Origin of the sequence: Methanoculleus sp., from assembly GCF_036677455.1 — an archaeon.
In the GTDB taxonomy this organism is placed as follows: Archaea; Halobacteriota; Methanomicrobia; order Methanomicrobiales; family Methanoculleaceae; genus Methanoculleus.
Genome location: NZ_JAVBWL010000043.1, coordinates 112,584 through 167,229, shown reverse-complemented (window position 1 = coordinate 167,229; position 54,646 = coordinate 112,584). Strand labels below are relative to the sequence as shown.

General features: G+C 62.8%; 59 protein-coding genes, 2 tRNA genes and 1 pseudogene (2 of these 62 only partly in view). 36 read left to right on the top strand and 26 right to left on the bottom strand.

Annotation, left to right across the window (positions count from 1 at the left end; all coding sequences use genetic code 11):
• The 4 genes from V6K60_RS10395 to V6K60_RS10380 form a co-directional block, all read left to right on the top strand.
• A protein-coding gene (locus V6K60_RS10395; RefSeq protein WP_332450447.1) for a HesA/MoeB/ThiF family protein crosses the window boundary here: on the top strand, window positions 1–339 show its final stretch. The gene continues 408 nt to the left of window position 1, outside the view; only the last 339 of its 747 coding nucleotides appear in the window; the start codon falls outside the window, past its left edge; its stop codon occupies window positions 337–339.
• Window positions 324–596 carry a MoaD/ThiS family protein gene (locus tag V6K60_RS10390; protein WP_332450446.1) on the top strand — a complete coding sequence of 91 codons (273 nt, stop codon included), beginning with the start codon at window positions 324–326 and terminating at the stop codon, window positions 594–596. Before V6K60_RS10395 ends, V6K60_RS10390 begins: the two co-directional genes overlap by 16 nt.
• 12 nt (window positions 597–608) lie before the next feature.
• Entirely contained in the window at window positions 609–1,013 is a 405-nt protein-coding gene (locus tag V6K60_RS10385; RefSeq protein WP_332450445.1) for a molybdenum cofactor biosynthesis protein MoaE, read from the top strand.
• A 95-nt stretch (window positions 1,014–1,108) separates the two neighbouring features.
• On the top strand, window positions 1,109–1,900 hold the full coding sequence (locus V6K60_RS10380) for a 4Fe-4S binding protein (RefSeq protein ID WP_332450444.1): 792 nt from the start codon (window positions 1,109–1,111) through the stop codon (window positions 1,898–1,900).
• 18 nt (window positions 1,901–1,918) lie between these two features.
• Here V6K60_RS10380 and V6K60_RS10375 read toward each other — a convergent pair whose 3' ends face one another.
• The 5 genes from V6K60_RS10375 to V6K60_RS10355 form a co-directional block, all read right to left on the bottom strand.
• Complete coding sequence (locus V6K60_RS10375; RefSeq protein WP_332450443.1) at window positions 1,919–2,617, bottom strand: mechanosensitive ion channel family protein; 699 nt, start codon at window positions 2,615–2,617, stop codon at window positions 1,919–1,921.
• Window positions 2,618–2,735: 118 nt separating this feature from the next.
• A complete protein-coding gene (locus V6K60_RS10370; RefSeq protein ID WP_332450442.1) occupies window positions 2,736–4,994 on the bottom strand; it encodes an efflux RND transporter permease subunit in 2,259 nt (752 codons plus the stop codon).
• Window positions 4,991–5,188, bottom strand: a complete 198-nt coding sequence (locus tag V6K60_RS10365) for a hypothetical protein (protein ID WP_332450441.1) — start codon at window positions 5,186–5,188, stop codon at window positions 4,991–4,993. Before V6K60_RS10365 ends, V6K60_RS10370 begins: the two co-directional genes overlap by 4 nt.
• A gap of 391 nt (window positions 5,189–5,579) precedes the next feature.
• Window positions 5,580–7,844, bottom strand: a complete 2,265-nt coding sequence (locus tag V6K60_RS10360; protein WP_332450440.1) for an efflux RND transporter permease subunit — start codon at window positions 7,842–7,844, stop codon at window positions 5,580–5,582.
• Window positions 7,841–8,263, bottom strand: coding sequence for a hypothetical protein (locus V6K60_RS10355; RefSeq protein ID WP_332450439.1), 423 nt, complete (start codon window positions 8,261–8,263; stop codon window positions 7,841–7,843). The genes V6K60_RS10360 and V6K60_RS10355 overlap by 4 nt, the downstream gene beginning before the upstream one ends.
• Before the next feature lie 472 nt (window positions 8,264–8,735).
• Between V6K60_RS10355 and V6K60_RS10350 the strand changes: the two genes are divergently transcribed.
• Window positions 8,736–9,491 (top strand): TrmB family transcriptional regulator, encoded by a 756-nt coding sequence (locus V6K60_RS10350; protein WP_332450438.1) that lies wholly within the window; start codon window positions 8,736–8,738, stop codon window positions 9,489–9,491.
• 92 nt (window positions 9,492–9,583) lie between these two features.
• Here V6K60_RS10350 and V6K60_RS10345 read toward each other — a convergent pair whose 3' ends face one another.
• From V6K60_RS10345 to V6K60_RS10330, 4 genes are all read right to left on the bottom strand, one after another.
• A complete protein-coding gene (locus V6K60_RS10345) occupies window positions 9,584–9,970 on the bottom strand; it encodes a HepT-like ribonuclease domain-containing protein (RefSeq protein WP_332450437.1) in 387 nt (128 codons plus the stop codon).
• Window positions 9,963–10,256: a nucleotidyltransferase family protein gene (locus V6K60_RS10340; protein ID WP_332450436.1), complete on the bottom strand. Its 294-nt coding sequence runs from the start codon at window positions 10,254–10,256 to the stop codon at window positions 9,963–9,965. The genes V6K60_RS10345 and V6K60_RS10340 overlap by 8 nt, the downstream gene beginning before the upstream one ends.
• A gap of 72 nt (window positions 10,257–10,328) precedes the next feature.
• The gene (locus V6K60_RS10335) at window positions 10,329–11,633 is read right to left on the bottom strand and encodes a serpin family protein (RefSeq protein ID WP_332450435.1); all 1,305 of its coding nucleotides are present in this window, start codon (window positions 11,631–11,633) and stop codon (window positions 10,329–10,331) included.
• A gap of 100 nt (window positions 11,634–11,733) precedes the next feature.
• On the bottom strand, window positions 11,734–12,480 hold the full coding sequence (locus V6K60_RS10330; protein WP_332450434.1) for a glycoside hydrolase family 15 protein: 747 nt from the start codon (window positions 12,478–12,480) through the stop codon (window positions 11,734–11,736).
• Window positions 12,481–12,694: 214 nt separating this feature from the next.
• Here V6K60_RS10330 and V6K60_RS10325 point away from each other — a divergent pair, with 214 nt between their 5' ends.
• The gene (locus tag V6K60_RS10325) at window positions 12,695–13,117 is read left to right on the top strand and encodes a pyridoxamine 5'-phosphate oxidase family protein (protein ID WP_332450433.1); all 423 of its coding nucleotides are present in this window, start codon (window positions 12,695–12,697) and stop codon (window positions 13,115–13,117) included.
• Window positions 13,118–13,250: 133 nt separating this feature from the next.
• Here V6K60_RS10325 and V6K60_RS10320 read toward each other — a convergent pair.
• Window positions 13,251–13,323, bottom strand: a tRNA-His gene (locus tag V6K60_RS10320).
• A gap of 333 nt (window positions 13,324–13,656) precedes the next feature.
• Between V6K60_RS10320 and infB the strand changes: the two genes are divergently transcribed.
• A complete protein-coding gene (infB, locus tag V6K60_RS10315; protein WP_332450432.1) occupies window positions 13,657–15,438 on the top strand; it encodes a translation initiation factor IF-2 in 1,782 nt (593 codons plus the stop codon).
• Window positions 15,439–15,559: 121 nt separating this feature from the next.
• On the top strand, window positions 15,560–15,958 hold the full coding sequence (locus V6K60_RS10310; RefSeq protein WP_332450431.1) for a 30S ribosomal protein S6e: 399 nt from the start codon (window positions 15,560–15,562) through the stop codon (window positions 15,956–15,958).
• Between the two features lie 95 nt (window positions 15,959–16,053).
• Here the strand turns inward: V6K60_RS10310 and V6K60_RS10305 are convergent, their stop codons facing one another.
• The gene (locus V6K60_RS10305; RefSeq protein ID WP_332450430.1) at window positions 16,054–16,518 is read right to left on the bottom strand and encodes a DUF2240 family protein; all 465 of its coding nucleotides are present in this window, start codon (window positions 16,516–16,518) and stop codon (window positions 16,054–16,056) included.
• A complete protein-coding gene (locus V6K60_RS10300) occupies window positions 16,515–16,937 on the bottom strand; it encodes a hypothetical protein (RefSeq protein WP_332450429.1) in 423 nt (140 codons plus the stop codon). Before V6K60_RS10300 ends, V6K60_RS10305 begins: the two co-directional genes overlap by 4 nt.
• An 88-nt stretch (window positions 16,938–17,025) precedes the next feature.
• On the opposite strand from V6K60_RS10300, the gene V6K60_RS10295 reads away from it, so the two are divergent.
• Together V6K60_RS10295 and V6K60_RS10290 are read left to right on the top strand one after the other, a co-directional pair.
• Window positions 17,026–18,465 carry a bifunctional metallophosphatase/5'-nucleotidase gene (locus tag V6K60_RS10295; RefSeq protein ID WP_332450428.1) on the top strand — a complete coding sequence of 480 codons (1,440 nt, stop codon included), beginning with the start codon at window positions 17,026–17,028 and terminating at the stop codon, window positions 18,463–18,465.
• On the top strand, window positions 18,462–18,761 hold the full coding sequence (locus tag V6K60_RS10290) for a hypothetical protein (RefSeq protein ID WP_332450427.1): 300 nt from the start codon (window positions 18,462–18,464) through the stop codon (window positions 18,759–18,761). Before V6K60_RS10295 ends, V6K60_RS10290 begins: the two co-directional genes overlap by 4 nt.
• Window positions 18,762–18,808: 47 nt before the next feature.
• Here the strand turns inward: V6K60_RS10290 and V6K60_RS10285 are convergent, their stop codons facing one another.
• Together V6K60_RS10285 and hypB are read right to left on the bottom strand one after the other, a co-directional pair.
• A complete protein-coding gene (locus V6K60_RS10285; RefSeq protein WP_332450426.1) occupies window positions 18,809–19,186 on the bottom strand; it encodes a 30S ribosomal protein S8e in 378 nt (125 codons plus the stop codon).
• 105 nt (window positions 19,187–19,291) lie between these two features.
• The gene (hypB, locus tag V6K60_RS10280; RefSeq protein WP_332450461.1) at window positions 19,292–19,939 is read right to left on the bottom strand and encodes a hydrogenase nickel incorporation protein HypB; all 648 of its coding nucleotides are present in this window, start codon (window positions 19,937–19,939) and stop codon (window positions 19,292–19,294) included.
• Between the two features lie 54 nt (window positions 19,940–19,993).
• Here hypB and V6K60_RS10275 point away from each other — a divergent pair, with 54 nt between their 5' ends.
• The 5 genes from V6K60_RS10275 to V6K60_RS10255 all read left to right on the top strand — a co-directional run bounded on the left by V6K60_RS10275 (window position 19,994) and on the right by V6K60_RS10255 (window position 23,732).
• Window positions 19,994–20,266, top strand: coding sequence for a signal recognition particle subunit SRP19/SEC65 family protein (locus V6K60_RS10275; RefSeq protein WP_332450425.1), 273 nt, complete (start codon window positions 19,994–19,996; stop codon window positions 20,264–20,266).
• A 5-nt stretch (window positions 20,267–20,271) separates the two neighbouring features.
• The gene (locus tag V6K60_RS10270; RefSeq protein WP_332450424.1) at window positions 20,272–20,916 is read left to right on the top strand and encodes a histidinol phosphate phosphatase domain-containing protein; all 645 of its coding nucleotides are present in this window, start codon (window positions 20,272–20,274) and stop codon (window positions 20,914–20,916) included.
• Between the two features lie 338 nt (window positions 20,917–21,254).
• The gene (locus V6K60_RS10265; RefSeq protein ID WP_011843316.1) at window positions 21,255–22,268 is read left to right on the top strand and encodes a transcription initiation factor IIB; all 1,014 of its coding nucleotides are present in this window, start codon (window positions 21,255–21,257) and stop codon (window positions 22,266–22,268) included.
• A gap of 22 nt (window positions 22,269–22,290) precedes the next feature.
• Window positions 22,291–22,362: transfer RNA gene (locus V6K60_RS10260), tRNA-Ala, on the top strand.
• 344 nt (window positions 22,363–22,706) lie between these two features.
• Window positions 22,707–23,732, top strand: a complete 1,026-nt coding sequence (locus V6K60_RS10255; RefSeq protein WP_332450423.1) for a DNA-methyltransferase — start codon at window positions 22,707–22,709, stop codon at window positions 23,730–23,732.
• 107 nt (window positions 23,733–23,839) lie between these two features.
• Here V6K60_RS10255 and V6K60_RS10250 read toward each other — a convergent pair whose 3' ends face one another.
• Entirely contained in the window at window positions 23,840–24,940 is a 1,101-nt protein-coding gene (locus V6K60_RS10250) for an acyltransferase family protein (protein ID WP_332450422.1), read from the bottom strand.
• Between the two features lie 68 nt (window positions 24,941–25,008).
• Here V6K60_RS10250 and V6K60_RS10245 point away from each other — a divergent pair, with 68 nt between their 5' ends.
• Window positions 25,009–25,794, top strand: coding sequence for a YhfC family intramembrane metalloprotease (locus V6K60_RS10245; RefSeq protein ID WP_332450421.1), 786 nt, complete (start codon window positions 25,009–25,011; stop codon window positions 25,792–25,794).
• Here V6K60_RS10245 and thiL read toward each other — a convergent pair.
• Genes thiL through V6K60_RS10230 form a run of 3 tightly spaced genes read right to left on the bottom strand, consistent with a single transcriptional unit; the run spans window position 25,791 to window position 29,456 of the window.
• Window positions 25,791–26,657, bottom strand: coding sequence for a thiamine-phosphate kinase (gene thiL / locus V6K60_RS10240; RefSeq protein ID WP_332450420.1), 867 nt, complete (start codon window positions 26,655–26,657; stop codon window positions 25,791–25,793). The two genes, V6K60_RS10245 and thiL, sit on opposite strands and share 4 nt — an antisense overlap.
• The gene (locus V6K60_RS10235) at window positions 26,650–28,602 is read right to left on the bottom strand and encodes a DUF460 domain-containing protein (RefSeq protein WP_332450419.1); all 1,953 of its coding nucleotides are present in this window, start codon (window positions 28,600–28,602) and stop codon (window positions 26,650–26,652) included. The genes thiL and V6K60_RS10235 overlap by 8 nt, the downstream gene beginning before the upstream one ends.
• Entirely contained in the window at window positions 28,599–29,456 is an 858-nt protein-coding gene (locus V6K60_RS10230; RefSeq protein ID WP_332450418.1) for an RIO1 family regulatory kinase/ATPase domain-containing protein, read from the bottom strand. The genes V6K60_RS10235 and V6K60_RS10230 overlap by 4 nt, the downstream gene beginning before the upstream one ends.
• Before the next feature lie 49 nt (window positions 29,457–29,505).
• Between V6K60_RS10230 and V6K60_RS10225 the strand changes: the two genes are divergently transcribed.
• Window positions 29,506–30,321 (top strand): tRNA 2-thiocytidine biosynthesis TtcA family protein, encoded by an 816-nt coding sequence (locus tag V6K60_RS10225; protein WP_332450417.1) that lies wholly within the window; start codon window positions 29,506–29,508, stop codon window positions 30,319–30,321.
• Between the two features lie 46 nt (window positions 30,322–30,367).
• Here the strand turns inward: V6K60_RS10225 and V6K60_RS10220 are convergent, their stop codons facing one another.
• Both V6K60_RS10220 and V6K60_RS10215 read right to left on the bottom strand, forming a co-directional pair.
• Complete coding sequence (locus tag V6K60_RS10220; RefSeq protein WP_332450416.1) at window positions 30,368–31,090, bottom strand: glucose-6-phosphate isomerase family protein; 723 nt, start codon at window positions 31,088–31,090, stop codon at window positions 30,368–30,370.
• Window positions 31,090–32,370, bottom strand: a complete 1,281-nt coding sequence (locus V6K60_RS10215) for a COG1361 S-layer family protein (protein WP_332450415.1) — start codon at window positions 32,368–32,370, stop codon at window positions 31,090–31,092. The genes V6K60_RS10220 and V6K60_RS10215 overlap by 1 nt, the downstream gene beginning before the upstream one ends.
• A gap of 64 nt (window positions 32,371–32,434) precedes the next feature.
• On the opposite strand from V6K60_RS10215, the gene V6K60_RS10210 reads away from it, so the two are divergent.
• Window positions 32,435–33,226, top strand: coding sequence for a TrmB family transcriptional regulator (locus V6K60_RS10210; RefSeq protein WP_332450414.1), 792 nt, complete (start codon window positions 32,435–32,437; stop codon window positions 33,224–33,226).
• Here V6K60_RS10210 and V6K60_RS10205 read toward each other — a convergent pair.
• Entirely contained in the window at window positions 33,220–33,966 is a 747-nt protein-coding gene (locus V6K60_RS10205; RefSeq protein ID WP_332450413.1) for a DUF128 domain-containing protein, read from the bottom strand. The genes V6K60_RS10210 and V6K60_RS10205 overlap by 7 nt on opposite strands.
• 125 nt (window positions 33,967–34,091) lie before the next feature.
• Between V6K60_RS10205 and V6K60_RS10200 the strand changes: the two genes are divergently transcribed.
• Both V6K60_RS10200 and V6K60_RS10195 read left to right on the top strand, forming a co-directional pair.
• Window positions 34,092–35,060: a hypothetical protein gene (locus V6K60_RS10200; RefSeq protein ID WP_332450412.1), complete on the top strand. Its 969-nt coding sequence runs from the start codon at window positions 34,092–34,094 to the stop codon at window positions 35,058–35,060.
• 9 nt (window positions 35,061–35,069) lie between these two features.
• On the top strand, window positions 35,070–36,392 hold the full coding sequence (locus V6K60_RS10195) for an NAD(P)/FAD-dependent oxidoreductase (RefSeq protein WP_332450411.1): 1,323 nt from the start codon (window positions 35,070–35,072) through the stop codon (window positions 36,390–36,392).
• 16 nt (window positions 36,393–36,408) lie between these two features.
• Here V6K60_RS10195 and V6K60_RS10190 read toward each other — a convergent pair whose 3' ends face one another.
• Window positions 36,409–38,031, bottom strand: coding sequence for a putative manganese-dependent inorganic diphosphatase (locus V6K60_RS10190; RefSeq protein ID WP_332450410.1), 1,623 nt, complete (start codon window positions 38,029–38,031; stop codon window positions 36,409–36,411).
• 177 nt (window positions 38,032–38,208) lie between these two features.
• Between V6K60_RS10190 and V6K60_RS10185 the strand changes: the two genes are divergently transcribed.
• The 9 genes from V6K60_RS10185 (at window position 38,209) to V6K60_RS10145 (ending at window position 46,386) form a co-directional block, all read left to right on the top strand.
• On the top strand, window positions 38,209–38,883 hold the full coding sequence (locus V6K60_RS10185) for an ABC transporter ATP-binding protein (RefSeq protein ID WP_332450460.1): 675 nt from the start codon (window positions 38,209–38,211) through the stop codon (window positions 38,881–38,883).
• Window positions 38,880–40,082 carry an ABC transporter permease gene (locus tag V6K60_RS10180; protein ID WP_332450409.1) on the top strand — a complete coding sequence of 401 codons (1,203 nt, stop codon included), beginning with the start codon at window positions 38,880–38,882 and terminating at the stop codon, window positions 40,080–40,082. The genes V6K60_RS10185 and V6K60_RS10180 overlap by 4 nt, the downstream gene beginning before the upstream one ends.
• 12 nt (window positions 40,083–40,094) lie before the next feature.
• The gene (locus tag V6K60_RS10175; RefSeq protein ID WP_332450408.1) at window positions 40,095–41,288 is read left to right on the top strand and encodes an ABC transporter permease; all 1,194 of its coding nucleotides are present in this window, start codon (window positions 40,095–40,097) and stop codon (window positions 41,286–41,288) included.
• An 80-nt stretch (window positions 41,289–41,368) separates the two neighbouring features.
• Window positions 41,369–41,623: a DUF3303 domain-containing protein gene (locus tag V6K60_RS10170; RefSeq protein WP_332450459.1), complete on the top strand. Its 255-nt coding sequence runs from the start codon at window positions 41,369–41,371 to the stop codon at window positions 41,621–41,623.
• A gap of 247 nt (window positions 41,624–41,870) precedes the next feature.
• The gene (locus V6K60_RS10165; RefSeq protein ID WP_332450407.1) at window positions 41,871–43,106 is read left to right on the top strand and encodes a hypothetical protein; all 1,236 of its coding nucleotides are present in this window, start codon (window positions 41,871–41,873) and stop codon (window positions 43,104–43,106) included.
• Window positions 43,107–43,166: 60 nt separating this feature from the next.
• Window positions 43,167–43,823 (top strand): MarC family protein, encoded by a 657-nt coding sequence (locus tag V6K60_RS10160; RefSeq protein WP_332450406.1) that lies wholly within the window; start codon window positions 43,167–43,169, stop codon window positions 43,821–43,823.
• Window positions 43,820–44,791 carry a phosphatase PAP2 family protein gene (locus V6K60_RS10155; protein ID WP_332450405.1) on the top strand — a complete coding sequence of 324 codons (972 nt, stop codon included), beginning with the start codon at window positions 43,820–43,822 and terminating at the stop codon, window positions 44,789–44,791. The genes V6K60_RS10160 and V6K60_RS10155 overlap by 4 nt, the downstream gene beginning before the upstream one ends.
• A gap of 49 nt (window positions 44,792–44,840) precedes the next feature.
• Window positions 44,841–45,299: an NfeD family protein gene (locus V6K60_RS10150; RefSeq protein WP_332450404.1), complete on the top strand. Its 459-nt coding sequence runs from the start codon at window positions 44,841–44,843 to the stop codon at window positions 45,297–45,299.
• Window position 45,300: 1 nt separating this feature from the next.
• A complete protein-coding gene (locus tag V6K60_RS10145) occupies window positions 45,301–46,386 on the top strand; it encodes an SPFH domain-containing protein (protein ID WP_332450403.1) in 1,086 nt (361 codons plus the stop codon).
• Window positions 46,387–46,688: 302 nt separating this feature from the next.
• On the opposite strand, the gene V6K60_RS10140 is transcribed toward V6K60_RS10145, so the two are convergent.
• Together V6K60_RS10140 and rnhB are read right to left on the bottom strand one after the other, a co-directional pair.
• Window positions 46,689–48,020 (bottom strand): site-2 protease family protein, encoded by a 1,332-nt coding sequence (locus tag V6K60_RS10140; protein WP_332450402.1) that lies wholly within the window; start codon window positions 48,018–48,020, stop codon window positions 46,689–46,691.
• Window positions 48,021–48,060: 40 nt separating this feature from the next.
• Window positions 48,061–48,714 carry a ribonuclease HII gene (gene rnhB, locus V6K60_RS10135; protein ID WP_332450401.1) on the bottom strand — a complete coding sequence of 218 codons (654 nt, stop codon included), beginning with the start codon at window positions 48,712–48,714 and terminating at the stop codon, window positions 48,061–48,063.
• Window positions 48,715–48,747: 33 nt separating this feature from the next.
• Between rnhB and V6K60_RS10130 the strand changes: the two genes are divergently transcribed.
• Window positions 48,748–49,413: a potassium channel family protein gene (locus V6K60_RS10130; protein WP_332450400.1), complete on the top strand. Its 666-nt coding sequence runs from the start codon at window positions 48,748–48,750 to the stop codon at window positions 49,411–49,413.
• On the opposite strand, the gene V6K60_RS10125 is transcribed toward V6K60_RS10130, so the two are convergent.
• Both V6K60_RS10125 and V6K60_RS10120 read right to left on the bottom strand, forming a co-directional pair.
• Window positions 49,405–50,601, bottom strand: a complete 1,197-nt coding sequence (locus tag V6K60_RS10125; RefSeq protein ID WP_332450399.1) for an NAD(P)/FAD-dependent oxidoreductase — start codon at window positions 50,599–50,601, stop codon at window positions 49,405–49,407. The genes V6K60_RS10130 and V6K60_RS10125 overlap by 9 nt on opposite strands.
• A pseudogene (locus V6K60_RS10120) lies at window positions 50,591–50,809 on the bottom strand (4Fe-4S binding protein); the annotation flags it as partial. The pseudogene V6K60_RS10120 and the gene V6K60_RS10125, both read right to left, overlap by 11 nt.
• Before the next feature lie 146 nt (window positions 50,810–50,955).
• Here V6K60_RS10120 and cbiT point away from each other — a divergent pair.
• The 6 genes in view from cbiT to V6K60_RS10090 are tightly spaced (each overlapping or abutting the next) and all read left to right on the top strand, a layout consistent with a single transcriptional unit that may run on beyond the window.
• The gene (cbiT, locus tag V6K60_RS10115; RefSeq protein ID WP_332450398.1) at window positions 50,956–51,486 is read left to right on the top strand and encodes a precorrin-6Y C5,15-methyltransferase (decarboxylating) subunit CbiT; all 531 of its coding nucleotides are present in this window, start codon (window positions 50,956–50,958) and stop codon (window positions 51,484–51,486) included.
• Window positions 51,477–52,094 (top strand): cobalt-factor II C(20)-methyltransferase, encoded by a 618-nt coding sequence (locus tag V6K60_RS10110; protein WP_332450397.1) that lies wholly within the window; start codon window positions 51,477–51,479, stop codon window positions 52,092–52,094. The genes cbiT and V6K60_RS10110 overlap by 10 nt, the downstream gene beginning before the upstream one ends.
• Window positions 52,087–52,803, top strand: a complete 717-nt coding sequence (cobM, locus tag V6K60_RS10105; protein WP_332450396.1) for a precorrin-4 C(11)-methyltransferase — start codon at window positions 52,087–52,089, stop codon at window positions 52,801–52,803. The genes V6K60_RS10110 and cobM overlap by 8 nt, the downstream gene beginning before the upstream one ends.
• Complete coding sequence (cbiG, locus tag V6K60_RS10100; protein WP_332450395.1) at window positions 52,800–53,672, top strand: cobalt-precorrin 5A hydrolase; 873 nt, start codon at window positions 52,800–52,802, stop codon at window positions 53,670–53,672. Before cobM ends, cbiG begins: the two co-directional genes overlap by 4 nt.
• Window positions 53,641–54,435: a precorrin-3B C(17)-methyltransferase gene (gene cobJ, locus V6K60_RS10095; protein ID WP_332450394.1), complete on the top strand. Its 795-nt coding sequence runs from the start codon at window positions 53,641–53,643 to the stop codon at window positions 54,433–54,435. The genes cbiG and cobJ overlap by 32 nt, the downstream gene beginning before the upstream one ends.
• On the top strand, window positions 54,383–54,646 hold the 5' end (the start) of the coding sequence (locus V6K60_RS10090; protein WP_332450393.1) for a precorrin-8X methylmutase. 417 nt of this gene lie beyond the right edge of the window; the window shows 264 of its 681 coding nt (coding positions 1–264); its start codon is at window positions 54,383–54,385; its stop codon lies beyond the right edge, outside the window. Before cobJ ends, V6K60_RS10090 begins: the two co-directional genes overlap by 53 nt.

Here is a 54,646-nt window from a genome sequence, read left to right as displayed (position 1 = left end):
GAAGCGCTCCGGTCCGGCGTGCCGCTCATCCACGGCGCAATCCGGGGGTTCGACGGGCAGGCGACGACGATCATCCCCGGCCGGACGGCCTGCCTCGAGTGTATCTTCCCGGAGGCACCACCGGCCGAGGTCTTCCCGGTCGTCGGGACGACCCCGGGGGTGATCGGCCTCATCCAGGCGAACGAGGCGATCAAGTATCTCCTCGGTAAGGAGGACCTCCTCGTCAACCGGCTTCTTCTCTGGGATGGGCTGGCGACGACGCTCGAGACATACACCGTCGAGCGGCGGCCGGACTGTCCCGCCTGCAGCGAGGGGGTGCAATCATGCAGGTCAGGGTAAAGACGTTCGCCCGGTTCCGGGAGATCCTCGGGAGCGACCTCTCGTTTGACCTCCCCGAAGGGGCTCCAATGACGACGGTCCTTTCCGCGCTCCGGGACCGTGCCGGGTCCGATGCGATCTTCGACGGGCTCGGGGGACTCCGGGCGCACGTCATCCTGATGCACAACGGGAAGCGGGTGAAGCGAGATGAAATCGAGACGCTCGTCCTTGCGGACGGCGACGAGGTTGCCATCTTCCCGCCGGTGGCGGGCGGATGAGGTGGTATAGATATGATCGGTATTACCCGGGATGTCATCGACGCTGGTGCGATGATCGAGGCAGCGAAGCGGCCGGGCATGGGAGCCCTGGTCACCTTCTGCGGTGTTGTTCGGGACGACGACGGGGTGGAACGGATTGAACTGGAAGCCTACGAGGACGTCGCGGTCCGCGAACTGGAGACGATCCGTGACGAGGCGATGCGGGAGTTCTCGGTCGAGTCGGTGGATATCGTCCACCGGATAGGGTCTCTTCGAGTCGGCGAGACCATTCTCCTCGTCATCGTCGGAGCCGGGCACCGAAAAGAGGCGTTCGCTGCCAGCGAGTACATCATCGACCGGCTCAAGCAGACCGTGCCGATCTGGAAGAAGGAGTTTGGCCCGGATGGGGAAGAACGCTGGGTGCCGGGGAGCTCCTGAAAGGCTCCCGGCCATGGGCGGTAAACGGCTTCCGCCCTCCGGCATGCACAGGAGGTGAACCTTTTTTCCTGCCGGGGACAAGAGATCCGGTAGCCATGAACGATGACCTGAAGGCTGCCGTCCTTCTCCGCTGCCGGAAGATGGAGATCCCGCTCGTCGGGGTCGCGAGCACCGACCGCTGGGAGAACCCGCCGTTTAAGCCCTGGATGCCGGAAGCGTTCTACCCGCAGTCGATCTTCCCGGAAGCCCGGTCGGTGATCGTCATCGGCCTTCCCGTCCACCTCCCGGTGCTCGAGACCTCCCCTTCGATCTACTACCACGAGCTGTATAAGACCGTCAACACCCTCCTCGACCAGTACACCTACCGGCTCGCCTCGTTTCTCAACGACGAGGGCTACCCCTCGGTCTTCGTCCCCCGCGACGGCTACGGGTCCATCGAGGTGCTCAAAAAGAACCCGGTCGCCTTCTTCTCGCACCGCCACGCCGCCCTCCTCGCGGGGCTCGGGACCTTCGGCGTCAACAACACCCTCCTCACCCCGGAGTACGGCCCCCGGGTCCGGTTCGGCTCGGTCCTCACCGCCGCGGACCTTCCGCCCGACTCGCTGCTTCCCGGCGACCTCTGCACCCGGTGCATGCTCTGCGTCGACGCCTGCCCCGCCGGCGCGCTTGATGACCGGGACTACCCGGAGGGCCTCACCGACAAGGCGGCCTGCACCGCCAACAGCGCCGACCTCGCCCGGCGGCAGATCTCCCCCTGCGGGATCTGCATCAAGGTTTGCCCGGTAGGGGAAGACCGGCGGCATTACGGCCGGGACATCCCCGCCGCCGGCGCAGACCCGCGTTACCGCCGGGCCGGCGAGCATGTCAGGAAGTACGGCGGGTTGTGAGCCCGCCCAAAAAAAAAGTTATTCTTGTTTCCCCCGGCCCATCACACGATTCATCATCTCCGGCGCCCGGTCGCGGAGGCCGAATCCGACGATGATGGCGATCGCCGCACCGAGGCCGAGCCCAACTCCCCAGGCTATCGGGACGACGAAGACGTAGATGATCGAGAGGTCGATCAGGAGCTGCTGAAGTGCGAGGATGGCAACGACGAAGTAGAGGAACGCCCGCAGCAGCATCGTGATCAGCCCGAAGCCCTGGATACTCTGCACCTCCCCCATGTTCTGGAGGATGTCCAGCAGCCAGTCGATCAGGATGAACCCGACGACAAGGATCAGGATGAACGCGACGACATTCGGGATGTAAGCCACGATGACCGCGACCGCCGCTGTCAGGGCCGGGATCTGCAGGACGCTGACGGCTGCGAGGATCGCGATGAGGTAGATGAACCAGCGGACAATGAGGTCGAAGAGGTGGCTGATGTTCATCGTGGATCGTTCAATCTTCCGGCCGACCGATGTCTTCCGCAGCGCGTCGTCAACGCCGAGCCGGTCAAGGACCTCGGCAACAACTCTTCCGAGGATGCGTCCGAGGATCCAGCCGATGATGAGGATGATGATCGCTGCTAAAAGATTTGGAAGAAACAGGATGACGTTACGGGCCAGTTCTTCAACCGGCTCAAATGGCGCCAATACTTGCGCCGTGAGGTCTCCATTTGCCACGGTGTATCACCGGGGGAAGGATGTGGAAGGTACTATATAAATCTTGATATGCCTGCCGCCTCCCCGGGCTGCAGGGACCCCGGTGCCGGAGTCCCCGTCGCGGTAGTGATGTTCTGGATTACTCTGCGAGCCCTGCCTTCACCGGGACCCGGGAGTGCCCGGTGTAGCGGTAGAGCAGCGCGAGGATTGCCGGCATCACGACGATCGCGCCCACGAGCGAGAACCCGACGGTGATGACCGTCACGATCCCGAAGTTGCTGATGATGTTGAACGTTGAGAGAGTGAGCGCCGCAAACCCGAAGACCGTTGTCATCCCGGATGCGGTGATGGCCGTTCCGATCTTCTGGACGGCGATCTGGACTGCGTCGAGGAACTCCATGCCCCGGGCAAGTTCCTCCTCGCACCGTTCCATGATCAGGATGGTGTACTCCGAGGCCACGCCGATCGTCATCGACCCGAGGACGGCCGTCAGCGGGGTGTAGTCGAGGCCGAGGAGGTACATGATCCCCCCGTTCCAGCCCACGATGAAGACGATCGGGATGACTGGGGCGATGGCGCCGAATTTCCGGTAGACAAGGAGCAGGAACCCGAGGATGAAGGCGAACCCGAGCACGGTCATGGACGTCTTCGATCGAGCGATGTCATCCATGAGGGCGGCAAACATCTCCAGGCTGCCGGTGATCTTCCCCGTCACGCCTGCCGGCGGGTTGTTCCAGACCGCATCGCTCTGCATCCTCGCCACGAGGTCGCGGGCGGCGCTCATCTCCATGTCGACCGTCGAGAACTCGAGGACTGCCTCCAGATTCCCGTTGAGGTAGCGTTTCAGGGTCGATGCCGGGATCCGGGCGACGACATCATCAATCTCCTCACTCGTTCCAGGCAGGACCCCGCCGTTGTAGTCCCGGATCAGGGTTGCGATACTCGTCACCCCGGTTATCTTGTCGTTGTGCTCCTGCTCATAGACCCCGAACTGATCGATCCAGGCAAGCGTCTCCGGGGAGAGGACGTTGTCTGCCTTCACCACGACCGGGATGGTGGTCGTCGATCCCATCGTCCGGGTGATCTTCTCCAGGTCCTGGAGGGCGGGCATCGTGTCGGGAACGAAGGTCTTCTCGTCTGAACTGATGGGAACCTTCTCGTCGAGGTAGTAGCCGCCGGCCGCGACCACCGCAAAGAGCAGGATGACCGGGAGCGGATGTTTCGCGACCATATAGGCCAGCCTGCCGAGAAGACGGTCGTACCGCTCCATGATGGGAGTCCCTGACTCTCGGGCGGAATCGGCAGCAGGAGCCTCATGCTTCGGCCGATAACGGGTGACGATCGCAAAGACCGGGACGATGATGAGCGCCGCGACGTAACAGCAGGCCACCCCGATGGTGCAGACGATCCCGAAGTCGGCTACCATCGGCACCGGAGCAAAGAACATCGCGATGAACCCAAGCGCCGTCGCCGACATCGCGATCAGGACCGACGGGCCCATCTGCGTGACGGTGGCCCATACGGCCTCCGGGATCGTCCCGCGCCGGATCTCCTCGTCGAACCGTGCATGGAACTGGATCGCATAGTCGATCCCGATCCCGATCAGCACCGGGAACGCACCGATCACCACCATGCTGATGGGAATGCCAAAGATGCCCATGAACCCGAAGGTCATGATCACCCCGACGGCCACGATCCCGACGGGGAGGAGGCTGTAGCGGACGTGGGAGAAGAGAAGCAGCACCGCGAGAACCATCAGGAGCATGGCCGCAAGGATCAGGAGACCCATCTGTTCTCCCATCTCCTCAGACATCTCCTTCGAGAACGCCGGGTTTCCGGAGACCGTGACCGAGATGCCTGGCGGGGGTTCCGATATGCTGATGGCGGACTCGATGTTCTCGACGACCCGCATCTGGGTCTCCAGGCCGACGCCCGGCTCGAGGGCGATGACGCTGATCGTCATCAGGTCTGAAGGCAGCATCCGCTCGACCATTCCCGGGGGAGCCTGCTCGATGATGGCGTTGATCTCCGCCATCGACGATGGGAGGGTACCGCCGTTCGCCTCTTTCAGGAGGTCGACGACGCCGGAGACCTCGTCGATGTAGCGTTCGTTCCGGAGGTCTTCCTGGAGGTGGTCGATATACCGGAGCGCATCGGGGTTCCTGACGCTGTCCGCCTCATAGATGATCATGATCGCGTCAGAGCCGTAAGTCTCGGTGTAGTGGGCGAGGAGCGCACCGCGGGGGGTGTTTTTGTCAATGTAGGTGTCGTCACCGGTCTCCATCGTTACCATCGTGAGCCCGAAGAGCGCCAGGACGAAGACGGCCGCGGCAACCCCGGCGACCGTCCAGGTGTGGTTGGTGATGGCGTCTGCAAGCCACTCATAGGGGTTCTTCATGCGGGCTCCTCCGGTGTGTTCGCCCCGTACTCGCCGACGACCGCTACGGTTCCCGCGCGGGCGACCTCAGCCCGGACCCGGTTGGTCTCCTCAAAAGACGGTTCCTCGTATGACCCCTCTGGACGTATGGGGCATCGGTGTTGTTCATCAGAGCACCGGCAGGACCTGGTGTTACAGGAAATTATGTAGTTCACGTCTCTCCTCGCTATAGGTGGCTCGTCTGCTGGAGGTACTGTTTCTATGGGACCGGAGATGAACTTACTGCAACCCCGGCAGGAAGAGACACCACAGCCCGGTTCTCGTGCAGGGCTCTTTGCTGCTGGATCGCCTGCGCTTCCCCTGCCGCTCTCTCATCCCACAGGATTGAAAGCCGGCAGCTCACGGTGAAGGTGAACATCAACAAAGCCGCTGCAATCGGGCACCTCCGAAAGGCAGAGGCGTGGCTCATCGCCACGCTCCCTGACGGGGTGCAAGACGGCAGGCCGGGCCTCTTCTCGTGACGCCGGAAGAAAAATAGGGTTCTCGGGCCAGACAGCAGGCCACCGGACCGTTCCCTGTGGAGATGAAGCGCCGGCGCCCGGGATATCAGTCTGCGACCCCGGCTCCTGTCTGAACCGGAGCCCGGGTGCTCCCCGTGTAGCGGTACATGATCGAGAGCACTGCCGGCAGCGCGATGATCGCGCCCACGAGCGAGAACCCGATGGTGATGACCGTCACGATCCCGAAGTTGCTGATGATGTTGAAGGTCGAGACGGTGAGCGCCGCAAACCCGGAGATCGTCGCCACCCCGGATACCGTGATGGCCATCCCGATCTTCTGGACGGCGGTCTGGATGGCTTCGAGATAACCCACGCCTTTTGCCAGTTCCTCCTCGCACCGCTCCATGATCACGATGGTGTACTCCGAGGCCACGCCGATGCTCATCGACCCGAGTACGGCGGTCAGCGGCGTGTAGTCCAGGCCGAGGAAGTACATGATCGCCCCGCACCAGCCTACGACAAAGGCGATCGGGACGAGCGGCGATACGGCCCCGACTCTCCGGTAGACGAGGAGCAAGAACCCGAGGATGAAGGCAAACCCGAGCACGGTCATGAACGTCTTTGACTCGGCGATATCGTCCATGAGGGCGGTGAACATCTCCCCGCTACCGGTGATCGCCACCGTTGCGCCGGCAGGGGGATCGTTCCAGGCTATGTCGCTCCGGATCCCCTCGATGAAAGACTTCTGGGCGTCCATCTCCATCGCGACTGTCGAGAACTCGAGGACCGCTTCCATCCTCCCATTGAGGTAACCCTTCAGGGTTGCCTCCGGGATCCGGGCGACGGCGGCGTCAACCTCCCCGCTTGTTTTAGGCAGAACACCCCCGTTGTAGTCCCGGATCAGGGTTGCGATGCTCACAACGCCGGTCATCTTGTCGTTCTGTTCGACCTCATACGTCCCGAACCGATCTATCCATTCGAGCATCTCCAGGGAGAGGACGTCGTCCCCGGTCACGACGACCGGGACGGTGCTCGTCGACCCCATCGTCCGGGTGATCTTCTCCATGTCCTCGAGGGCAGGCATCGTGTCGGGAACGAAAGTCTTCTCATCCGCGCTGATGGGGACCTTCTCATCGAGGTAGTACCCGCCTGCCGCAACGACGCCGAAGATCAGGAGGATAGGAAGCGGGTGTTTTGCAACGGTATAGGCCAGCCTGCCGAGAAGGTGTTCATACCGCTCGACGAGAGCATGCCCGGTCCCCGAGGCGGGGTTGGCCGGCTGCGCATCGTTCTTCGGCCGGTAGTTCGTGATGAGCCCGAAGACCGGGATGATGATGAGCGCCGCAATGTAACAGGAGGCGACTCCTATGGCGCAGACCTTTCCGAAGTCGGCTATCATCGGCACCGGGGCAAAGAACATCGCGATGAACCCGAGGGCCGTCGCCGTCATTGCGATCAGGATCGACGGCCCCATCTGCGTGATGGTGGTCCATACGGCCTCCGGGAGGGGGGAGCGCCGGCTCTCCTCATCGAACCGGGCCTGAAACTGGATCGCGTAGTCGATTCCGACCCCGATGAGCACCGGGAACGCCGCAACCACTACCATGCTGACCGGGATGCCGAAGATGCCCATGAGCCCGAAGGTCAGGATGAGCCCGACGGTCACGACCCCGACGGGAAGGAGGCGGTAGCGGACGTGGGAGAAGAGGAGCATCACCGCGATGGTCATGAAGACCATGGCTACAAGAATCAGCGTGCCCATCTCCGCCCCCATCGCCTCGCCCATCTCCTTCGAGAACGCCGGGGTCCCCGAGACCGTGACCGAAACGCCCGCCGGAGGCTCCGATATGCTGATGATGGTCTCGATGTTCTCGAGGACCTGCTTCTGGACCTCCAGGCCGACGCCCGGCTCGAGGGAGATGATGCTGATCGTCATCAGGTCTGAAGGCAACATCCGCTCAACGAGTTCGGGGGGAGCCTGCCCGATGATCCCGTCGATCTCCGCCGTAGACGGCGGCAGAGTGCCGCCGTTTGCCTGTTTCAAGAGATCGACGACGCCGGAGACCTCACTGACGTAGCGTTCGTTCCTGAGGTCTTCCTGGAGGTGGTCAATATACCTGAGGATCTCGGGATTTCGGACACTGTCCGCCTCGTAGATGAGCATGATCGCGTCGGAGCCGTAGGTGTCTTTGTAATGGGCGAGGAGCGCGCCGCGGGGGGTGTCTTTGTCGATGTAAGTGTCGTCGCCGGTCTCCATCGTCACCATCGTGAGCCCGAAGAGCGCCAGGACGAAGACGGCCACCGCAACCCCGGCGACGGTCCAGGTGTGGTTGTTGACGGCGTCTGCGAGCCACTCGTAGGGGTTCTTCATGCGGACTCCTCCGGCACGTTTGCCCGGTACTCGCCGATGATCGCGAGCGTCACGGCGTGAGCGATCCCGGTCTCGTCTCCGGCGGCAGGGCCGATCCCGTACTCCTCGGCGGTACGCCGGAGTTTCACGGAGTCAAGGATCCTGTAGCCGTGGCCCGCATCACCGGACTTCACCGGCGCTGTCGTCAGGACGGACGAGAGCAGGGATGCTGTGGCCTCTTCTTCCATGGCGAGACGGTGGAGCAGGGCCACGAGCCGCCGGTAATCTGTGGGCGGAAGAAACCCGGCCTCGGTCCAGACCTGGTCGGTCTCCTCAAAGACTGGGTCCTTGCAGGAGCGGTTCCGGCTGGCCGGTCTCCGGCACACCGGGTCATCGGGGTCGTGACGGGACCCTGTGGTATACGTTGTTGTGCGGTTCACGTCTCTCCTCGCTATAAAATGGTTTATTTTATCGGAGTAGTTGTTTCGAAGGATCAATCATGAATTTGGTGCAACTCAGGAGAGGGCTTGTCCCGCGCTACGATTCCGGGGCAGGATTCCCCACGGAATCTTGTAAAACTCATTTGGCGGGGTGCGCCCGGGATCTGCGCCGGGATAGGAGGGACGTTCTGGTGCTGTGCGGGCAGCGGCCCGGCCAAACCCGGGCCTGCCCCGGATACCTATCAGGGCATGATTATGACGGTTCTTCCGGTTCTGTTTCGACGGTATCCGATCTGCTCGTTTCGGGTGATATTGCTTCTGCGTGCTACTCTTCTCCGTCCTCCCGGCAGGCGACCAGATGCTGCCTCCCTGCTGCCTCCCGGCAGGGGACGGTCGTGCGAGGAGGTTCTCTCTCGCTGATCTATCTCTTCCTCCGTAACCTATAAGTCTGGTGCAACTCAAATGAGTTGCAATGGCGAATGCGATCGTCGACGGACTCCATGCCCTCGGGATGAACGAGTATGAGGCGAGCGTCTATTCGACGCTTGTCGGGCTGCAGAAAGCGACCGCACGGGACATCCACGAGATGAGCAGGGTCCCCCGGGGCCGGATCTACGATATCTTGAACGATCTGGCCCGGCGAGGGTTCATCGCTGTGGAAGAAGGTTCTCCGGCATCCTACTACGTCCTCGACATCGACGTAATCTTCGACCGGCTCAAAGACGACTACATCCGTTCTCTCGAGGAGACGCGCGAGGCGCTCAAGAGTCTCTCGGTCAAACCGCGCCTTCCCCCGGACTCGTTCTTCATCCTCCGGAGCGGGTGGGCGATTGAGAACCATATCTCCGCGCTCTTCCGGCGGGTGAAGCGGAGCATGGTGATCCTCTGCTACAACCCCGAGTTCCTCCGAAAGTATTACACGATCATCAAGCCGCTGGAGAGGAAGATCGATCTCTACGTGGTCGTGCGGGAGAGAGAGGAATGTGCCGATATCAACCTCCCGATCTACGAGGCGAGAGGGACCGTGATCGAGCTCCTGAACGCCCGGCCGACGAACGGTTCGGTGATGGAGGGGCTCAGGAGGGATGAGTGCGCGATCCTGGTCGACGGCCTGGATTTTTTCGCCATCGCCACCGCGGGGTCCGGGCGGTATGCGGTGATCGGGTCGGACATGCCGATCATCGGGTATCTGCAGAAGACGATCGTCGAGCGGCTCCGCGAGGCGTGAAAACTCGATGAGGGTGTTGATGGTCTTCGTGCGTGGGGCCACCCCGGTTTACGGAGAACCCTGCAAAACCTATTCTTAAGGCGTTCGCCGGATCATGACACCTCATCTTCGGGGATTTGGGTGTCCTCTTTGCGTTCTCCCGGGAAACGGGCTGCCTTCAACTGTTCTTGAAGCGCTGGTATGTCGGATTGTGCCGTTTCCCAGACGATTTCAGGGCTGACACCGAAGTAATGATGGATGAGTTTGTCTCGCATTCCAGCAATGAACCGCCACGGAACTTGAGGATGCCCCGCTTTGAACGTTTCTGGGAGGTTCTTTACCGCTTCTCCGAGAATTTCAAGGTTTCTCACGACCGCGTCCTGCGTCCTGATGTCGGTGATGAACTCATCGTATGTCATACCAGAAGTGTACCGGAGGATGCGCTCGATAGCCTCGGTGATGTCGCCGCAGAGGAGGCGAACATCCGACCGTTCAGGCATACGCGACCTCGGCGGTCACCCGGTCACGGATCACCGGTTTAAGAGCGTCAGGGGTTACAAGATCAACGGGAGCGTCGAGTGTGACTGAGAGGTACTCCTCGAGTTCAAGAAACGTGAAGAACCCGACCGGTCGGGAGAACTCGACGAGGATATCGATGTCGCTCGCCTCTGTCTGCTCGCCACGTGCGACCGAACCGAAGATGCCGATCCGGCTGACAGAGAACCGTGCAGCGAGCTCGCCCTTGAGGCGCCGCAGGGTCGTGAAGACTTCTTCCCGGGACTGCATGGATACTCTGGTATTCGGTCGGGGAGGTATTAAGGAGTTGCCGTCGTTGGGGGATGGGGGACGCCCCGCCCCTCACGAGTTCTCCGGGTTTACGACCCTTCCTGCAAAGAGGACCGTGCCGGAATCTTTCTCGACGATCATGAAGACGAACGGGTGGTCCGCCCGGAAGACCGACGTGGTCTCCTCGAGGGGCATGCTTACCAGGTTCACGACGACCCCGGTCGCCGCCGCGGCCTCGGTGCCCTCCTCGTTCACGTCGACGAATGCTTTATGGACGACGTCGCTGACGAAGAGGTTCTTCGTGCCGTCCATCCCCGAAAGGTCAGCGTTGCCGGTGAACGCCGTCGGCATCCCCATCGCCGCAAGGGTCGGGGGAAGGCTGTACTCCGTCTCAAGCGTGAACTTCGGGAAGAAGACTTTGACGCGCTCGCGCACCAGCGACTCCCGGAGGTTTTCGACCGTCTCCGCATCGAGACTCTTCTCCACAGTCGTCAGGTTGTCTCCCTTCGGGAGGAGGACGAGCATCGAGAGTTCGGTTCCGTCCCCGTGCGCATACGGGAGTTCGAGTGCCTGGAGGATCTCGGTCTCCGTATACCCAAAGATCGCGTCCTCGCCGGTTCGCTGCATCATCCGGATCTGCACGGTCTCGTTCGGCCCGACCCGGAACTCTGCATCCCTCGTCTCGTTCGCGTCGAACTGCTCGGCCCAGGTGCCCTTGAAGTAGATCGCGTTCGTGATCACGAGCCGGGTCAGCGAATCGATCGAGCCCACGGGGAGGAGGTCGCGGATCTTCTCTTCGGTCGCTCTCTCCACCCACCGGTTGATCGTCTGCCGCGACCCGTCGGGGTTCCCGATGAAGTCGAGGTTCGTGACGTTCGCCCCGTACCACCGGGCGGCCACCTCGATATACTCGGGGAGGAACGGGTGGGTTTCCTCCGCCCACAACGCGTTCGCCGTGCGGAGGGTGTAGTTTGAGTCCCCGCGGTTCAGGCCGGCATCGATCGCGGCGAATCCCTCCCGCCGGAGGGTGTTGTTTGCCGGGAGGTGCAGGGCCGCCCCTATCTCGTCGGCGGTTGTGCCGCGGGCGCCTTCGTAGGTGATTGCGAGAGCCGAGGAGATGCTGTAGGGCGAGAAGAAGATGTTTTTACCCGCGGACGCTGGATCGCCTGCAATCTGCCGGTAGAGGTCGAACGCGAACAGGTTGTTCCCCCCAGCCACGCTGCCGGCCTCCGGCGTCTCGTTATCCAGCGTCTCCTGTCCCTCCAGGGGAGCGGAGTCCGCGGACGTCGCCCCCGGCATATCGGTACACCCGGCAGCGATGCTGCCGAGCACGACGAGTGATACCAGGAGCAGTATGCGGATCGTTCGTCTGTTCATGAAGTGCGTTATAGCATCCCCGATAGTTATGCCTGACGTTAACGACGGTTTTTTTGAAGTCTTGTGTCTGCCGCACGGTCCATCGTGCCGTAACCATCGCTCAGACCGGCATCTCCACCAAACGCCTCTCTTCAAACTCCGCACGGTGCTCCGGGGTCCCTATGGGCGCGTGTCCCGGGATAGGCTTTCCTTCAGCGTAGGCCAGGTAGAGGGCGCTGTTGATGAGCCCGATGTGGGTGAAGGCCTGGGGAAAGTTGCCAAGGAACGCCCCGGTCACCGGGTCGAACTGTTTGGAATAGAGGCCTACGTGGTTTGCCCGGTCCATCATCCGTCGAAAGAGCGACCGCGCCTCGCTGACGCGCCCCGAGAGCGCAAGACAGTCGATGAGCCAGAAGGTGCAGAGCCCGAATGCTCCTTCCTCGCCGGGAAGGCCGTCATCTGCCCGGTAACGGTAGACGAGGCCGTTCTTCGTCAGGCGTTTGAGCGTCGCATCGATCGTCCCCTGCACGCGGTCGTCGTCGAACGGGAGGAACTCGAGCAGCGGGATACGGAGGTTGGCCGCATCAAAGTGCTTTGACCCGTAAGACTGGACGAATGCCCCCACCTCCGCATCGTAACCCCGCTCGAGGGCCTCCCGCTTGATCGCCGCAGCTCCCCGCGTCCATTGCTTCCTGTCGCCACGGAGGCCGTAGTGGTCAGCGAGGTGGACCGCCCGGTCGAGCGCCACCCAGGGCGTCACCTTCGAGTGGACGTAGTGGCGCGGCTCACCCCGGATCTCCCATATACCCTGGTCCGGCTCTCTCCAGAGGCTGCACGCCTCGTCCGCAACCCTGGAGAGGAACGCCATCTCCTTCCCGGAGAGTTCGTGTCCTCGCCGGTAGAGCTCGTACGCGGTGTTGAGGAGCCGGGTCTGGGTGTATGCGATGCTACCGCCGGCGGGGCTCCCTCAGAACGCTGGCGAATTGTTGCACCGGAACGCCTATGAGCATGCCCGGAGAACAGACCCGGGATTGCTCATAGTCCTGACGTTGTCAGGATGCAGTTGTTAGGTGTGATGATCCATGGTAGTAATGCCCGATACCCTCGTTGCGCTCCTGAGAGACTGGCACTCGGTCCCTGTTGCGACAATTGGATCCGATGGAATGCCCAATGTCGCCGCCAAGTCGGTCATGGTCAGGGATCCCGAGACCATCCTCTGGGGAGAACTCTATTTCATGCAGACCTACGAGAACCTCACGCGGCACCCTGTTGCGTCGCTCTGTGTCTGGGAGTGGACCCCGCCGTTCACCGCGTACAAGGTGAAGGGAAGGGTGGCGATCCATAAGGATGACGACGTAACAGCGGCGCTTGACAGGAGCGTCTGGGCCGGGCACCCGGAGGAGTTCGCGGCTCGCACAGAAAAGATGGCAGCGGTCGTCCTCACGGTCGAAGAGATCTACGACCAGACTCCCCGGCTTGAGGCTGCAGGAAAGCGGATCGCGTAGGTCGTAGGGGTGGGTTTGACGGGTTGAAACAACTGCGATCCACGGGTTGGTGCCATGAACGCTCCTCCCGCACGCGTGAGTCTGGAAAGAGGCTATTTACTATCCTGGACGAAGATCGGAAGAGAAATAAGAAGGCCAGGGCCGAGATTCGAACCCGGGTCGAGGGATCCACAGTCCCTTAGGATAACCGACTACCCCACCCTGGCAAGGTACTCATTAGAGTTGGCAGTCAGATTTGATTAAGGTATCTCTTCACCACGCTCACAACCGGCACCCTCCGGAGGATCGCCGGCGATCGTGCGAACCGTCGGGCATCTGGCGGTCCACTGCTCAGGTTCTGCCGCCCCGAACTGCACAGGGTGGGCGGTGAGGTGAATTATTAATAGACTCCGTGCTCTATAACATACCAACGTTCCGGGCGGCGCCCGGTGTTCCGGGGGTAGGATAATCGCCCATACCTGGATTTGATTCAAAAAAGGCAAATATTTCCAGATTTTGAGGATTGTCCGTTCTATTTCACACGCCGGAAGGTGATACTCATGGCAAAGCAACCAACGATCAGGACCCCCATCGTCTGCGTGATGGGCCACGTAGACCACGGCAAGACGTCGCTCCTGGACAGGATCCGGGGTTCGTCCGTGGTAACCACCGAAGAGGGCGCGATCACGCAGCACATCGGCGCCACACTCGTCCCCATCGACGCGATCACCCGGATGGGCGGAGCCCTGAGCAAGGTCAACGTCAACGTGCCGGGCCTCCTCTTCATCGACACCCCCGGGCACCACGCCTTCACCACCCTCCGCGCGCGCGGCGGCGCGCTCGCCGACATGGCGATCGTCGTGGTGGACATCAACGAGGGGTTCCGCCCCCAGACGATCGAGGCCCTCCAGATCCTGCGCAACTACAAGACGCCGTTCGTCATCGCGGCAAACAAGATCGACCGTATTCACGGCTGGCGCGTCCAGGCAGGCCAGCCGTTCATGAAGACGTTTGCGCAGCAGAACGAGCGCGTCCAGGGCACGCTCGAGACGAAGGTCTACGAACTCGTGGGGAAACTCTCTGACCTCGGGTTCAACTCCGAGCGGTTCGACCGGGTCTCGGACTTCGCGCGAAACATCTGCATCGTCCCGACGAGCGCTCTCACCGGCGAAGGCGTCCCCGACATCCTCATGGTACTGATCGGGCTTGCCCAGCGCTACATGACCGAGAGCCTCAGGGTCAGCGCCGACGGTCCCGGGGCCGGCACCGTGCTCGAGGTGAAGGAGGAGAAGGGGCTCGGGATGACGCTCGACGTCATCCTCTATGACGGGACCCTCAAGGTCGGGGACGAGATCGTGGTGGCGGGCAACGACCAGATCATCGAGACCAAAGTGCGCTCCCTCTTACAGCCCCGCCCGATGAAGGAGATCCTGATCGAGGAACGGTTCGAACGGGTCAAGTCGATCACCGCCGCCGCGGGTATCAAGGTCGCCGCCCCGAAACTCGACGGCGTCATCGCGGGTTCCCCTCTCCGGGCCATCCGGGGCGCCAACCGGGATGAGATGATCGAGATGGTCCGGCACGAGGTCCAGGACATCCAGGTGAACCTCTCCGATGTCGGGGTCATCATCCGGGCAGATACCATCGGCGCCCTCGAAGCCCTCTCAAAAGAGCTCGAAAGCCACCAGATCCAGGTGATGCGGGCCACCGTCGGGCCGGTCACCCGTCACGACATCATCGAGGCGGGAACGATCAAAGACCCCCTCTACAGTGCGATCATCGCCTTCAACACCCCGGTCCTGCCGGACGCGGTCGACACCCTCGGGGATGCCATGATGTCGCATGTCCACATATTCGAGGGCGGGGTCATCTACCAGCTCATCGACGATTACATCGAGTGGCGCGAGGAGAAGAAGCAGGAACTCGAACGGCAGCAGTTCGAGAAGTTGATCATGCCCGCCAAGATCCGGATCCTCCCGAACTGTGTCTTCCGGCAGAGCAACCCCGCGGTGGTCGGCGTCCGGATCCTCGGCGGGAAACTCCAGAGCGGGGTTGACCTCGCCCTCGCAAACGGCAAGAAGATCGGCCGGATCAAACAGATCCAGGCGAAGAACGAGACGGTCCAGGAGGCGGAAGCGGGCAAGGAGGTTGCGATCTCGATCGAAGGCCCGACGGTCGGCCGCCAGATCAATGTCGATGATGACCTCTACGTGGATATACCCGAGCGGCACGTGAAGATCATCGAACGGGAGATGATCGACCACTTAAGTTCGAGCCTGCGAGAGACGCTCGAAGAGTTCACCCGGCTCCGGCGCCGGGAAGATCCCTTCTGGGGGAAGTGAATCTTCCCGGCGCCGGAGCGCGGGTCCTCTCCCGGCCGGCATTTTCTTCCCGACCTCGCAAAGGTAGACTTTTAATACCATATTCTCAAATTGTATAGGTACTTTCGAAGGAGTCGTCAACATGGCAGATTTCAAAATTATTCTATCAGACCCGGAGACCGGGCATGCATACAAGATTGATGCGACCGGCCCCGCCGCAGGAGCGCTCATCGGCAAGCGTATCGGTGACGAGATCGACGGGGGCGTCTTCGGCCTTGCGGGCTATACGATCCGGATCACCGGGGGCACGGACAAGACCGGCATTCCCGCGCGCCGCGACCTTCCCGGACCGGCACGGAGAAGACTCCTCCTTTCTGAGGGTGTCGGGTTCCACCCGGTCATGGACGGGGAACGCCGCAGGAAGTCGGTGCGGGGAAATGAGATCAGCGCCGATTTTGTCCAGATCAACGCCGCCGTAAAGCAGAGCGGTGCAAAACCCTTAGCCGAATACTTCAGCCAGCCCGAAGCGGCCGCTGAATAATCAGCACCCTTTTTTCCAGAGCTTATCCCGGAGTGGAGACTCTCTCCCGGTGAGGGGGATGATGGCCGGGAGCCTCTCTGCACAGGGGAGGTTGTTCACCTCAACGTTGCAACCGACTTTTCCAGGGCAGGCAGTTTGTCCTCGAACGCCACCCCGTACTTCTTCGCCAGGATGATCGCCGCCGCCTCCACCCGGAGGTTGCCGTCGAAGTGGTCGGTCACGACCTTGTGGAGCTCGGCGACGACCTCCTGCGGCGGTTTTCCCGTCGTGGCAACGATCCGCCCGATCAACGCCTCGTAAGGGCTCTCAGCGGCGAGGACGTCGGAGGTGGGCTTGAACCCGAGCGGTATCGAGACCTCCGCGACGTCGAAGAGCGGGCGGATGGCCCCCCCGTCTATCTCGACGAGCCCATCCGACCTCGCTCGCTCCAGGAGCTGGTTCGCCTGCTCCTTGTTCATCCACTTGCGGTCAATGGCAATGTAAAAGACGAACTCGCTCCGTTGCAACCGCTCCTTGCGCATATGTTTGAACGGCGCAGCAACCGCAATCTTGACGCTCACTCGCAAGCACCCTTGAGAAGCCGTCGCAGGTCCATCGCATCCAGGTCACCGAGGCGACCATCCTTGGCCACATAGCACTCCGTCACCGGGCCCTTATCGATGATCCGGAGGAAGAAGACGTTCTCCGAGACCGGCAGTCTCTTTTCAGGGGTAAGGAGCGTCCGCTGGAGGTCAACCCGGAAGTCTGCCATCTCACTGACCTTCTCTGAGAGCGGCGCCAGGGCGCTGAGGTCCAGGAACTGCGTCCGCCCGTCAGCGACCTGGATGAGGACCCGTTCCTTGACAAGGCCGTCGGCCCCCCGCACGGTCGTATGCGTATCGTGCATCCGGGCTATACAGGCGAGAACGTCCTGGAACGGCCTGACGATCTCGAAATCGAGGTCGATGGACTGGGGAAAACGATGGTATATCCTGCGCATCACTAGAACTGAGGTCCGCGGAACGTAAAAAGCATATGATCCCGCCGGGGCGCAAAGGTTTTTTGCATCCCCTATCCTCTGCACCCGTATGACCGACCACCTCACCCTCCTGCAGATGAACGACTCGCACGGGTATCTGGAGCCGCACCAGGAGCTCTTCTATGCCGGCGGCCGGCAGGAATACCGGATGGCGGGTGGATATGCCCGGATAGCCGCGCTCTTTGAGGAGATCCGCGATGCACGGCGGGACCAGGTGCTCGCGTTTGACTGCGGCGACACGATTCATGGAACCTACCCTGCCGTCCAATCGAAGGGCGAGGCGCTCATCCCGGTGCTGAATGCGCTCGGATTCGATGCCATGACCGCCCACTGGGAGTTTGCGTACGGCCCCGAGCAGTTCCGGAAGGTGGCCGCGAGGCTCGACTACCCGGTCCTCGCCGTCAACTGCTACGATGAGGCCACCGGCGACCTCGTCTTCCTGCCGTCTACGGTCTGCGAGGCCGGGGAACTGCAGGTGGGCGTCATCGGCATTGCCGCCACCATCGTCGACAAGGTGATGCCGCCGTCCTTCTCGGAAGGGGTCCGCTTCTCCCTTGGCAACGCCGAACTCCCGGGGCAGATCGCCCACCTCCGCGACGACGAGGGGGTGGATCTCGTCGTGGTGATATCGCACCTCGGGTTTCCCCAGGAGGTGCAGCTCGCCCGGGAAGTGGACGGGATCGACATCCTCCTCTCGGGACACACCCACAACCGGCTCTTCGAACCGGCGGTCGTGAACGATACCGTCATCATCCAGTCCGGCTGCCACGGCTCCTTCCTCGGGCGGCTCGACCTTACGGTCGAGAACCGGCGGGTGAAACACTTCGACCACAGCCTCATCGTCGTCGGTGAGGAGATCCGGCCCGATCCCGGGGTTGAGGACCTCGTCGAGCGGGTCATGGACCCGCACCGCGAGCGCCTCTCCCGGGTCGTCGGGGAGACCCGGACCCCTCTCAACCGGAACACGGTCCTTGAGGCCACGATGGACAATCTCCTCCTCAAGGCGCTCCTCGATGCCACCGGCGTGGAGATGGCGTTCTCGAACGGCTGGCGCTATGGCGCTCCGGTGCCGCCGGGTCCGGTTACGGCAAACGACCTCTGGAACATCATCCCGGTCAACCCGGTGGTCTCCACGGTCGAGATCACGGGCCGGGAACTCCGGACGATGATGGAGGAGAACCTGGAGCGGACCTTCGCGCGAAACCCCTACGAACAGATGGGGGGTTACGTGAAGCGTTGTATGGGAGTCACCCTCTACTGCAAGATCGAGAACCCGCCCGGGCATCGCATCCAGGAGTTCTTCGTTGGAGGAAAACGGCTTGACCCGGATACCGTCTACCGGGCTGCGTTCGTCACCGGGCAGGGTGTGCCGTCGAAGTACGGGAAGAACCGGGAGGACCTCGATATCCGGGCGGTCGAGGCGCTCGAACGCCACCTGGCACGGGGGCCCGTCAGAGCCGATCTGGTCGGGAGTGTGACGGCGATATGATGCCCTCCCCGCAGGTTGTCATCCACCTGGACGAGCGCGAGAAGGCGGGCCTCGCGCTGACCGGTGTAAAGAATCTTCTTGCAGGCCTCGACAGCGTCGAGGTCGAGGTGGTCGCCCACTCCGATGGGGTGGAGGTCCTCCGCACCGGTAGCCCGCATGCGGCGCTCGTGGGCAGCTCGCGGGCCGGGGGGTCCGGTTCGCTCTCTGGGAAAACACTCTCCGCTCCCGGAACCTTGCCCTGCAGGATTTCCCCGGTTATGTCGAGACTGTCCCATCCGGGGTCGTGGAACTGGTAACCCGCCAGGTGGAGGGATGGTTCTATATACGACCGTAAAAAAGGGTATTATACGAGCAGGACGGCGTTGACGACGCCGTCCTGGCCGGGTCTGCTGACGATCCGCGCGCGTCCCATCTCAGTCCTGATGATGGCCCCCTTCGTGAGGAGGTTTCGCCGGACGTAGTTGGGGTTCGCGCTGTTCGCCTCGACCGTCTCGATCTTCGCCTTGTGGGTCTCGCCGGTTGCCGGGTTTGCGACCGTCGCGATATCGAGCCGGAGTGCCCGGACCTTCTGGTTGCCCCCGAAGGTGCGGACGATCTTCTTGCGCTCTTCACCGATGTGCGTCTCTGCCGGAGCTCTGCCGATCTCCGACCTCATCTTGCCCCGGGAGGTGTGGTAGCGCCCGCCCGAGGGCTTCCGTACTGATCTTCCTTGCCACTGCATGTGACCACCGTAATATACTCTGTAGAGGACGCGATACCCCTGGGGCTAGCAATCTCTCGTTAAAGTGCTATAACTATTCGAGACCGGGATATTTAACACTGCTGATCAGGCGAGGATGGCGTCGAGCAGCGCCTCGAGCCCTTCCCCGGTCTTCATGTTCGTCCGGAAGACCTTCATCTCCGGGTTGTAGCGGTGCATGTCCCGCTCCATCCGGTCGAGGTCGGAGCCGATGAGCCCGGCGAGGTCGGTCTTGTTGATGACGCCGATGGTGCTGCCGCGAAACATCATCGGGTGCTTGTTCACGACATCGTCGCCTTCGGTCGAACTGACGATGACGATCCTCTTCTCGGCGCCCAGCCGGAAGTCGGTCGGGCAGACCATGTTGCCGACGTTCTCGATGAAGAGGACGTCGATCTCGTCGAGCGGCAGGTGCTCGATGGCGTGCTCCACAAGGTGGGCGTCGAGGTGACACTCCTTCCCGGTGTTCGCGTTGTAAGCAGGGACTCCTGCTGCAACGATTCGCTGGAAGTCGTCGTCACCGTAGACGTCCCCGGCGATGGCGCCGACGCGGAGCCCCCGTTCCCGGAGTTTTGGTGCGAGCCGTTCGATCAGGGCGGTCTTCCCTGACCCGATGGCGCCGAGGAGGTCGAACGACCGGATGCCGTGAGCCTTGAGGTGTTCTCTATTGGCGTCTGCAATGCGGTTGTTGACGTCGTAGATGTCCTTCTCCACATGGACGTCGATATGGTGCATGGTAAGTACTGTGATCATGATCTGTTTATAGGTTAACACTCAAACCCTACGGCAATGAGTGCAGAACGCATCCTGTATCCCTGTTACTTCAATACCACGCTAAAGCGGCGTGAGGGACGCCGCGTCGCAAAGAACCTCGGCGTGAAGCCCCCGGATCTTCCTGCCATAGAGGCCGTCCTGCGGCGGATGAAGGTCCCGTTCCGGGCGGAGGAGCACCACCACCCCGCCCGGTGGGCGGAGCATGAAGGGCGGATCGTGGCGGAATGGGAAGGAAGCAAGGAAGACCTGATCAAGAAGGTCGCCGGCGGTCTTGCCGGCCGGAAGTGACCGGGATGTACGATCTGCACACCCATACCATCCTCTCCGACGGTGAACTTCTTCCGACGGAGCTGGTTCGTCGGGCTGCCGTGCTCGGTTACGAGACCCTCGCCATCACCGACCACGCGGATGCCTCAAACCTCGCGCACCTGGTGGAGGCAGTGAGCAGAGTCCGGGATTCGGCGCAGTGCTACGGCGTGAACCTGCTTGTCGGGGTGGAACTCACCCATGTCCCGCCGCCTCTGATCCCGGTGCTTGCCCACGATGCAAAACGGCGCGGCGCTGATATCGTCGTGGTCCACGGCGAGACGGTGACGGAACCGGTCGCTCCGGGGACCAACCGCGCGGCCTGCACGTGCGACGACGTGAACGTGCTTGCCCATCCGGGGTTCATCACGGTCGAAGATGCCCGCGCAGCTGCAGAGCGCGGGATAGCGCTCGAGGTCACCTCCCGCGCGGGGCATAACCGGACCAACGGCCATGTAGTGCGGGTGGCGAGGGAGGCCTGTTGCTCCCTCACGGTCGATTCCGATACACATGCGCCGTCCGATCTGATGTCAAAGGAGGCACGGTGGGCCGTTGCGCTCGGCGCGGGATTGACGGAGGCAGAATCGCGGGAGATTCTTTCCCAGGATATAAATCGGCTTCTCCAGAAATAAGATGAGGTATTTATAATTTAGCAAAACGTTTTTATACTCTCGGGGTCAATATATATATGTTACTAAATACATCCAACTATAGTATCCCCTAGAGGTTGCAGTTTGCGGTTAATCGGACGTTCAGTAAGTGTTTGCGGTAATCGCTTGTTAATCTTGCGATGTGATGCTGCACAGTTGCCCCGCCTCTACGGTGAGGCTGTGGATCGCCGATTAAAGCCCGTCGGGAAGGTAGTTGATATCTTTGGGAATATATCATCTCCCTATGCCGTAGTCCTCTGCTACAATGGCTGTTCGGTGCAGGTTGGCGAGAAGATCTTTGCAAAATAGGTGTAAATTCGATGGCAGAAGTTGAAAAATTGAAGCAGCTGCAGTTGCAGCGTGAGGCCCTGAAGAAGAGGGGGGAGCAGAAGGTCAAGGAGACGGAGAAGAAGCGTACCGAGGAGAGCGTCCAGTCCGTCTGCCCTGAGTGCGGCAGCCGTCAGCTCGTCCACGACTACGAGCGTGCCGAACTCGTATGCCAGAATTGCGGTCTCGTTCTTGACGAGGAGTTCATCGACCGCGGTCCCGAGTGGCGTGCGTTCGATCACGACCAGCGCATGAAGCGCTCTCGTGTCGGCGCGCCGATGACGTTCACGATCCACGACAAGGGTCTCTCGACGATGATCGACTGGAGGAACCGTGACTCCTACGGTCGTGCGATCTCGAGCAAGAACCGTGCCCAGCTCTACCGGCTCCGGAAGTGGCAGCGGCGTATCCGGGTCTCGAACGCGACCGAACGGAATCTTGCGTTCGCCCTCTCGGAACTGGACCGGATGGCGTCCGCGCTCGGCCTGCCCCGGAACGTGCGCGAGACCGCAGCAGTGGTCTACCGTGACGCGGTGGACAAGAACCTGATCCGTGGCCGGAGTATCGAGGGGGTTGCGGCGGCAGCGCTGTATGCGGCATGCCGGCAGTGCAGTGTCCCCCGGACGCTCGACGAGATCGCCGAGGTCTCCCGTGTATCGAGGAAGGAGATCGGGCGCACCTACCGGTTCATCTCCCGCGAGCTCGGGTTGAAACTCCTGCCGACGTCCCCGATCGATTACGTACCGCGCTTCTGCTCGGGCCTGAACCTGAAGGGTGAGGTCCAGAGCCGCGCGGTCGAGATCCTCCGGCAGGCTGGAGAACGCGAACTTACGAGCGGCAGAGGGCCAACGGGCGTCGCTGCCGCCGCGATTTACATCTCCTCGATCCTCGGCGGCGAGCGGCGCACCCAGCGCGAAGTTGCTGAAGTCGCAGGCGTGACCGAGGTCACGATCAGGAACAGATATAAGGAACTGGCAGAAAAATTAGATATCGAGATCATACTCTGATCTCATATCATCTCACCCCCTTGGGCTCGTAGATCAGGGGTAGATCGCTGCGTTCGCAACGCAGAGGCCGCGGGTTCAAATCCCGCCGGGTCCATTTCTCTTTCTTCTTGATCTCTATTCTAAGGCGATACTATTGAGTTTATTGCATTTCGACCTTCATAGGCGACCGCAGGTCGCCGGGGGTTTTGAGCGGGGTGAAGCCCCTTCGGTTGGGACAGAGAAGCCGCGGGTTCAAATCCCGCCGGGTCCGCATTCCTCCCGCTGAAGTTTTGCGATCTCCCGCCGGGTTCTTCCCACCGTTACCACCCCGGACCAATGTTCCCGCACGGTCAGGGATAACGAAACTTTTCTGGCCCGGGAGCGACTATACTTCGGTGTGTTCCCGGTTTTGCACCTGCAGTCAACTGTTGCACCTGGATCATACCCGGGAGAGTTACCATGAGATCTGAGGGGGTTGGGGGTAATATCTATTTTAACGGTGATTGCATCGCCGGGGCAAGGGAGCACATTCCTGATGACTCGGTCGACCTGATCATCACCGACCCACCTTACGGCATCAACGGTGACAAACTCCACAAACACTATAACCGCAACGAAGCGTTCGTCGTTGAAGGCTACGTCGAGGTTCCTGCGTCAGAATATGGTGAGTTCAGCCTGAATTGGATAAAAGAAGCCGAACGTATTCTCAAACCGGGAGGATCGCTGTACATTGTCTCCGGGTATACGAACCTGTACCACATTCTCCACGCTCTCCGGCAGACTGAACTTGAAGAGATCAATCACATCATCTGGAAATACAATTTTGGCGTATACACCCGCAGAAAATACGTATCATCCCATTACCATATCCTCTTCTACGGAAAACCCGGGGGAGAGAGGACATTTGAGCTGGAATCCCGATTCGGGTTAACTGAAAAGGATTCTGCTGATGGATCGTTGAACTATCAGGATCGTGAAGATGTCTGGATCATCAATCGTGAATACAAGCCGGGCCGGGTGAAGAATAAGAACGAGTTGCCGACAGAACTGCTCATAAAAATGATACAGTACAGCAGCCGTGAGGGCGATCTGGTATGTGATCTCTTCCTCGGCGGATTTTCGACGGCAAAGGTAGCCGTCGGCCTTAACCGCCAGGCGACGGGCTTTGAGATCTCCCCTTCGATCTTTGATGCGAAGATCGAGGAGATGCGGAATGTTCTGCCCGGACACCTTCTCTCGACGCTGAGATCCCCGGAGATTGAGGAGCCGGTGAATCAGGGCAGATCATGGACCGGCGAGGATATGGCGACCCTGGTTCTCCGATTCAACCAGCTCATCGAATCAGGTAAAACAAAGAAAATGGCCATAGAACTCCTGGGAGAAGAACTTGGCCGGGGACGATGGGCTATCGAGAAGATGTTAAGAAAATTGGGTGTCCGGTCCAACGACGGCAGACGAGGTCGGCCTGGTAAGAACTCGATCTAAGTTCTCGAACCCCTCCCCCTTCGGGGAAGTCGTCTCTTGCACCCCCCCAGTGCTCACGCTCACTGTATTTGCGGCTCAAACCCCTTCGGCCAGAACCCTTGTCTCCTTCACTTCCGGGCGACCCACCACCGGGTGAAGGGCTCCGGGAGGAGCGATGATTCGAGTGCCCGCGCGAGGTCGGCAGGCCTGAGGTTCTTTGCCGCGAGCGCCCGCTTCTCGACGAGATGCCAGGAGAGGAACGCGAGAACGAACGTCACCGAGAACGAGAGGACGCAGAGCGCCGGGAGGAGGAGCGCGTTCGCCGTGACCTGGATCAGCACCTGCTGGACCGGGTAGTGGTAGATGTAGATGCCGTAGGAGAAGTCCCCCGGCCTTCCGAAGGCGTTCAGGAACGGGACCGGGATGTGCGCTGCGTAGATGGTGAGGTAGGGGATGGCGATCACCCCGGCGACGGCCGAATACGGCGTCAGGGCCGAGAGGACGAGCATCAGGAGCAACGCCCCGGCGACGACCGGGCGGTAAGCGATCCGTTCCCGGTGGATGTAGAGGTAGGCCCCGATCAGGAAGTAGAGGGTGAACCGGACCTTTGCCATCCGGGGGTCGTCGAACCAGTACATCCAGGCCAGAATGTTCACGACGGCGAGGGCGGGGATGGCGCCCCACCGCCTGAGGAGCCCGGCAATCCCGAGGGCCGCGACGACCCCGTACATGAAGACCTCTACGGGTATCGTCCAGAGCGAGCCGTTGACGTAGGTCCAGGGATTCTCCTGGAAGAGGCCTATGACCGATCCGTCCTCAAAGAACGGGGCGGTTGCGACTCCTGCCGGGGAGAAGAGGGCGGCGAAGTATCCCGTCAGGGGAAGGGTCGTCATCAGCGGGCCGATGATAAAGAGCGTGATGAGGATCACAACCACAAGGGCCGGAACGACCCGAAGGAACCGTTTCCAGGCGAACCGGAGCGGCGATGCGGTCGACTCCCAGCTCGCCGCGATCAGGTAGCCGCTGGTGACGAGGAGGGCGGCAAGCGCTATCTCTCCTATGAGTATGACCGGATCGTCCAGCCCTACATCGACGTAGCCGAGCCTGAGCGCGTAGGCGTGCGTGACGACGATCACCACTGCTGCAGCGAACCGCAGGAAGTCGAAGTTGTTTGAGAATCGGCCTGCACCGCCGGGAGCATCTCTGCCTTCCGGATACTGTATGGTCATGGGAGTCAGGGTAACCGCACTGTTATTCACCGGCAGGTATTATATAATCCCCAGAAATACTCTCCTGCATGGACCCGCTGGTCGTCGTCACGTTTGCCGTTGTCGCCCTGCTCGAGATCCTCGTTCCGCTCGCGCTCGGTTACTGGTTTGTCAAGAAATTCGGCCTCTCGTGGCGGGTCTTCGCCCTTGGCGCCCTCTTCTTCATCGTCGTGCAGGTCTTCCACGCCCCGCTCGTCCTTGTGACACAGACCCCGCTCTACCTCGCCCTGCTGCCGTTCGGGACGACCGCGGCCCTGGCCGGCCTCGCCATCTACCTCGGCCTCATGGCCGGGCTCTTTGAGGAGATCGGCCGCTACCTCGTCTACTGCTATATCTTCCCGCGGCAGAGCCTCTCGCTCTCCCGGGAGAACGGTCTCCTCTTCGGGACCGGGTGGGGCGGTATCGAGAGCATGATCGTCGCGCTGATCGTCCTCTCGGGCATGGTCTCCTATATCCTGCTCACCGGCGACGGCGGGGCGATCCCCCTGCCCGACGACCCCCTCGTCCAGGCAGAGATCGAGGCTCTCCGGGCCCTCACCCCGTTCGATATCCTCCCCGGTCTCGCCGAGCGGATGATGACGATCACCCTGCACATCGCCTGGTCGTTGATGGTGCTTGCCGCTATCGTCTACGGCAAAAAAATGCTGCTCGCCCTCGCCATTCTCTGGCACGCCGCCGTGGACGCCGCCGCCGTCTACCTCGCCCAGACACAGGGGATTCTGGTGACCGAGGCGGTGATCTTCGTCTTTGCGGTCCTCGCTCTCGCGTACATCTTCTGGGAGTGGCGGCGGATGGGGATACGGGCCGCCTCTTAGCCGCTCCACTCGTGCAGGTATCCCCGGCGCTCAAGCGGCCCCCCGTCCGCGAGGACCGTTCGCTCCGCTATAACCTCGCCGATGATGTGCGCCGTAACCCCGGGGATCGGGAGGACGCCCGCCGGAGCGGTGAAGAGGAGTTCGAAGTCCCCCCCGCCGTAGAGCGCGAGTTCCCGCCCCTCATCCTCCGGCACCCCTGCCGGGAGCGGGAGGCGGGCGGTATCGACGGCAAACCCGCAGTCGTTCACGCCGAGGAGGTCGTAGAGCGAGAGCGCGAGGCCGTCGGAGATGTCCATCATCGCCGAGACCCCGGCCCGGCCGAGCGCCTGCCCCTCGCGAACCCGGGGTTGTGGCTCGAGGAGTTCCCTCCGGTGCCGTTCATAACCTGAGAGAGCTGCCTGTGCCTCGCCGAGCGGCCCGGTGACCGCGATGACGTCACCCGGCCGTGCCCCCCGGCGCCGGACGAGGTGCCCGGGTGCGACGGTCCCGAGGCCCGTGCTCACAATCGTCAGCTCACCGTGGGCATCGAGGTCCCCACCCACGAGTTCGGCGCCGAAGGCCGTGCAGCAGTCCCGTGCACCTTCCATGATCCCCCTGAGCCGCTCCGGTCGGTCGAGGCCGACCGCGAGGAGCACCTGCCCCGGCGCCGCGCCCATGCTCGCGACGTCCGAGAGCGTGACCGCCACCGCCATCCAGCCCGCCTGCCAGTCGGTCATCCCGGTCGGGAAGTCGGTCGTCTCGTGGAGCATATCGGTGGTCGCGACCATGAGACAGTCGCCGCAGGAGATGATGGCGCAGTCGTCTTCGAGCCGTTCCGGGGCGATTATCGTCGAGATAAGCCGGTGCAGGCCCCGCTCATCCACCGCGACGCACCTCCTTCTCCCGCTCGCTCCGGTACTCCTTGAAGAGGTACTCGACCCGCTCGGCCTCCTGCTCGCGCCGGAACTCCTTCTGTTCCTCCTCCCACTCCCCGATCGCCTCCTCGACGGCCGCAGTCCTTGCTGACCCGGTTCTGCCCCGGATATCCGGCTCGACGGTTTCCGCCGGCAGAAGGGGGAGATTGGCCTCCCGGGCGACCCGGACGAGGTGCGGGTCGGGGCGGTCCCCGCCGATGACCAGCGCCCGCACTCCTGTCCCCGCAAGGTCTTTCACCACACCTCGTCCCCAGCCGTGGGCCCGGGGGACGTAGAGGATGTCGCCCGCGGATATACCGATCCCCTCCTGGAGGCCCCGGATCCCCTCACGGGTGAGGGAGTCGAGCACCTTGAGCGGGGTGTCGTCTTCGGAGACCTCGATCTTCGCGACCGTCTGCATCCGCTCGAGGCGTTTCTTCAGCCGCCTTGACCGCCGCCGCTCGCCCCGGAGTTGCTCGCGCAGGCTCTCGATGGTCGCGTCCTTCGTCGCCAGTTCTGCATCTCGCCGGACCTTCCGCTCCGTCGCGGAACGGGCCCGCCGCAGGTTCTGCCGCAGCCGCTCTATCTCCCGGTCGTGCTCCCGGAGGTCTTCCTGGAGTTCCTGGACGTAACTTCGGAGCCGTTTGACCATCCCGTCGAGCGCCATCACTCGCTCGTCCTCGACCGGCCGCTCCGGCGGGGCTTTTGCCGGGGGCGCCGCCGGTTTCTCCGGTGCCGGAACTCCCTGCAGGTCTGCGAGGACTGTATCGAGCGGCTGGCCCCGGAGCACCCGCGCCCGCACTTCGTCGAGGTCGACGCCCGGCTGCACCCTCTTCGCGATGTTCCTGAACTTGTTCTGGAGGCTCCGGTAGGCGTCCAGCGCCGCCGAGAGGGCGTCACGCTCGTGGTCGTTCGTGTACGAGAATGATGCGGTCAGGCTGTACTTCGCCTCCACCGAGAGCGACTGCTTCGGTGTGTAGGGGATGGCGTTGAACGCCCGGCGAATCTTCTCGACCGAGTAGGGCATCTGCTGGACGTCGGAGGCGATGATGAGCGGTTTGCCCGCGCGGTAGAGTTCCTCGACGATATCGGACATCGTCATCTGGCGGGAACTCGAGAGGAGAACCAGGTTCCCGTCGAGGTCCACGGCGGCGATGCCCGTGGTCGTCCCGGGGTCGAGCCCGACGATCAGGTAGCGGGGGCGGCTGGAGCGTGGTTCGAACCGTATCCGGTCGAGTGCCCTCCCTGCCACCCTGACCTGGACATCGGCGCCCCGGGAGGAGTTGACCGGGACCATCTCGCGGGGGGCGACGACCCGGAAGGTGACCCGGGAGAACCCGCCGAAGGCCTTCGTCTCCTTCTTCTCGTAGTCAAGGCCGGCGCCCCGGAGCCGGCTCTCGATCTCTCGGGCCTTCTGCAACACGGCGCCGTGGATCTTGCGGGCATAGCGGTTCTGGCTCCACCCGCCCCGGCCCGGCGAGCGGTGCCTGCTCACCGTGACATCGGTGATGTTCTCAAACGCAATCACCTCGACGCCCGCCCCGAGGGAGGCCACCCGGGCGGTGGTCCGGGCCTCGGCGTAGGGGTCGAACTTGTTGAAACTGATGTTGTAGCGGGCGGCGACTTTCCCGAGGCTCTCTGTCCTCTCGCCGCCGGTCACCTGGACAAGTTTCGTTGCGGGTGGGAGCGCCTGCAGGAAGGCATGGAGCTCATGCTGGTCGGCAGAGATCTCCTGGAGACTGTCGACGGCGAGGATATCGGGCTGTTCGGCGGCGAGAAGGCGCTGGAGCCGGAACCCGGTCACCTCCTCGACGCCCTGGACTTCGCCGCCCTCCACCCGGGCGAGGGCGTAGACGGGCCGCCGGGTACGGGAGCGAACCGAACCTTTGATGATGTCGATCCCGAAGACCTTCACTCCACCACCATCGCCAGTGCTTCGTCGAAGGCGTATTCAAGGCCGTATTTCCGTTTGAAGTACTGGAGGATGTTCTCGATGTCGCGCGCGAGGATCTCGCCGGCGTTCGGGTGGGCGGTCTCCACCCACTGGGGCCAGTCGATCAGCCAGCACTGTCCCTCGTCGACCATGACGTTGAACTCGCTCAGGTCCCCGTGGATGATGCCGAGGCGGTATGCCTCGCGGATGTTCTCGAGGATCTCGTCGAGGATGGCTTTCGGCTCCTCGAGGGTCGCCCGGGAGAGGTTGACGCCGGGGACAAACGACATCGCCACGACGTGCCGGTTCTGGTCGATAGGGAGCGGCACCGAGACTCTAGGGTGGAGAGCCTTCAAGGCGTCGTACTCCATCTTCGCCGAGTTGCTCGAGGCGAAGATCCAGGGGCAGTGCCCGGCCTCCGGCATGTAGCCCCGTTTGACACGGGCAGACTGGAACGACCGCTGCCCGACCCGGTGGAACTTCAAGACCACAACACCGAGCCCCATTGCCTCGTAGACCTCCGACTCCTTCCCGACGCCGATCAGGGTCCCGAGCGCCTGGACGGTGCCCCGGCGGGTGAGGGTATGGAGGGCCAGGCTGTCGTAGCCGTCGAAGACGAGAGCGTAGCCCTCGTAGGGGACCTTCTCGTACCTGACCATACCCATGGCCATCAGCCTGCCGAGGCGATAGGAGAGCTCGGACTCCGAGAACCTGGTGGCCGACTTGAGCACCTCGAGCGGCACCCAGCGGTACCGGCGCATGAGGCGTTCGAGGGCGAGCAGGATCCGGAGTTCGTAGGCGTGCAGGGATCGCACGTATTCTGCAGGAACGGGCATCTTCTACACCATTTATGTGGCTTGGTGATAATAGAATGATCGAGAGATCATGCAGTGCAGCAAGTGCCGCCGCGACGCGATTATCCACCAGCGATACTCGGGGCTGCACCTCTGCGAGCAGCATTTCAACCGGGACTTTGAGGCGAAGGCGAAGCGGGCGATCCGGGAGCACCGCTGGATCGTCTCGGGGGATACCGTGGCGGTGGCGCTCTCGGGAGACAAGGGCTCAAGCGCCGTTCTCTATTTTCTCCGCCGGCTCCTCCTCGAGCGCCGGGACGTCAAACTGATAGCGATCACCGTGGACGAGGGGATTGCCGGCTACCGCGTCCCGGCCTGGGCCCGGGCGATCGCGGAGAGCATCGGTGTTCCTCTGGTCACGGCAACGTTTCGCGACGAGTACGGGGTCATGCTCGATGAGATCATGGACCGGAAGGGGACGGGGCTCTCCTGCTCCTGCTCCGTCACGCTCCGGCGGGCGCTGCTGAACCGGATCGCCCGCGGGGAGGGGGCAACGAAGATTGCCTGCGGGTCCAGCCTGGACGACGAGGCCCGTTCGGTCCTGGAAAACGTCCTCCGGGGCGACCCGAAGTTGTTCGCCCGCCCGGGTGGGGAGGAGGGCGAGGAGATAGTCCCCTGGATCAAGCCGTTCATCTACATCCCTGAGCGTGAGGTGGCGCTCTATGCCTCCCTTCACACTCCGGGATTCGACCTTGCGGACTGCCCTTACGCGGGCGACCCCCTCCGGGAGGACGTCCGGGAGATCCTCGACGACTATACATCCCGCCACCCGGCGACGAACTACTCGCTCGTCAACCTGGGCAAGGCCCTGCGGAAGGCTCTCACGGATGCGCCTGATCCGGGATGACTGGCAGAAGCATCGGGTGCCCGTCCGGGACGCCGCTTCGCAAGCCCTACTGCATCGTCAGGCATCCGCCGGTCACGCCGGCGAAGATCTTCATGAACTGTTCGGGGTGGTTCAGGAACGCCACCGACCGCGGCCGCCCGATCAGGTCATAGAGCCCGACCTCTCTCTCGATCCCGATCTCCGGGACCTCCACCGGGCTGCAGTAGCGCACCGGCGGGGTGTCGGGATAACGCGGGTTCTTCACCAGCGCCCCGCCTTCCATCTCGTAGTAGGCGGCGCCCTGCAGTTCCACGTAGGGGCCGTAGTTGCTCGCGAACTCCGATGAGACGAGGTTTGCCATCACCAGATCCTCCCGTGCGGGGTTGATGGTCACGTGACCGTAACCTGGCGGGATCAGGATCTTATCGCCTGTGGTGGCCTCGATCATCACCACATCGTCGGCGGTCTCGGTCTGGAGGAGGTAGTGCCCCGTCCCCGAGAGCACCTCGTAGATCTCCGGGTAGCGCATCCCCGCCGGGTTCTCGGGGTGGTAGTGCCCCTTTGTCTTGATGTACTCCCCGCAGAGGGTCCCGGCAGGAATGACGGTGATGTCGTAGCGGACGTGCTGCTGCCGGAGCCACGCCCGGTCGTTCTCGTTCCGGGCGAGATCCCGGTACATAAAATAGAGGGGCCGATCGGAGGTGCAACCGGGATCTGCGAGAACCTCTCGCATCTCATCGATCGTCCTTGCCTGCGGCTCCGTTTTGGGCCCGTCCCAGTAGCCGTTCATCACCTTTTCTTACGGTACACGAATATATAATACCCTGCTCCGATGATGACCGCCAGAACGACAAGGATGAAGATCGGGTTCGTGAAGAAAGCGCCCGATCTCTCAACGAGGGCGACCTGTACCTTCAGAGTATCCGATATCTTGCTGTTGTCGAGCTCGTCGCGGTAGCGGATCTCGGAGTCAATCCCGTAGTCCTTCTCGGTGCCTTCGGCATCAACGCTCACCTCAAACCGGGCCGTCGCGGTCTGGCCCGGGGCAAGATCCCCGAGGTAGGCGGTATCGTCGCTGCTGGTGAAGGGGTCGACTGCGCTGATCCGGGCCTGGGCATTGTAGACCGTCGCCGCGCCGGTGTTCCGGTATACGACCTCAAGGACGCTCTGACCGCCCGGGTTGAGGACGGCCTTCGGCGAGACGACCTCAAAGGCGATCTTCCCACCGACGGGAAGGCCGATCGTCGCCGGCCGGGAGGTCACGGTACTTCCCTCGTAGTTCTCGTAGGTGATCGCGACATCCAGCGGGTAGGACTGGGGTTCGGCGCTGTTGGCAACTGAGACCTTGAACTTCACGTCCACCGTCTCTCCCGGTCCAAACGTCCCGATGTAGGCGCTGGAGTCGGTGGGGATGAGCGGGCTTGCGCCGTTCCTCGCGACCTTGGCGATGGCTTTGTTCGCCGTGTCGTGCCCGGCGTTCTTCAGCGTCAGGTAGACGTAGCCTTCCGTGCCGACGTTCAGCGACTCGGACCGGACATCCTGAACCTCGATGCGGAGGTCAGGGGTGACCTGAACGGTCAGCGGCAGGGTATCGGTCCTCGTCTGGTAGTTGTAGCGGAGCGTGTCGCCGAGGTCTTCCGCCTCCTGCATGTAGGTGTAGGTCACCTCGAGCGGCAGCACGTACTTGCCCGGCTCCGCGGAGTCTGACACCTTCACGTTGAACGTAGCGGTCCGGGAGGCGCCGCCCATGATGTCGCTCAGGAACTGGGGGTCCGTCTTTACGGTGAACGGCGCATCTCCACCCTTGAGGGCCACGGTCACGAGTTTGGCGGTGTTCGGTAGGTCGTCGGGGGTGACGAGCGTCGAGCCGACGATCTTGTGGGTATTCAGACCGCTGTTGGATATGATGACCGAAAGGCCGGTCTCGGCACCCGGTGCGAACTCATTGGTGCCGGCTATTGTTGCTGATAAATCGGGGTTCCCATAGAGGTACTTGACCCCTGCTGCCGATCCCGGCACAGCCAGGAGTGCCAGCAGGAGCACCAGTACCGTTACATGCTGCCAACGCATCTTCTCACCATGTTGTTATTTTAGCAACAACATTTATCTCTGGAGAGTATATATACATGATGGCATGAGTGCACCCCGGGATATCCCCAACAATCTCCTTGAATCTCTTAAATCACTGGGACTTACGAAATACGAAGCCCTTGTTTATATCGGACTCCTCAGGGTGGCGGGTGCGACTGCGACGGAGATCCACGAGACCTCCGGTGTACCGCGCGCATCCGTCTACCCGGTCCTGGACCGGCTCGTCCAGAAGGAACTGGTCAGTGTCTCCCACACCACACCCAAACGATTTGACGCCGTCCCCCCCGACCGGGGTGTCGAGAACCTGATGCGCCGGATCGAGAGCGACGCGGAGATCGCCCGGGAGGCCCTCGATGCGATCTACCGGGAGAAGGGGCCTGAAGGCCGGGGCAACCAGGAACTGGTCTGGACTATTTACGGTGAAGAGAACATCAGAACCCGTCTTGCAGAGATGCTTTTGGGGGCGGAGAGGAGCGTGGAGATGCTCGCAGCATGGGCTCTCCTCTCGGGGAGCGTGCTCTCACTGCTCGAATCGGTTCCAGACTCCGTGCGGATCGATATCTTCACCGACCGCTGGGAAGGTGTTCGTTCGTCACGCTACCAGGTCCGGTTCCCCTGCCCCGAGACACCGCGCACGGTTCGTTCCCCGCAGGGGAACCTGCTGCCGTATGAGAGGTCCGGCGTCTTTCTGGTAGACAACTCCCGGACACTTCTCTGGCTGGGGGCGAACGGCGAACAACCCTCCGCTCTCTACTCTGAGTCGGCGGCGCTCGTCCAGTTCGTCAGGCGGCACCTCACCAGTGTCACGGAACACGCGCGGGTCGCCGATCAGTAATCCTCCAGGTAGCCCATCTCCCGGATATCGATCAGCCCCTTGAGCGCCCGGGTCACGACCGGCCGTCCCGCTTCCTTGACGGCCGCCATCGCGTTCGTACCCCCGACTATCGCCACGCCCACGTATTGCGGGCTCACCGGAACCCCGAGGAGGGGGACGTTCGGTGCGCCGACATCGAGGACGCCGGAGAACCCTATCGCCGAGAGTTCGTCGAGCACTATTCCCATGAGCGACTCGGCCTCCATATGGCACTCACGAATGTTTGCAAGGATGTTGCCGTTCCCGTGACGCATGACGTCGAGGATCGACGTGGCCTCCTGGGAGATCAGGACCTCGAGGGGGTCGAGCGTGGTGTCGCGGTAGAGGATCATGCTCGTGAACCGTTGCGCGACCCTTCCTTCGACCTCGACGATCCCGCCCCCGATGGGGTTCAGCGGGATACCGTGCTGGAGGAGAAGGGCATCGAGCGTGATGCTGCACATCGTGCAGATGCCGTACCGACCGTCCGGCACGGTGTAGCCGTCGACCACCTCGCCCGGTCCGGCGACCCGGATCCGGTCGCTGATGGTGGTGCCTGTGCTATGAGCCTCCTTTATGATGGAGAGCGCGAATTCAAGGTCGCGACTCTCGATGAGCGAGAGGTTGTAGATGATCTTCCCGGCGTCCTCCTCCGGGCGGTAGGTCACCCTGAGCGCGTACTCCTCGATGCGGTGGTTGGTGAACTTCAGGGGGACATGCATTACCAGATCTCTCGCACGGCAGGGGAAAAAGTGTTGCCTTCCAGGTGATCTCCCGGGAACCGGTTCCCTATCGGCCGACCTCGAAAGGAAAGCTTGTTCTATTTTCCTGTAGTATTGTACGGTGAATGGAGAGTGGGATTCGGGAGAAAGCCCGGGACGTGCTGAAGCAGATCTTCACAACAGCCTCCTACGATGTTGCGGAGGTCGGCGAGCCGCTGGATTTCTCGGCGATCAGGAACGGCGACGCACTGGTGGTGCTCTGCTCCGACGACCCGGAGATGATCCGGGAGTTTGATTCGATGACCTACCGGCTGCGCACCGATGGCGACAATCTGGTCTGCAGGAAGCTGCTCTTTTCCCTCGACCCCGCGGTGCGGACGGAGGACTGCATACGGTGGGGTGCGGACGAGTTCGCCCGTTACGCCGGCAGGACCGCGCTTGCTGAGGTGCTCGGACAGGGTCTTGCCCTGGACTTCGGCCGCCCGGCCCCGGCGATCCGGGACAGTCCGGCAGAGGCTGCCCCTGCGATGATGGAGGAAGGAGAGCAGGAAGCAGGGCCGGAGTTGCCCCACCTGCCCCTCCGGGTCACCGAGAAGCGGGCCTCCGGCATCGCCGGGCTGCACGGGTCGGCGAAGTGCCGGTTCATCCCCTACTGGAGTTACCGCTACGTGAGCACCGGCGAGCGCGAGGTGAAGGACCGGTTGATCTCCTTCGACGCCGAAGGGACCGGGGCCATCAACGCCATCAACGGCATCAGGATGGAGATCGACCCTGGTGAGATCGAGCGGGGAGCGGTCCCGTTCGGCTCCGATATCGTGCCTGCCCGGCTTGTGCGGGAGGACGTCGAAGAGCAGATCGTGCGAGACGTTATCGAGCGGCTCACCCAGCGGGTGCGGTTCCGCTACGAAAAAGGCGACGCCATCTTCTACGAGGAAAAGACCCTCAAACCCGACCGAAGCAACATAACAGTCGACCTCGAGACCGTCTACGTACCGGTCTGGCAGGTGCGGGGCGGGAGCAAGATCGTCGAGGTCAACGGGTTCACCGGCGAGGTCCTCTCGATGCCGATGGACGAGGGCGTCGAACTGCTGTAAGGAGAGACCATGATCGTCGTCATCGGCGGCGGGCCTGCAGGGAGGCTCGGGGCGATGCACCTCGCACAGGCCGGAGCGGAGGTCCGGCTCGTCGAGCAGCGCAAGATCGGCGGACAATGCCTTCACGAGCGGTGCATGACGGTCTGCGCCTTGAATGACATCGCCCGGCTCATCGAGTACGCACGGACCCAGAAAGACCTCGGCATCCTCGACTCGGTTCCGGTCGTCTCCTACCCGATGATCCAGAAACGCCTCTGTGAGATCCAGGAGAAACTCTCCTCGGTCCTCGACGCCGAGACCCGCCGGGCGGGGGTGGAGGTGATCTACGGGGCCGAAGGCCGCCTGGAAGGCGACCGGGTCTTCATTGACGACGAGGAGGTCCGGGCCGATGCGGTCCTCGCGGCCACCGGGTCGCGGGCGGCAATCCCCGATATCCCCGGCACCAGCCTCTCCGGCGTCTATACCTACCAGACGCTCCCTGCGATGCCCGACCTCCCCCGGCGGCTGGTCGTCATCGGCGGCGGGGTGGTGGCGGCGGAGTTCGCTCACATATTCCAGGCCTTCGGGTCCGAAGTCGAGATCGTCACCCGGCACGGACTGCTCCGGGACCTTGATCCGAAGATGCGCTCCACGGCGCTCCGCGACCTCGGCGGGGTCGTTATTCGTGAAGAGACCGCGGTTGTGAGTATCGAGGGCAGAGGAAGAGTCCGCTCAGTCCTTCTTTCCGGCGGCGAGGAACTGGCGGCCGATGCCGTCCTGCTCGCCACCGGGCTCGTCCCCCGATCGGATTCGCTGCAAGGCCTTCAGAAAGGGCCGGACGGTGCAGTCATTGTGGACCGGCGGATGCGGACGAGTGTCGAGGGTGTCTACGCCGCAGGCGACGTCATCGGCCCCCCCTACCTCACCCCCGCAGCCCGCCGGGAGGGCGTGGTGGCGGCCGAGAACATCCTCGGCCGCGCGACCGTCATGGATTATACGGGCATCCCCCATGCGATGAGCCTCCGCTACGATTATGCCTTTGCCACGGCCGGGACCGACGGAGGCTTCACCCTCTCGGCCCCCGCACCCGCGGGCCCCGGCTCGTTCTGGGATGTAGCGGGAGGGTTTGCCGGAGTTGCGCAGGTCCGGGTCGACCCGGAGACCGGGCGGCTCCTCGGGGCCGCTGCTGCCGTCCCCGGGGCATCGATGCTCCTCTCCTACCTCGGCTACATGATAAAGCAGGGCGTCACCGTCGACGAGTTCGACGATATCGTCGAGGTCCACCCCTCGACCGACGGCGTCTACTGGCTCGCCCGCCACGCTGCCGGTCTGCTCCGGCAGAGAAAGAAGTGATAGGGCTCCGGCAGCGTCAGAACTGTCGGAACATCTGTCCGAATTTTGGGATAAAATCTTTTTTCCGGGACATGACGCCCTCGAGCCGGACGGGCTGGTCCCGCAGGTCAAGTTTGGCGATGCAGGCCTCGTCCCCGGCGGCGAAGAGGTCGCTTGCGTTCGCGAAGACGTTCGTGAAGAGGGCGAAGAAGCAGTCGACCCCGGTCGTCGTCCGCAGGTGTTCGAGCTCGGTGTGGATCTCGTCGGCATGGCTCTCTGCGAACGCAAACGACGACGTCATCACCTGTGAGACCATGATGCTCCGCCCGAAGAGGTTGTAGCGCTTCATGTCCCGGGTGAGGAGTTCCTCCTTCGGGAGGGCATCGAGGTCCATGCCCCTCCGGACAAGTTCCGGCCCGAACTCGGCCGGGTCGACCCCGGCGATCCCCGCGAGGTAGTCGGCCGCCCGGATATCCGCGGGCGTGGTCGTCGAGAGTTTCATCACCAGCGTGTCCGAGAGGATCCCCGAAAGAAGGAGCCCGGCGGTCGACGGCGTGGGTTCCACGCAGGCCTCGATGAACTTGTTCGCCACGATCGTCGAGGTCGACCCCACGGGGTCGTTGAGGAACTTCACCGGCTTGAGGGTCGAGATCGCGCCGAGGCGATGGTGGTCGATGATCTCGAGGATATCCGCCTGCTCGATCCCGTCCACGGCCTGCGAGTATTCGTTGTGGTCGAGGAGGATCACCGACTTCTGGACGTCCTGCATCAACGTCGTCCGGGATATGAGCCCGATGTGCTGTCGTCCTTCCCCGACGACGCAGGCGGTCCTGAACTTGGAGTTCGAGACGATCTGTTTCGCATACTCGATCGAGTCCTCCATCCGCACCGTGGGGACGTCGGTCTCCATGATCATGCTTGCGGGTAAAGAGAGGCTGATCATCTTGCCGACGCTGAAGGCATCGAGCGTCGTCGCGAGCACGGCCGCATCCCGCGCACGGGCGGCGGCGATCACCCGCTCGCCCACCGGCGCCCCTTCGGCGATGATGAGCGCGGCGACCCCGGCCGATATCAGGGCGAGCTGGGCGGGTTCGTTGTCCCCGACGATCGCGATATCTTCGGGCGTCATCCGGGAAAGGGTGACGTGCAGGGCGTCGATGACGGTATAGACCCGCCCTTCACCGAGCATCTCGCGTGCCGGCACGACCGTCCGGGCGTCGAGGATGCGGGCGAGGGTCTCAAGCGGCATCGGGATGAGCGAGAGCTGTTCCCTGGGGTTCTTCTGGACGTAGGCCCGGGCAAGGCCGTACTCGCTGACGAGGCCGACCAGGGTCTCGTTCTCGTCCGTGATCGGCATGTTCCGCATGTCATAGGCGTCCATCAGAGCAGCGACGTCGACCGTCGGGATGTCCTGCCGGGCGCTCCGGGCGTCGAGCGGTATATCAGATACGCTGGGCTCGACGCTTGCTATGTAGACCGGTGCCTCGGCATTGAACGTATCGAGCGCAAACCTCGTCTCTGCACTCACCTCCCCGCACCGGGCGGGGACGTACTTCCCCGGTTCGGCGTGGTTGCGGAGTTCAGCGTAACCGATGACGCTGCAGATGCTGTCGGTGTCGGGCTGCTTGTGGCCGATGATAACGATGTTGTTCTGTCCCATGCTCTCCTCGTATTCCCGGCGGGGGCGGGTTGTCTCAAGATGTATCGTCCTCTGCCGTCAAAGGCTTTATGTCGGTCGCCGGGAGCAACGTTGAAGTAGAGCTCATATCTATTCTCCTGTGTGAAGACCGTTCACCCCGACCTCGTCCCGGTCGCCGCCCCCCCGGAGAAGAGAGCGATGAGTGGCGAGCCTATCCTCCGGTTCGAGGAGGTCAGCAAGATCTATCGCCTCCCGGCCGGTGACGTCGTGGCGCTCGACCACGTCTCCCTCACCGTCGAGCCGGGCGAGTTCATCGCGGTGATGGGCCCCTCAGGCTCCGGGAAGTCGACGCTCCTGAACATGATGGGCTGTCTCGACGTCCCGACCTCCGGGAAGATCTACCTCTCCGGGCAGGAGATCTCCCGGATGAACGACGACGACCTCACAGGGCTCCGGCGGGACCGTATCGGGTTCATCTTCCAGCAGTTCAACCTCATCCCGCTCCTCTCGGCGGTCGAGAACGTCGAGTTCCCCATCCTCCTCACCACCGGCAGGGAGGAGAGCCGGCAACGGGCGATCAGGGTCCTGCGGATGATGCACCTCGACGACGCCCTCTTCTCTCACCGGCCGGGGGAGCTCTCGGGTGGAGAGCAGCAGCGCGTGGCGATAGCCCGGGCGCTCGTGAACGATCCCGATCTCCTCCTCTGCGACGAGCCGACCGGGAACCTGGACTCAAAGACCGGGACCGCGATCATGGAGATCCTGGCGGCGGAGAACCGGGAGGGCAAGACGATCGTCATGGTCACCCACGACCCCAGCGTCGCCGCGTACGCCCGTCGCACGATCCGGATCGTGGACGGGAGGCTGGTGTGATCTTCTTCTCGTTCGCAACAAGGAACCTCCGGAGGCACTGGATACGTTCTGCGCTCTCGATAATCGGGATCATCATCGGCGTCGTCGCAATCGCCTCGCTCGGCATCATGGGGAACAGCATCAACCTCCTCGCGGCGAACATCATCACCGACGTCGGGGATACCATCGTGATCACGCCGCACACTGCGTTCGGCGGGACCTTTGCCGGAGACCCGCGGACGGCGGTGGACGCCGCCATCCCTGCCCGCGAGGTCGAGGAGATCCGGCGGGCGGTAAACCCGCACCGGACGATCCCGGTGCTCCAGGGGGCGGATGAGGTGGAGTTCGGCCGCGGCGAGAGCGGGTATGCCCGGATCATCGGGCTCGCGTCGGGGGATATGCCTGTCCTGCTCGAAGTCGTGGAGGGGCAGTACCCGCGGCAGAACCAGCCGGGAGCGCTCGTCGGGACTCACCTGGCCCGGGAGTACGGCATATCCCCGGGTTCGAGGCTCACGATCGGGGGGGAGAGCATACGGGTCTCCGGCGTGCTTGCGGAGCGCGGGCTTGCCTTTGACATCAATCCCGATTATGCGATCGTCGTTCCCGACGGCTGGTACGAGAGCCACTTCGGGGCAAAGGAGACCTACCCGCTGGTCATCGTCCAGGTCGGCGACATCGATGCGATCGATGCCGTGAAAGACGCTATCGAGAACCGGATCAACCGGCGCGAGGAGGTGGTCGATGTATCCGACTCGCGCGAGATGCTCGGGCAGTATGAGGAGATCTATGACCAGATCACGGTCTTTCTCCTCGGCATCGGCGGGATTGCCCTTGTCATCGCCGCCGTCAACATCTTGAACGTCATGTACATCTCGGTGGCCGAGCGCATCCGTGAGATCGGCGTCATGCGGAGCATCGGAGCGTTGCGCCGGGAGATCCTCTGGATGTTCCTGTACGAGGCCGCGATCCTCGGGCTCATCGGAAGCGTTATCGGCGGCATCTTGAGCACCGCCTTCGGTTACCTCATCAGCGTCGTCTTCATCGAGGTCGCCACGGTCGGGACGACCTTCGGCGAGAACTTCACGGTCTTCGACCTCGCCGCGGTCGGGTACATCGTCTTCGGGATGGCGTTCGGCATCGCAACCAGCATCGCCGCCGGGTTCTACCCGGCGTGGAGAGCTTCAGAGCTGGCTCCGATCGATGCAATGAGGCAGAAGTAGGGACGGCAGGGCATGATCTTCATCAACCTCGCGGTCAGGAACCTCAGACGGCACAAAGTTCGTTCGGTTCTCGCAACGGTCGGCATCATCATCGGTGTCGTCGCGATCGCCTCCCTGGGCATCATGGGCGCCAGTCTCTCGGCGCTCGTCGGCGGGATGGTCTCAGACGTGAGCGACACCGTGCTCGTCACCCCGCACCTCGCGGCATCGAGCGGAGACCCCTTCGACCCCCGGAACATGCTCGCTGCGCGCATCTCCGAAAGAAACCTGGGGCTGATAGAGAAGGGCGCGGGAGAGCACCGTGTCGTTCCCCTGATCCTCACGTCAGACCGATTGCGGGTGCGGGATACGAGCGGTTATGTGACAATGTACGCCCTGCCGGCGGCTGACATCCCCTTCCTGCTCGAGCGGGAGGCGGGCCTCTACCCCCGGGGAAGGTCTTCGGGCGTGATGGTGGGCTCGCTCCTTGCCGGCGAACTCAACCTCCACCCGGGAAGCCGGATCGAGGTCGGGGGCGAGAGCGTCCGGGTCGTGGGGATCGCGGCAGAGCGAGGTATGGGCATCGACATCAACCCCGATTATGCCCTCATCGTCACGGAAGACTGGTATACGGAGCGGCACGGCGAGCAGGAGTACAGCCTGGTCGTCGTGAAAGTGAGCGACCTCTCCGCAATCGAGGAGGTGAAGACCGCCATCGACCAGCAGATCAACCGCCGGAAAGAGGTCGTGGACATCCTCGACTCGCGCGAGATCCTGGAGCTCTACTACGAGACCCTCGACGCCATGAACATCTTCCTACTCGGTATCGGCGGGGTATCGCTCCTCGTCGCCAGCGTGAGCATCTTAAACGTCATGATCATATCGGTCACGGAGCGGACGGCGGAGATCGGGCTGATGCGAAGCATCGGGGCGCGAAGACGGGAGGTGCTCCTTATGTTCCTTTACGAGAGCCTGTTCCTCGGGATCGCAGGGAGCCTCATCGGTGGAGTCGTCAGCATGACGGTCGGCTACTATGTCAGCACAACGGTAGCGGAGTTCTTCACCGACTTTGCCATATCGGGAGGTGCAGGCATCCCTGCTTCCGTGGTGGTCGGCTACGTCGCCTTTGCGATGGCGTTCGGGACGGCGACCAGCATCATCGCCGGGTTCTACCCGGCGTGGAAGGCGTCGCGGTTAAACCCCATTGAGGCGCTCCGCTACGAGTGACGGGCTCCTTGGGGGTGGGAGGCCGCCCCCGGGTGCAGGGTTTTTATACCCGAGGTGGTATGGGGGAGCTGGTGAAGACGATGTTGTTTATACTGTGGTACCAGTTCGAACCGGAGCACGCCCATCAAGTCCTGGAACTCTGGAAGCACTTCAAGTTCCCCTCGGATGTGAATGTCCTCCAGCGCTACCTCATCATCGGAAGGCACATGTCGGTTGCCATCTTCGAGGCGCCGGACGAGCGCTCCATCTTAAAGATCACCGCGCCGTTCAGCTCCTACGGGGTTGCCCACGTCGCGCCGGCGATGCCGCTCGAAGAGGCGATCAAGACAGTCTGATCCGGGGGGCGCTGCACGGCGCCGCCCCTCTACCCTTTTTTTCTGTCTTGCAGGCTCGAACGCTGCCGCTCCCTGCACGAGGTCCACCGTGAGGGTGGTCGCGGTGATGATACATGCGTAATTTCATAGCCATGGAGACCGGAATCTCTATGAGCACTTGCAGGATGATAAGCTTCCATGTCTGAACGTGCTCCGACCATCATCCGGTCCTCAATACGATAACAATACCCAAAGCTGTGTGGAACGAATGTTACAGATGACTACGTGGCTCGACAAAAACTTCAGCTCGCTCCAGCCGACGCGGGCGATCATCATGAGAGCGCTGCGCCACCTGCGCCCCGCGGATCGAAAAAAACTCTTCTCCGAGGATCTTCCCGAGATGCGTACCGCCGAAGGGCGGTGGTTTGAGGCGATCGTCTACGAGATGATCCTTGACCTCTCGCTTCAGACCGACCTCATCCGCTCCGTCGTGGCCCGGGGGGCCGATGGGCCGTCGAGGGTCAGGCGTGCGCAGCTCGGGCAGAATGGGCTCTTCTACTCGAACATCGGGGATATCAAGGTCAGGGGAAACGGCCAGGACCTTGCCGAGGTCGACATGGTGCTCGTCGACCATACCGGGGCGCTGACGTTCGGTGAGATCATCACCTCTCCCGCCGACCTAAAAGAGTTCGAAGCAGAGATCCACTACAAGAAGCAACTCTTCGGCTACCTCTACGGTCAGCCGACCGTGCCGTTCCTCCTCATCTCCTCGGTTGACATATCCCGGACGGCTGTCGTCCGCCGCCTCCTCAAGGAGCCCGACAACGTCCTCCTCACCACCCCCACCTGCGAGGATTTGAAAGCCCTGATCCGCCCCCGTGACCTCAAACAAAGCTCGCCCCGGCAGATCCGGCACGAAAAACTGATCTCGATAGCCGATATCCCCCCCCGGCGTCCGTTCGACTACAAAAAACTGCACGACGAGCGGTTGCAGAGCATCATCGCCGCCGTCACCTCAAGTAGAGGCCTCAGGGAACTCGGCACCCCGGACGAGATCCCGCCGATCGTGAAGAAAGTTCTCTTCGGCGGCCTCTACCCCTCCGCCATCCGGATGCTTGATGCCCGCTATCCCATCAGGATCAAGGGGAAGACCTACGACCCCGAGACGATCCAGAAGCAGTTCTCGAAGGTCATTCTGGCCGTGAACATCCCGGAGTACCGACCGATCATCTACCTGCGAACACGGAGCAAGAAGGAGTACCTCAAGATGGTGCCGAACAGGACCGGGGGGTTCAAGTTCGAGAGCCGGCGGACGCCTCATATGGCTGGGTTCTTCCTCTGGCTCGAGTCGGTCCAGCCATCGCTCGGGGCGGAACTGACGCGGGCGCTCCTTGATGCATTCCCTGCGGTTCACGTTCCCGAAGCGACTGTAGCAGAAAAACCTAAAGCCACCTCTGTGGCGGGAAAATCTAAAGTTGCCTCTACTACAGCCGAAAAACCGTAAGTTACCTATGTTACCGGGGCGCATACCTCCTTACATGACCTTCAGGCGTGGTGATCCGGAATGGACCTGATCGCTCAACTTGCCGAGTTTCTGAGTTTTAGCCTGATCGCAATCGCGTCGATCGTCGCCGTCATGAATCCGGCCTCTACGGTTGCCGTCTACACGGCGCTCACTAAGGGGATGGAGGGATGCGAATGCCGGCATATCATCAACTCTTCCATGAAGATAGCCTTCATCGTGCTCGCCTTCTTCGCCCTCACCGGGCAGTTGATCTTCACGATCTTTAACATCACCGTCCCGGCGTTCCAGATCGCCGGCGGTATCCTGCTCGTCAGCGTGGCGACCGGGATGCTCGGCACGAAGGGCGAGACCTACTCGGCCGCGAACCTGGAGAACATCGCCGTTGTCCCGCTGGCCTTCCCGCTCTCGTGCGGACCGGGGACGATCACGACGGTGATCCTGCTCGCTTCGGGGCCGGAAGGCCTTTATGGTCTTTTCGCGGTCTTCCTCGGGATCATCGTGGCCCTCGGCATCTCCTACGTCGGAATGATCTACGGACCCTGGATCTTCTCTCTCATCGGGGAAGGAGGGTTACGGGTTGTCCCGAAACTGATGGCGATCATTGTGCTCGCGATAGCCATCCAGTTCATCATCAACGGGATCGCCGCTGCGATGCCCCAGCTCCTCGCGAACCTTGACCTTTCCGGGGTGATATGACCGACTTCCAGATTGCGCTCATCCAGGCACTCCAGGCAGGGGCGACGTGGCTCGCCGCCCCGATGCAGGTCTTCTCGTTCCTCGGGCAGCCTGAGTTCTACCTGCTCGTCATCGCGATCCTCTACTGGTGCTGGGACCCGCGCCTCGGGCTCCGTCTCGGGCTCCTCCTGGGAATCTCGGGCGGGCTCAACGAGGCCCTCAAGGTTGCGTTCCACCTCCCCCGCCCCTACTGGGTCAGCCCGGAGGTCCGGGCAATCGGGAGTCATCCGTCGTTCGGATTGCCGTCGGCCCACGCCCAGAGTGCGATGACGTTCTGGGGACTGGTCGCCGCCGACGCCAGGCGTTGGTGGCTCTCTCTCGTTGCAATTGCTCTGATCTTTCTGATCGGCGGTTCAAGGGTGGTGCTCGGGGTCCACTTCCCGATGGACGTCATCGTGGGCTGGGCGGTCGGGTTCGTCGTCCTCATCGGGTTTCTCACCCTGGAGGAACCGGTGGGCCGCAGGGTCGCCGCCCTCCGGCTCTCCCGGCAGGTGCTCCTCGCGTTTGCAGGTTCGCTCATCCTGGCGCTGATATCGTTTGTTGCCCTCGCCTCTCTCGGGGACTGGCAGGTTCCCGCGTCCTGGGCGGCGGGGGCGCTCGAGCGGTCCGGCGAACCGATCCATCCGCTCTCCCTCCGGGATGCCGTCACGGCGTCAGGGCTCTTCTTCGGGTTTGCCGCCGGCGCCGCCGCAGAGCATCACCGTGGGAGCATGTGCGCCGTCATGAAGGGATCCGTCCGCCTCTTCCGCTACGCCATCGGGATCGTCGTGACAGGCGTGATCTGGTTCGGGCTCGGCCTCCTCATCCCGCAGGATCCCGCCTGGGTTGTCTACCTCCTCCTGTACCTCCGGGCCGCCGCCGCCGGTGTCTGGGTCTCGTTCGGCGCCCCGATGCTCTTTGCCCGCTTGAATCTGGCAGGCGGTACCTGAAGGCGAACGTTTCCATACTCTTTTATCCCGCCCGGGTCCATTCCTCTTTATGCTTGCAGAGGGGATCGCCCTCGGCTGGGTGCTGATCGTGATCGGAGCGGTGCTGCTCCTGATCGAGGTCTACCAGCCCGGGTATTTCATCGCCGTCCCGGCAACGGTCCTGATCATCCTCGGAATCCTCCTCCTCCTCGGCGTCGATATCCTCAGCTCTCCAACCGGCCTCATCGTAGGAGTTCTGGTGGCAATCGCGGCGGCTTCAGTCACCGTATGGCTCTACAGCCGCTTGACGCCCGGGAAAGAGCCGCCGAGGACGCTCTCCCGGGATTCGCTCGTCGGCCTCGAGGGGACGGTTGTCGTGCCGGTAAATCCGGAGACGCTTGCGGGGAAGGTGCGGCTGGGGAGCATGGAATGGAGCGCCCGTTCTGAGTCCGGGAGCATCCCGGTCGGACGAAGGGTTATTGTCGTTCACTCCGAGGGAGTGCATGTTGTTGTGAAGGAGGTTGTGTAGTATGCTTCTTACTGGAGAGTTTCCGTGGACCGGGTTCATCACGGTCTTTCTCATCATCGTCATCATCATCATCTTCGCCCGCGGCGTGGTGATCGTCCAGCCGTACGAACAGGGCCTCCAGATCCGTCTGGGGCGATACATCGGGAGGATGAATCCCGGGTTCCGGTGGGTGGTCCCGCTGATCACGGTGGTCAAGAAACTCGACCTCCGGACCGAGGTGATGGACGTCCCGCGGCAGGAGGTGATCACGAAGGACAACTCCCCGACGAACGTGGACGCGATCGTCTATGTCCGGGTGATCGACCCCGAGAAGGCCTACTTTGAGGTGATGAACTACCGGACGGCGACGGTGGCGTTGGCGCAGACGAGCCTGCGCGGGATCATCGGCGACATGGAGCTCGATGAGATCCTCTACAATCGGGACATCATCAACACCCGTCTCCGGGATATCCTGGACCGGGAGACCGACGCCTGGGGCGTGAAGGTCGAGCGGGTGGAGATCAAGGAGGTCGATCCGGCCAACACGGTCAAGCAGGCGATGACCGAGCAGACCGCTGCCGAGCGGGAGCGGCGTGCCGCGATCCTCCGTGCAGACGGTGAGAAGCGTGCCGCGATCCTCATGGCGGAGGGGAACCGGCAGAGCATCATCCTCCAGGCCGAAGGCGAACGGCAGAGCAAGATCCTGCGGGCCGAGGGCGAACGGCTCTCCCGGATCCTGCAGGCACAGGGCGAGGCGCAGGGGTTGCGCATCCTCTCGGTCGGCACCCGGCCGCTGGACCGGCGGGCGATCACGGTCCTCTCGCTCGATGCCTTGAAGAAGATGGCCGACGGCCAGGCGACGAAGATCATCTTCCCGTTCGAGTTATCGAGCCTTGTCAAGCAGGCCGCCGAGTACCTCGGTGCTACGGCCGAATCCCCGGACGTCCCCGAAGGCGTGGAACTGCCGTCAGAGGATATCCTCGGGGAGATCCCGGGCCCCGAGACGCTCCGGGCCGCGGAAGAGGCGGCAAGGAGCATTGATACCAACATTGACGCGGAGATACAGAAGAAGGCGCGGGACCTGAAAGCCGAGATGGGAGAGGAGTAGGTCTCTCCTGCGGACTGGTCCCACCCCCTTTCACCACGGGATCAGGGCCGCTCGTTCTCCTGGTTCAACGAACCCTTTTTTTTGGCCTGCTGTCTCCGGATATGCGTACGCACGTGGAGTCTATCTCTTCGCGAGGGCTCGAAGGCATACTACCTGAAGGAAGACGGCATAGCCGTTGTCAACATGGCATGGCGCGTCCGGGTCTGGTAGTCCGGGGAGAACCCGTCGCTGTCTCCCGCGGGTGCCGTGAAAAGAAGTATGGGGAGGATCGTGCAGGTTCCGGGCCGGAGCCCGCACGAACCTTAACCAATCGTCATCACGAACCGCACCGCCGCGACGATCATCGGCATCGTGATGAGGAGGATCAGCATCACCGTCACAAACCCGCTGATCGATGCGACGACCCGATGCGCGTAGCGGGACAGGCCCAGCCGCTCGAAGAACCGTTCCACCCCTTCTTTCATGATATAGCCGCCGTCGAGCGGGACGATCGGGATGGCGTTGAACATCCCGACCAGCAGGTTGAACCACCCCGTCCAGAAGAGGAGGTGGACCGTGCCCCAGAAGAAGGGGAACGGTTCTTCCCAGGCTATCTGCTCGGGGGTGTCGGAGAGGAGGATCGCGAGCTGCTGGGTGTTGCCCTGGATGAAGGCGTCGATCGGGGCTATCGTCAGGTAGAGCGGGGCAAGTAACCCTAGATTCGCGACGTTCCCGATGTGCTCCTTCACTGCGGGTGCGTTGTAGTAGTAGACCCCCATGAACCCTGAGTTCCGGTCACCATCGAGCACCTCCGGCCATTCGTCCAGGATGAGGGTATAGGTGCTCTCGACCCCGTCCCTTGTGGCCGTCACCGTGACTGTCTCGCCCGGCCGCGTCCCGTCCATGATCGCTGAGATCTCCTCCTGGCTCGTCACCGGGATGCCGTTGATCTCCGTGATGACCGAGTAGCCGGGGAGCCCCGCCTCGGCCGCCGGGTAGTCTTGGTAGACCCCCTGGACGAGCGGTGTGGGGAGCGGAGTCGCCATTCCGATGAAGAGGAACATCACCGCAAAACAGGCGAGGCCGATGACGATGTTGTTCGTGATCCCGGCGCCGAACATCCGGATCTTCGGCATCCCCTTCGCTGCTTCGACATCTTCCTCGTCGGGCTCGACGAACGCTCCTATCGGGATGACCGCGATGAGGAGACCCATGCTCTTCACCCGCATATCCTCGACCCGGGCGAGGATCGCGTGCCCGAACTCGTGGACTACCATCGTGAGCACGAGGCCGAGGATGACGGCCGCGGTGATCGGTATCGCCTGATTGACCCCGGGTATGGCGAGCATGTTTCGCGGGTCGTAGATCCCGGTCGGTTCCGGGGTGTGCACCAGGTATTGGGGGACCGCGAGGACCAGAGCGAGCGTCATGAAGGCCGAGACCACCACGACCATCAAGACGCCGAGCGTCGCGTAAGCCCGAAGCGGACGCCGGAACTTCTGGAACCAATCGAAGAAGCCGACCCGTTCTGTCTTGATGCCGAGGATGGGGCCGAAGAACATGAGGTGATCGCGAAACAGCCCCCGGTCGCGGATGTAGTAGACTATCAGAAGGTATGCCGCGACGAGAAGAAGGAGTATCTGGAGCCAGCTCATCACTCAGAGTTGGCGCGCGTGAGGCATAAATTCTTCCGGGTCAGGAGAAGAAGTCCTGCATCGTCTTCTGGTAGAGGTTCGTCACCGTCTTCCAGCTCCGGCGGGCACAGGGCGGTGGGCTCCCGTGCTCCCGGATGTAGTCCCGGAGGAACCCGATCGTCACGGCATCGGAGGGATAGCCGCTTCCGACCTTCCCGTACTGCTCTGCAAGTTCCTGGATCGCCCGGTCCCGGGTGACCTTCGCGACGACGCTCGCCGCACCGACGATCTTGTAGCGAGCATCCGCACGGTGCTCTGCAACGATCTCACAGGGGAAGTCGAGATAGCCCGCGACCGTCCGGCCGTAGCGCTCGGCGTTCACGTCGCAGGCGTCGAGGTAGGCCGATTCCGGGCGAAGCCCCGTGAGCGCCTCGGCGTGGAGTTCGGCTACGCACTCGTTCATGCTCATCCGGGTGCGGCAATCATCGATCTCAGCGGCATCGATGGTGACGACCGCTATCGAGAAGTCTCGGAAGAGAACCTCGTAGAGCGCCTCGCGTTGCTTCGGCCGGAGGACTTTCGAGTCCCGGATGGGGAGGGCCGCAAGGTCTTCGATAGCCCGGCACCCGACGGCGGCGACCACCATCGGGCCGAGGACCGAGCCTTTCCCCGCTTCATCCACTCCACAGATCACGCTCTTCTGGTTGCTTCGCAAGGTATTTCAATGCCGACGGTTGAATCCAGATGGATGTACACCATCATTGTTGGCCTGGGCGGAATCGGCCGGAACCTGACTGCGATCGCCGTGAACGCAGGTGACTCCGTGGTGGTGATCGATCAAGACGAGGAGCGTGCAAGCGATATCCTGGAGCACTACGACGTCCTCGCCATCACGGGAAACGCAACCGACAAGGCCGTGTTGCAGGATGCCGGGATCGACCGGGCCGACGCCCTGGTTGCTACCACGAGCGACGATGCCGTGAACCTGATGACCTGCTGGCTCGCCAAACGCTACAACGTCAGAAACGTCGTCTCGATCGTCAACCAGAAGGAACACTCCGACCTCTTCAACGAGGTCGGCGTCCGGATCAGCGAGAACCCCGACGAGCTGGTGGCGACCCGGCTCTATTACTGGGCGAAGAGCCCGAACCTCCAGCAGGTTGCCTCGATCCCCGGCGGGACCATCTTCGAGATCGTCGCTGAGGAGGGCGCGCCCATCGTCGATCACGAGATCCGGGACCTCGAGGTCCGGGACTTTGTCTTCATCGCCATCCGGCGCGCCGGAGGCGACCTCATCATCCCGAGCGGCACTGTCCGTATCCGGCCCGGGGACGTCATCACGGTCTTTACAAAAAAAGAGGCGGAGGCGGAGACGATAAAGACCCTCAACCGACAGTTGATACGGTCAGGCTAGGGTGTCCTTGAGCGCTTTGAGCTCGAAGAGCAACTTCGGGTTCCGCTTGATCAGTTCCTTGATGAGCGCCGAGACCGAGAACTCACTGAAACTGATGCTCGCGATCGAGTCCGCGAGGGTGTTGAGTTTCGCATCGTCGAGGGTGATGAAGTACTCCTTGACCTTGTAGTTCCGCTCGATGCCCTTGCCCATCCGGGATACCCGCCACTCTGTATCGTAGGGCATCAGCGCCTCCTTCGAGCAGTTGCCCGCCTCGATGCACGTTGATGCCACCTGAGCGGCGAGCCGTCCGGTGTAGAGAGCGTTCCCGATCCCGCCGCCGGTGATCGGATCGACGACCCGCGCAGCATCGCCGATGACCATGAGGCCGTCCGCGACCGTGCAGGGGAGCGGTCGGCAGACCGGGACACCGCCCACTATCGCCTCGATCGTCTTCCCGTTCGGGAAGTTCTTCGCGACGAACCGGTCCAGGTAGTCCTTTGCCCGGGATCCGTCCTTACTTTTGCGTCCGGTGATGCCGATCCCGACGTTTGCCGTCCGGTCGCCCTTCGGGAAGACCCAGAGGTAGCCTTCGGGCGCGATCTCGTTGCCCAGGTAGAAGTCCGTCGAGCCCGCCTCAATATCGATATCGGTCATCAGGTACTGGGCGCAGCTCATCATCTCCCGGAGGGGGACGGTGGTGTCGAGCCCGGCCCGGCGGGCGAACTGCGCCTCGGTGCCGTCGGCGGCGAGGACCACCTCGGCCCGGATCTCGGCCGGTGTCCCGGTTGAGATCACCTTTGCGCCCCGGACCGCTCCGTTCTCCATGATCGGCCCGGTCGCCCGGGTCTTGACGAAGACGTCCGCCCCGGCCTCAGCAGCCTGCCAGACGAGCTCCCGGTCAAAGACCTTTCGGTCGAGGACGTAGCCGACCTCGTTTCCTGCCCGGTCCTGGTCGAGGCTGATGGCGGTGCCGTTCGGGACGATGATCCGGGCACGCTCGATATCGGCGGAGATCCAGCGGGGGTCGGGTCTGATGTACTCTTTCAGGAGTTCCTTGCCGATCCCCTCTGCGCACCGGACCGGCGTGCCGATTGCGGCACGCTTCTCGATGAGGCAGACCGAGTTTCCTGCCTCGGCCGCCGTTTTCGCGGCAAGAGCCCCGGCGGGGCCTCCTCCGACGACGAGCACATCGTAGTTACTCTTCATGGACGACCTCCAGTGCTCCGAGCGGGCACGCCCGTGCGCAGATACCGCAGGCGATGCACTCCCGCTCAAGGCTGAGATAGGCGTCGATCAGTTCGAGCGCGTCCTCGGGGCAGACTGCGACGCAGGTGCCACAGTAGCCGCACTTGTCTCGATTTATCCTGAGCATTGTACTATCGTTGTTGTTGTGATCGCAAAAACCTTTATGTTCTTCGCTTCCGGGGACGCCCCGGTATCTCCGGCCGGATAGGGGATCGACAGGATGTCACTGCGAGTCGAGGGGGGCCGGAGGCCGGGTCATCCACTGGGCTATTTAATAGGAGTTAGCACAAATTTATCTGGGAACTGATGAATGCTATGGGACTGAAAGGTGGACCTACGCAGGACGAAGTCATGGCTGTCTCGCTCGCGAAACTCGGCATCCGCCCGGGCGACCGGGTGGTGGATGTCGGGTGCGGGACCGGGAAGGTCGCCATCGCTGCATCGAGGCTCGCTGAACGCGTCTACGCAATCGACAGGAGGGCAGAGGCCATCGCCTATGCCCGGGCTCAGGCGGCTGCCGCCGGGGTCTCAAACGTCGAGTTCTTCGAGGGCGATGCGGTGGAGATCCTCCCTGACCTGGGGCCGCTCGACGCTGCTTTCGTCGGGGGGTCCCGTCGCCTGCCGGAGGTCCTCGACCTCCTCGCCGGGACGGTGCAGGGCAGGATCGTCGTGAACGCGGTGATGATCGAGACGCTTCACTCGGCGGTAGCGACCATGCAACGCCTCGGGATATTCGTGGAGGCCGTCCATCTCCAGGTCTCCCGGTCCGCCGATATCGCCGGCGGGACGATGTTCAAGCCAGTAAATCCCGTCTACATCATCGTCGGGGGTGCCGGATGCTCGTAGGGGTGGGGCTCGGCCCCGGCGACCCGGAACTCCTGACCCTCCGTGCGGTCCGGCTCCTTGGCGAAGCTGCGGCAGTATTCGTCCCCGGCAACCTCGCCTATGATCTGGTCCGGCGCTACCGCCCCGATGCCGTCATCCTCAAATTCCCGATGACGAGCGACGAAGCCTACATCCGGGAGTGCCTCGAAGAGAACGCCGACAGGATTGCACCACAGGCAAAAGACGGGCTGGTGGTCTTCGGGATCATCGGTGACCCGAACTTCTACTCGACCTTCTCCCGGCTCTGCGAGGTGATCGCCGGACGCTACCCGGATGTCTCGTTTGCGACCGAGCCGGGGATCAGCTCCATCACCGCGTTCGCCTCCGTGGCAAACGTCCCGGTGGCCGGCGGGTTCCTGGTCTCGGACGGGAACGGCCCTGAGTCCCGGATCTTCATGAAGGTGAGGAAGCCTGCGGCGCTCGCGGCCTCCCTCTCGGGCGAGGGCTACTCAGAGTTCGTCCTCGTGGAGCGGATGTTCATGCCTGAGCAGCGGATCTACCGGGGGGACGACCTCCCCGAGGAGAGCGATTACTTCTCGATCCTCTTTGCGAGGCGGTCGCATGCATAAGGTCTACATCGTGGGTGCGGGGCCAGGGGCGCCCGACCTCATCACGGTTCGGGGGATGGACCTCCTCCGGCGGGCGGACGTCCTCATCTACGCGGGCTCGCTCGTGAACCCGGCGCTCATCGCGGAGTCCGGCGCGGACGTGAGACTTGACAGCTGGGGGATGACGCTTGACGAGATCGTCGATGCCGTCGAGGAACATGTCCGGGCAGGAAAACTTGTCGTCCGGCTCCACTCCGGCGATCCGGCACTCTACGGCGCGATCGTCGAGCAGATGGCGGAGTTCTCGCGGCGCGGGATCGAGGCCGAGATCGTCCCCGGCGTCTCGTCGCTCTTTGCGGCCGCGGCGGCATTGAAGACCCAGTTCACGCTCCGCGACGTCTCCGAGAGCCTGATCGTCACCCGCCCGGCGGGGGCGACGCTTGAAGCGGACCAGATCGCCGAGTTCTCCCGTCTCGGCCAGACGATGGTGGTCTTCCTCGGGACCGAGCGGATGGAAGAGGTCCTCGCCCGGGTGGAGTGCCCCCCGGAGACTCCGGCGGCGGTCGTCTACCACGCCTCCTGGCCCGACCAGAAGGTTGTCCGGGGAACGGTGGCCGATATCGCGGCAAAAGCCCGGGCAGCCGGGATCGAGCGGACGGCGCTGATCATCCTGGGGAAAGTGGTCGATCCGGCGACGTCGGGGTTCGGGAGGTCGGTCCTCTACTCATGACCGGGACCGTTGTTGTCGCGCTCGAGCGGTTCTTCCCCGATGCCCAGCGGATCGCCGACGCACTCGGCGCCGAGGTGATCACCTACGGCCCGGATGCCTTTCGGAGAGCATTTTCCGGCCACTCCCGGATCGTCGCCCTGATGTCGGCCGGGATCGCCGTCCGGGGTATCGCTCCCCTGCTCACCGACAAGTGGCGGGACCCGGCGGTGGTGGTGGTCGGCCCGGACCTACGCTACGCAGTCCCGGTCGTCGGAGGGCATCATGGCGCAAACGACCTTGCCCGGGACCTTGCCGCCCTCGGGATCACGCCGGTGATCACGACCGCGACCGAGACCCGCGGCCGTGAGTCGGTCGAGGGATTCGCCGCCCGGTCCGGGTGCGAGGTCGTGAACCGCGACTCCACCCGTGCGGTGAACGCCGCGGTTCTGGACGCCGACATCCCCCTTTATTCCGTCACCGGCCCCGGGATCGTCGTCGCGGGCCCGGGAGTCGCCCTCCTCGTCAGGAAGGGGGAGTATGCCGTCGGTGTCGGGTGCCGGAAGGGTGTCGGGGTGGCTGAGGTGGCAGGCGCCGTCCGGCAGGCGCTCGGGAAGGCCGGGATCGTCGAGGGCGAGGTCCTCGTCTATGCAACGACCGCACAGAAGCGCGGGGAGGAAGGCCTCCTCCGGGCTGTTGCCGACCTCGGCGGTAACCTTGTCTTCCTGGACGACGAAACGTTGAATGCACAGGAGGCCCCTTCCCCCTCGCGGGCCTCCCTGATAGGGCTTGCCGGGGTCGCGGAGCCCTCGGCCCTCGCGGCCTCGAAGCGCAAAGTTCTGATTCTTGCCAAGCAGACGTATGGGAGTGTTACCGTTGCAATCGCACGATAAGAGAGGAAGACTGTATATCATCGGGACCGGTCCCGGCAACCTGCAGCAGATGACGCCCCGGGCGTTAAAAGCCCTCGGCGAGGCCGACTGCGTCATCGGCAATGGGTTTTATCTTGATCTGGTCGAGCCGATGCTCGCCGGGAAAGAGGTTGTCCGGAGCAGTATGGGCCGGGAGGTCGACCGGGCGAAGAGGGCGCTCGACCTCGCAGAGGACCGTGTCGTCGCGATGGTGAGCGGCGGGGATGCCGGGGTCTACGGGATGGCGAGTATCGTGCTCGAGGTTGCCGAACGCTCGGGCGCCGTGGTCCCCGTCGAGGTCATCCCCGGGATCACGGCTGCGGTCTCGGCGGCGGCGCTCCTTGGCTCGCCGCTCTCGGGCGACTACGTCACGATGAGCCTCTCCGACCTCCTGACGCCCTGGGAGGAGATCGAGCGAAGGCTCGACCTCGCGTTCCAGATGCAGGTGCCGGTCGTCCTCTACAACCCCCGGTCCCGGGGGAGGCCGCACAACCTTGATGCAGCGGTCACTATCGCCCGCCGCCACCTCCCGGACGAGACCCCGGTGGGTGTCGTCAGGAACGCCTACCGTGAGGGTGAGGAGCGGTTGATAACGACGCTTGGTGAGTTTGAAGACCACTTCGCCTTTGTGGACATGCACTCGATCGTCTTTGTCGGCGGAGAAGAGACGAGGATCTGGAGGAGTGAGACAGATGAGAGAGGAATCATCACGCCCCGGGGATACCACCGGAAGTACGTATACTGACCTTGCGGCGGTCACCCCGGAGGCCTACGCGATAGCGAGCACGAGCCGGAACCTGGCCCGGGAACGGGTGGGGAACGCCACGCTCGAGGACCGGATCCGGCAGCGATGTTCGATAGCGGTCGGCGACTTTGCGATGGCCGACCTGATGCGGTTTGCCGGCGACCCGGTGGAGGCGGGTGTCTCCGCACTCGGGCGGCGGGCACCGATCATC

Coding starts and splice junctions, on each gene's coding strand:
- V6K60_RS10230 (WP_332450418.1), bottom strand. CDS start 29,456: ATGCCCGTTCCTGCAGAATACGTGCGATCCCTGCACGCCTACGAACTC.
- V6K60_RS10165 (WP_332450407.1), top strand. CDS start 41,871: ATGTTACAGATGACTACGTGGCTCGACAAAAACTTCAGCTCGCTCCAG.
- V6K60_RS10295 (WP_332450428.1), top strand. CDS start 17,026: ATGACCGACCACCTCACCCTCCTGCAGATGAACGACTCGCACGGGTAT.
- V6K60_RS10325 (WP_332450433.1), top strand. CDS start 12,695: ATGGTAGTAATGCCCGATACCCTCGTTGCGCTCCTGAGAGACTGGCAC.
- V6K60_RS10370 (WP_332450442.1), bottom strand. CDS start 4,994: ATGAAGAACCCCTATGAGTGGCTTGCAGACGCCATCACCAACCACACC.
- V6K60_RS10335 (WP_332450435.1), bottom strand. CDS start 11,633: ATGAACAGACGAACGATCCGCATACTGCTCCTGGTATCACTCGTCGTG.
- V6K60_RS10160 (WP_332450406.1), top strand. CDS start 43,167: ATGGACCTGATCGCTCAACTTGCCGAGTTTCTGAGTTTTAGCCTGATC.
- V6K60_RS10245 (WP_332450421.1), top strand. CDS start 25,009: ATGGACCCGCTGGTCGTCGTCACGTTTGCCGTTGTCGCCCTGCTCGAG.
- V6K60_RS10385 (WP_332450445.1), top strand. CDS start 609: ATGATCGGTATTACCCGGGATGTCATCGACGCTGGTGCGATGATCGAG.
- cobJ (WP_332450394.1), top strand. CDS start 53,641: ATGGGAGTGTTACCGTTGCAATCGCACGATAAGAGAGGAAGACTGTAT.
- V6K60_RS10250 (WP_332450422.1), bottom strand. CDS start 24,940: ATGACCATACAGTATCCGGAAGGCAGAGATGCTCCCGGCGGTGCAGGC.
- V6K60_RS10170 (WP_332450459.1), top strand. CDS start 41,369: ATGTTGTTTATACTGTGGTACCAGTTCGAACCGGAGCACGCCCATCAA.
- V6K60_RS10360 (WP_332450440.1), bottom strand. CDS start 7,844: ATGAAGAACCCCTACGAGTGGCTCGCAGACGCCGTCAACAACCACACC.
- V6K60_RS10140 (WP_332450402.1), bottom strand. CDS start 48,020: ATGAGCTGGCTCCAGATACTCCTTCTTCTCGTCGCGGCATACCTTCTG.
- V6K60_RS10225 (WP_332450417.1), top strand. CDS start 29,506: ATGCAGTGCAGCAAGTGCCGCCGCGACGCGATTATCCACCAGCGATAC.
- V6K60_RS10190 (WP_332450410.1), bottom strand. CDS start 38,031: ATGGGACAGAACAACATCGTTATCATCGGCCACAAGCAGCCCGACACC.
- V6K60_RS10175 (WP_332450408.1), top strand. CDS start 40,095: ATGATCTTCATCAACCTCGCGGTCAGGAACCTCAGACGGCACAAAGTT.
- V6K60_RS10200 (WP_332450412.1), top strand. CDS start 34,092: ATGGAGAGTGGGATTCGGGAGAAAGCCCGGGACGTGCTGAAGCAGATC.
- infB (WP_332450432.1), top strand. CDS start 13,657: ATGGCAAAGCAACCAACGATCAGGACCCCCATCGTCTGCGTGATGGGC.
- V6K60_RS10205 (WP_332450413.1), bottom strand. CDS start 33,966: ATGCATGTCCCCCTGAAGTTCACCAACCACCGCATCGAGGAGTACGCG.
- V6K60_RS10215 (WP_332450415.1), bottom strand. CDS start 32,370: ATGCGTTGGCAGCATGTAACGGTACTGGTGCTCCTGCTGGCACTCCTG.
- V6K60_RS10285 (WP_332450426.1), bottom strand. CDS start 19,186: ATGCAGTGGCAAGGAAGATCAGTACGGAAGCCCTCGGGCGGGCGCTAC.
- hypB (WP_332450461.1), bottom strand. CDS start 19,939: ATGCACCATATCGACGTCCATGTGGAGAAGGACATCTACGACGTCAAC.
- cbiT (WP_332450398.1), top strand. CDS start 50,956: ATGGGACTGAAAGGTGGACCTACGCAGGACGAAGTCATGGCTGTCTCG.
- V6K60_RS10185 (WP_332450460.1), top strand. CDS start 38,209: ATGAGTGGCGAGCCTATCCTCCGGTTCGAGGAGGTCAGCAAGATCTAT.
- V6K60_RS10220 (WP_332450416.1), bottom strand. CDS start 31,090: ATGAACGGCTACTGGGACGGGCCCAAAACGGAGCCGCAGGCAAGGACG.
- V6K60_RS10195 (WP_332450411.1), top strand. CDS start 35,070: ATGATCGTCGTCATCGGCGGCGGGCCTGCAGGGAGGCTCGGGGCGATG.
- V6K60_RS10270 (WP_332450424.1), top strand. CDS start 20,272: ATGTACGATCTGCACACCCATACCATCCTCTCCGACGGTGAACTTCTT.
- V6K60_RS10310 (WP_332450431.1), top strand. CDS start 15,560: ATGGCAGATTTCAAAATTATTCTATCAGACCCGGAGACCGGGCATGCA.
- V6K60_RS10350 (WP_332450438.1), top strand. CDS start 8,736: ATGGCGAATGCGATCGTCGACGGACTCCATGCCCTCGGGATGAACGAG.
- V6K60_RS10210 (WP_332450414.1), top strand. CDS start 32,435: ATGAGTGCACCCCGGGATATCCCCAACAATCTCCTTGAATCTCTTAAA.
- V6K60_RS10300 (WP_332450429.1), bottom strand. CDS start 16,937: ATGCGCAGGATATACCATCGTTTTCCCCAGTCCATCGACCTCGATTTC.
- V6K60_RS10155 (WP_332450405.1), top strand. CDS start 43,820: ATGACCGACTTCCAGATTGCGCTCATCCAGGCACTCCAGGCAGGGGCG.
- V6K60_RS10290 (WP_332450427.1), top strand. CDS start 18,462: ATGATGCCCTCCCCGCAGGTTGTCATCCACCTGGACGAGCGCGAGAAG.
- V6K60_RS10130 (WP_332450400.1), top strand. CDS start 48,748: ATGTACACCATCATTGTTGGCCTGGGCGGAATCGGCCGGAACCTGACT.
- V6K60_RS10330 (WP_332450434.1), bottom strand. CDS start 12,480: ATGGCGTTCCTCTCCAGGGTTGCGGACGAGGCGTGCAGCCTCTGGAGA.
- V6K60_RS10380 (WP_332450444.1), top strand. CDS start 1,109: ATGAACGATGACCTGAAGGCTGCCGTCCTTCTCCGCTGCCGGAAGATG.
- V6K60_RS10265 (WP_011843316.1), top strand. CDS start 21,255: ATGGCAGAAGTTGAAAAATTGAAGCAGCTGCAGTTGCAGCGTGAGGCC.
- V6K60_RS10145 (WP_332450403.1), top strand. CDS start 45,301: ATGCTTCTTACTGGAGAGTTTCCGTGGACCGGGTTCATCACGGTCTTT.
- V6K60_RS10340 (WP_332450436.1), bottom strand. CDS start 10,256: ATGCAGTCCCGGGAAGAAGTCTTCACGACCCTGCGGCGCCTCAAGGGC.
- V6K60_RS10150 (WP_332450404.1), top strand. CDS start 44,841: ATGCTTGCAGAGGGGATCGCCCTCGGCTGGGTGCTGATCGTGATCGGA.
- V6K60_RS10255 (WP_332450423.1), top strand. CDS start 22,707: ATGAGATCTGAGGGGGTTGGGGGTAATATCTATTTTAACGGTGATTGC.
- cbiG (WP_332450395.1), top strand. CDS start 52,800: ATGACCGGGACCGTTGTTGTCGCGCTCGAGCGGTTCTTCCCCGATGCC.
- V6K60_RS10390 (WP_332450446.1), top strand. CDS start 324: ATGCAGGTCAGGGTAAAGACGTTCGCCCGGTTCCGGGAGATCCTCGGG.
- V6K60_RS10345 (WP_332450437.1), bottom strand. CDS start 9,970: ATGCCTGAACGGTCGGATGTTCGCCTCCTCTGCGGCGACATCACCGAG.
- V6K60_RS10275 (WP_332450425.1), top strand. CDS start 19,994: ATGAGTGCAGAACGCATCCTGTATCCCTGTTACTTCAATACCACGCTA.
- V6K60_RS10110 (WP_332450397.1), top strand. CDS start 51,477: ATGCTCGTAGGGGTGGGGCTCGGCCCCGGCGACCCGGAACTCCTGACC.
- V6K60_RS10125 (WP_332450399.1), bottom strand. CDS start 50,601: ATGAAGAGTAACTACGATGTGCTCGTCGTCGGAGGAGGCCCCGCCGGG.
- cobM (WP_332450396.1), top strand. CDS start 52,087: ATGCATAAGGTCTACATCGTGGGTGCGGGGCCAGGGGCGCCCGACCTC.